At 40.0% G+C, this 53,695-nt stretch carries 72 protein-coding genes, 2 pseudogenes and 4 riboswitches (2 of these 78 only partly in view); of the genes and pseudogenes, 47 read left to right on the top strand and 27 right to left on the bottom strand.

Features of this window, described 5'->3' with window-relative positions:
* Positions 1-967: the 5' portion of a dicarboxylate/amino acid:cation symporter gene (locus tag AMD01_RS10265; RefSeq protein WP_053401310.1), read on the bottom strand. It extends 323 nt beyond the left edge of the window; only the first 967 of its 1,290 coding nucleotides appear in the window; the start codon lies at positions 965-967; its stop codon lies beyond the left edge, outside the window.
* Positions 968-1,188: 221 nt separating this feature from the next.
* Positions 1,189-1,293: riboswitch (TPP riboswitch) on the top strand.
* A 56-nt stretch (positions 1,294-1,349) separates the two neighbouring features.
* Here AMD01_RS10265 and thiT point away from each other — a divergent pair.
* The 3 genes from thiT to AMD01_RS10250 all read left to right on the top strand — a co-directional run bounded on the left by thiT (position 1,350) and on the right by AMD01_RS10250 (position 3,068).
* The gene (gene thiT, locus AMD01_RS10260; RefSeq protein WP_053401309.1) at positions 1,350-1,916 is read left to right on the top strand and encodes an energy-coupled thiamine transporter ThiT; all 567 of its coding nucleotides are present in this window, start codon (positions 1,350-1,352) and stop codon (positions 1,914-1,916) included.
* A gap of 158 nt (positions 1,917-2,074) precedes the next feature.
* The gene (locus tag AMD01_RS10255) at positions 2,075-2,443 is read left to right on the top strand and encodes a VOC family protein (protein WP_053401308.1); all 369 of its coding nucleotides are present in this window, start codon (positions 2,075-2,077) and stop codon (positions 2,441-2,443) included.
* A gap of 307 nt (positions 2,444-2,750) precedes the next feature.
* Positions 2,751-3,068: a winged helix-turn-helix transcriptional regulator gene (locus AMD01_RS10250; protein ID WP_053401307.1), complete on the top strand. Its 318-nt coding sequence runs from the start codon at positions 2,751-2,753 to the stop codon at positions 3,066-3,068.
* A gap of 146 nt (positions 3,069-3,214) precedes the next feature.
* Here AMD01_RS10250 and AMD01_RS25135 read toward each other — a convergent pair whose 3' ends face one another.
* From AMD01_RS25135 to AMD01_RS24915, 4 genes are all read right to left on the bottom strand, one after another.
* The gene (locus AMD01_RS25135) at positions 3,215-3,448 is read right to left on the bottom strand and encodes a YhfM domain-containing protein (RefSeq protein WP_483824485.1); all 234 of its coding nucleotides are present in this window, start codon (positions 3,446-3,448) and stop codon (positions 3,215-3,217) included.
* A 152-nt stretch (positions 3,449-3,600) separates the two neighbouring features.
* Complete coding sequence (locus AMD01_RS10245; RefSeq protein WP_053401306.1) at positions 3,601-3,966, bottom strand: DUF1292 domain-containing protein; 366 nt, start codon at positions 3,964-3,966, stop codon at positions 3,601-3,603.
* 277 nt (positions 3,967-4,243) lie between these two features.
* Entirely contained in the window at positions 4,244-4,492 is a 249-nt protein-coding gene (locus AMD01_RS10240; RefSeq protein ID WP_053401305.1) for a hypothetical protein, read from the bottom strand.
* A 129-nt stretch (positions 4,493-4,621) separates the two neighbouring features.
* Positions 4,622-4,753 (bottom strand): hypothetical protein, encoded by a 132-nt coding sequence (locus AMD01_RS24915; RefSeq protein WP_281176864.1) that lies wholly within the window; start codon positions 4,751-4,753, stop codon positions 4,622-4,624.
* Between the two features lie 350 nt (positions 4,754-5,103).
* Between AMD01_RS24915 and AMD01_RS10235 the strand changes: the two genes are divergently transcribed.
* Entirely contained in the window at positions 5,104-5,262 is a 159-nt protein-coding gene (locus AMD01_RS10235; RefSeq protein ID WP_053401304.1) for a YjcZ family sporulation protein, read from the top strand.
* A 456-nt stretch (positions 5,263-5,718) separates the two neighbouring features.
* On the opposite strand, the gene AMD01_RS25075 is transcribed toward AMD01_RS10235, so the two are convergent.
* Entirely contained in the window at positions 5,719-5,904 is a 186-nt protein-coding gene (locus AMD01_RS25075) for an ATP-binding protein (RefSeq protein ID WP_425415136.1), read from the bottom strand.
* A 98-nt stretch (positions 5,905-6,002) separates the two neighbouring features.
* Here AMD01_RS25075 and AMD01_RS10230 point away from each other — a divergent pair, with 98 nt between their 5' ends.
* Together AMD01_RS10230 and AMD01_RS10225 are read left to right on the top strand one after the other, a co-directional pair.
* The gene (locus tag AMD01_RS10230; RefSeq protein ID WP_245638926.1) at positions 6,003-8,159 is read left to right on the top strand and encodes a YhgE/Pip domain-containing protein; all 2,157 of its coding nucleotides are present in this window, start codon (positions 6,003-6,005) and stop codon (positions 8,157-8,159) included.
* A 133-nt stretch (positions 8,160-8,292) separates the two neighbouring features.
* Entirely contained in the window at positions 8,293-8,829 is a 537-nt protein-coding gene (locus AMD01_RS10225; protein ID WP_053401302.1) for a GNAT family N-acetyltransferase, read from the top strand.
* Positions 8,830-8,859: 30 nt separating this feature from the next.
* Here AMD01_RS10225 and AMD01_RS10220 read toward each other — a convergent pair whose 3' ends face one another.
* From AMD01_RS10220 to AMD01_RS10205, 4 genes are all read right to left on the bottom strand, one after another.
* A complete protein-coding gene (locus AMD01_RS10220; protein WP_053401301.1) occupies positions 8,860-10,122 on the bottom strand; it encodes an FtsW/RodA/SpoVE family cell cycle protein in 1,263 nt (420 codons plus the stop codon).
* A gap of 9 nt (positions 10,123-10,131) precedes the next feature.
* Positions 10,132-10,533, bottom strand: a complete 402-nt coding sequence (locus tag AMD01_RS10215; RefSeq protein ID WP_053401300.1) for a PadR family transcriptional regulator — start codon at positions 10,531-10,533, stop codon at positions 10,132-10,134.
* Between the two features lie 2 nt (positions 10,534-10,535).
* Positions 10,536-11,063: a sigma-70 family RNA polymerase sigma factor gene (locus tag AMD01_RS10210; RefSeq protein WP_053401299.1), complete on the bottom strand. Its 528-nt coding sequence runs from the start codon at positions 11,061-11,063 to the stop codon at positions 10,536-10,538.
* A gap of 379 nt (positions 11,064-11,442) precedes the next feature.
* Positions 11,443-11,703, bottom strand: coding sequence for a DUF3243 domain-containing protein (locus AMD01_RS10205; protein ID WP_053401756.1), 261 nt, complete (start codon positions 11,701-11,703; stop codon positions 11,443-11,445).
* A gap of 224 nt (positions 11,704-11,927) precedes the next feature.
* A riboswitch (PreQ1 riboswitch) is annotated at positions 11,928-11,972 on the top strand.
* Between the two features lie 7 nt (positions 11,973-11,979).
* On the opposite strand from AMD01_RS10205, the gene AMD01_RS10200 reads away from it, so the two are divergent.
* Together AMD01_RS10200 and AMD01_RS10195 are read left to right on the top strand one after the other, a co-directional pair.
* Positions 11,980-12,471, top strand: coding sequence for a QueT transporter family protein (locus AMD01_RS10200; RefSeq protein WP_053401298.1), 492 nt, complete (start codon positions 11,980-11,982; stop codon positions 12,469-12,471).
* A gap of 517 nt (positions 12,472-12,988) precedes the next feature.
* Positions 12,989-13,723, top strand: coding sequence for a YwaF family protein (locus AMD01_RS10195; RefSeq protein ID WP_053401297.1), 735 nt, complete (start codon positions 12,989-12,991; stop codon positions 13,721-13,723).
* A gap of 46 nt (positions 13,724-13,769) precedes the next feature.
* On the opposite strand, the gene AMD01_RS10190 is transcribed toward AMD01_RS10195, so the two are convergent.
* Positions 13,770-14,597, bottom strand: a complete 828-nt coding sequence (locus AMD01_RS10190; protein ID WP_053401296.1) for a 5'-nucleotidase, lipoprotein e(P4) family — start codon at positions 14,595-14,597, stop codon at positions 13,770-13,772.
* A gap of 137 nt (positions 14,598-14,734) precedes the next feature.
* On the opposite strand from AMD01_RS10190, the gene AMD01_RS10185 reads away from it, so the two are divergent.
* The 11 genes and pseudogenes from AMD01_RS10185 to AMD01_RS10155 all read left to right on the top strand — a co-directional run bounded on the left by AMD01_RS10185 (position 14,735) and on the right by AMD01_RS10155 (position 21,260).
* Positions 14,735-15,661: an endonuclease I family protein gene (locus tag AMD01_RS10185; RefSeq protein WP_083446507.1), complete on the top strand. Its 927-nt coding sequence runs from the start codon at positions 14,735-14,737 to the stop codon at positions 15,659-15,661.
* Between the two features lie 93 nt (positions 15,662-15,754).
* Complete coding sequence (locus tag AMD01_RS24910) at positions 15,755-15,889, top strand: hypothetical protein (RefSeq protein WP_281176862.1); 135 nt, start codon at positions 15,755-15,757, stop codon at positions 15,887-15,889.
* A 112-nt stretch (positions 15,890-16,001) separates the two neighbouring features.
* Positions 16,002-16,283 (top strand): hypothetical protein, encoded by a 282-nt coding sequence (locus tag AMD01_RS10180; RefSeq protein WP_053401295.1) that lies wholly within the window; start codon positions 16,002-16,004, stop codon positions 16,281-16,283.
* Positions 16,284-16,312: 29 nt separating this feature from the next.
* Positions 16,313-17,074 (top strand): membrane protein insertase YidC, encoded by a 762-nt coding sequence (gene yidC, locus AMD01_RS10175; RefSeq protein ID WP_053401294.1) that lies wholly within the window; start codon positions 16,313-16,315, stop codon positions 17,072-17,074.
* A 40-nt stretch (positions 17,075-17,114) separates the two neighbouring features.
* Entirely contained in the window at positions 17,115-17,300 is a 186-nt protein-coding gene (locus AMD01_RS24070; RefSeq protein ID WP_169775952.1) for an alpha/beta fold hydrolase, read from the top strand.
* Positions 17,301-17,373: 73 nt separating this feature from the next.
* A pseudogene (locus AMD01_RS10170) lies at positions 17,374-18,098 on the top strand (ZIP family metal transporter).
* Between the two features lie 13 nt (positions 18,099-18,111).
* The gene (locus tag AMD01_RS10165; protein ID WP_053401293.1) at positions 18,112-18,669 is read left to right on the top strand and encodes a histidine phosphatase family protein; all 558 of its coding nucleotides are present in this window, start codon (positions 18,112-18,114) and stop codon (positions 18,667-18,669) included.
* A 67-nt stretch (positions 18,670-18,736) separates the two neighbouring features.
* A riboswitch (cyclic di-AMP (ydaO/yuaA leader) is annotated at positions 18,737-18,879 on the top strand.
* An 81-nt stretch (positions 18,880-18,960) separates the two neighbouring features.
* Entirely contained in the window at positions 18,961-19,098 is a 138-nt protein-coding gene (locus tag AMD01_RS24065) for a hypothetical protein (protein ID WP_157052697.1), read from the top strand.
* Positions 19,096-19,237: riboswitch (cyclic di-AMP (ydaO/yuaA leader) on the top strand. (Overlaps the previous gene by 3 nt.)
* Positions 19,238-19,354: 117 nt before the next feature.
* Positions 19,355-19,738, top strand: coding sequence for a hypothetical protein (locus tag AMD01_RS10160; protein WP_169775951.1), 384 nt, complete (start codon positions 19,355-19,357; stop codon positions 19,736-19,738).
* A gap of 90 nt (positions 19,739-19,828) precedes the next feature.
* Positions 19,829-20,071, top strand: coding sequence for a hypothetical protein (locus AMD01_RS24060; protein ID WP_157052696.1), 243 nt, complete (start codon positions 19,829-19,831; stop codon positions 20,069-20,071).
* Between the two features lie 250 nt (positions 20,072-20,321).
* Positions 20,322-21,260: a ring-cleaving dioxygenase gene (locus AMD01_RS10155; RefSeq protein WP_053401291.1), complete on the top strand. Its 939-nt coding sequence runs from the start codon at positions 20,322-20,324 to the stop codon at positions 21,258-21,260.
* Between the two features lie 31 nt (positions 21,261-21,291).
* On the opposite strand, the gene AMD01_RS10150 is transcribed toward AMD01_RS10155, so the two are convergent.
* The 3 genes from AMD01_RS10150 to AMD01_RS10140 form a co-directional block, all read right to left on the bottom strand.
* Positions 21,292-21,723 (bottom strand): DUF559 domain-containing protein, encoded by a 432-nt coding sequence (locus AMD01_RS10150; protein ID WP_053401290.1) that lies wholly within the window; start codon positions 21,721-21,723, stop codon positions 21,292-21,294.
* A 228-nt stretch (positions 21,724-21,951) separates the two neighbouring features.
* Positions 21,952-22,206 carry a hypothetical protein gene (locus AMD01_RS10145; protein WP_053401289.1) on the bottom strand — a complete coding sequence of 85 codons (255 nt, stop codon included), beginning with the start codon at positions 22,204-22,206 and terminating at the stop codon, positions 21,952-21,954.
* Between the two features lie 55 nt (positions 22,207-22,261).
* A complete protein-coding gene (locus AMD01_RS10140) occupies positions 22,262-22,708 on the bottom strand; it encodes an Lrp/AsnC family transcriptional regulator (RefSeq protein WP_053401288.1) in 447 nt (148 codons plus the stop codon).
* Positions 22,709-22,830: 122 nt separating this feature from the next.
* Here AMD01_RS10140 and AMD01_RS10135 point away from each other — a divergent pair, with 122 nt between their 5' ends.
* Entirely contained in the window at positions 22,831-23,301 is a 471-nt protein-coding gene (locus AMD01_RS10135; RefSeq protein WP_053401287.1) for a carboxymuconolactone decarboxylase family protein, read from the top strand.
* A 72-nt stretch (positions 23,302-23,373) separates the two neighbouring features.
* Here AMD01_RS10135 and AMD01_RS10130 read toward each other — a convergent pair whose 3' ends face one another.
* Positions 23,374-23,601 carry a hypothetical protein gene (locus AMD01_RS10130; RefSeq protein WP_053401286.1) on the bottom strand — a complete coding sequence of 76 codons (228 nt, stop codon included), beginning with the start codon at positions 23,599-23,601 and terminating at the stop codon, positions 23,374-23,376.
* A gap of 92 nt (positions 23,602-23,693) precedes the next feature.
* Here AMD01_RS10130 and AMD01_RS10125 point away from each other — a divergent pair, with 92 nt between their 5' ends.
* Positions 23,694-24,392, top strand: coding sequence for a FadR/GntR family transcriptional regulator (locus AMD01_RS10125; RefSeq protein WP_053401285.1), 699 nt, complete (start codon positions 23,694-23,696; stop codon positions 24,390-24,392).
* Positions 24,389-25,618 carry a CynX/NimT family MFS transporter gene (locus tag AMD01_RS10120; RefSeq protein WP_083446505.1) on the top strand — a complete coding sequence of 410 codons (1,230 nt, stop codon included), beginning with the start codon at positions 24,389-24,391 and terminating at the stop codon, positions 25,616-25,618. Before AMD01_RS10125 ends, AMD01_RS10120 begins: the two co-directional genes overlap by 4 nt.
* Here the strand turns inward: AMD01_RS10120 and AMD01_RS25070 are convergent.
* Positions 25,571-25,890, bottom strand: a pseudogene (locus AMD01_RS25070) (gas vesicle protein). The gene AMD01_RS10120 and the pseudogene AMD01_RS25070 sit on opposite strands and share 48 nt — an antisense overlap.
* 153 nt (positions 25,891-26,043) lie before the next feature.
* On the opposite strand from AMD01_RS25070, the gene AMD01_RS10115 reads away from it, so the two are divergent.
* On the top strand, positions 26,044-26,961 hold the full coding sequence (locus tag AMD01_RS10115; protein ID WP_053401284.1) for a glycine-rich domain-containing protein: 918 nt from the start codon (positions 26,044-26,046) through the stop codon (positions 26,959-26,961).
* A gap of 28 nt (positions 26,962-26,989) precedes the next feature.
* On the opposite strand, the gene AMD01_RS10110 is transcribed toward AMD01_RS10115, so the two are convergent.
* A complete protein-coding gene (locus AMD01_RS10110) occupies positions 26,990-27,223 on the bottom strand; it encodes a hypothetical protein (RefSeq protein WP_157052695.1) in 234 nt (77 codons plus the stop codon).
* A 394-nt stretch (positions 27,224-27,617) separates the two neighbouring features.
* On the opposite strand from AMD01_RS10110, the gene AMD01_RS10105 reads away from it, so the two are divergent.
* The gene (locus tag AMD01_RS10105) at positions 27,618-28,307 is read left to right on the top strand and encodes a C40 family peptidase (RefSeq protein ID WP_053401282.1); all 690 of its coding nucleotides are present in this window, start codon (positions 27,618-27,620) and stop codon (positions 28,305-28,307) included.
* A gap of 43 nt (positions 28,308-28,350) precedes the next feature.
* Here the strand turns inward: AMD01_RS10105 and AMD01_RS10100 are convergent, their stop codons facing one another.
* Positions 28,351-29,214 (bottom strand): aminoglycoside 6-adenylyltransferase, encoded by an 864-nt coding sequence (locus AMD01_RS10100; RefSeq protein ID WP_053401753.1) that lies wholly within the window; start codon positions 29,212-29,214, stop codon positions 28,351-28,353.
* Between the two features lie 233 nt (positions 29,215-29,447).
* Here AMD01_RS10100 and cls point away from each other — a divergent pair, with 233 nt between their 5' ends.
* The 6 genes from cls to AMD01_RS10070 all read left to right on the top strand — a co-directional run bounded on the left by cls (position 29,448) and on the right by AMD01_RS10070 (position 37,149).
* On the top strand, positions 29,448-30,962 hold the full coding sequence (cls, locus tag AMD01_RS10095) for a cardiolipin synthase (RefSeq protein WP_053401281.1): 1,515 nt from the start codon (positions 29,448-29,450) through the stop codon (positions 30,960-30,962).
* Positions 30,963-31,055: 93 nt separating this feature from the next.
* Complete coding sequence (locus AMD01_RS10090; protein ID WP_053401280.1) at positions 31,056-31,811, top strand: MerR family transcriptional regulator; 756 nt, start codon at positions 31,056-31,058, stop codon at positions 31,809-31,811.
* Positions 31,812-32,097: 286 nt separating this feature from the next.
* Positions 32,098-33,225: an FAD dependent oxidoreductase family protein gene (locus AMD01_RS10085; protein ID WP_053401279.1), complete on the top strand. Its 1,128-nt coding sequence runs from the start codon at positions 32,098-32,100 to the stop codon at positions 33,223-33,225.
* Between the two features lie 77 nt (positions 33,226-33,302).
* A complete protein-coding gene (locus AMD01_RS10080; protein WP_053401278.1) occupies positions 33,303-34,067 on the top strand; it encodes a hypothetical protein in 765 nt (254 codons plus the stop codon).
* A gap of 474 nt (positions 34,068-34,541) precedes the next feature.
* Positions 34,542-35,636 (top strand): SDR family oxidoreductase, encoded by a 1,095-nt coding sequence (locus AMD01_RS10075; protein ID WP_053401277.1) that lies wholly within the window; start codon positions 34,542-34,544, stop codon positions 35,634-35,636.
* A 193-nt stretch (positions 35,637-35,829) separates the two neighbouring features.
* On the top strand, positions 35,830-37,149 hold the full coding sequence (locus AMD01_RS10070; RefSeq protein WP_053401276.1) for an ATP-binding protein: 1,320 nt from the start codon (positions 35,830-35,832) through the stop codon (positions 37,147-37,149).
* Positions 37,150-37,191: 42 nt separating this feature from the next.
* On the opposite strand, the gene AMD01_RS10065 is transcribed toward AMD01_RS10070, so the two are convergent.
* On the bottom strand, positions 37,192-37,602 hold the full coding sequence (locus AMD01_RS10065) for a GNAT family N-acetyltransferase (protein WP_053401275.1): 411 nt from the start codon (positions 37,600-37,602) through the stop codon (positions 37,192-37,194).
* Between the two features lie 301 nt (positions 37,603-37,903).
* On the opposite strand from AMD01_RS10065, the gene AMD01_RS10060 reads away from it, so the two are divergent.
* The 9 genes from AMD01_RS10060 (at position 37,904) to AMD01_RS10030 (ending at position 42,389) form a co-directional block, all read left to right on the top strand.
* Entirely contained in the window at positions 37,904-38,890 is a 987-nt protein-coding gene (locus AMD01_RS10060; RefSeq protein ID WP_053401274.1) for a methyl-accepting chemotaxis protein, read from the top strand.
* 196 nt (positions 38,891-39,086) lie between these two features.
* Positions 39,087-39,308, top strand: coding sequence for a DUF1659 domain-containing protein (locus AMD01_RS10055; RefSeq protein ID WP_053401273.1), 222 nt, complete (start codon positions 39,087-39,089; stop codon positions 39,306-39,308).
* A 37-nt stretch (positions 39,309-39,345) separates the two neighbouring features.
* Positions 39,346-39,561, top strand: a complete 216-nt coding sequence (locus AMD01_RS10050; protein ID WP_053401272.1) for a DUF2922 domain-containing protein — start codon at positions 39,346-39,348, stop codon at positions 39,559-39,561.
* A 60-nt stretch (positions 39,562-39,621) separates the two neighbouring features.
* On the top strand, positions 39,622-39,759 hold the full coding sequence (locus AMD01_RS10045) for a YvrJ family protein (protein ID WP_053401271.1): 138 nt from the start codon (positions 39,622-39,624) through the stop codon (positions 39,757-39,759).
* A gap of 84 nt (positions 39,760-39,843) precedes the next feature.
* Positions 39,844-40,320: a hypothetical protein gene (locus tag AMD01_RS10040; protein WP_053401270.1), complete on the top strand. Its 477-nt coding sequence runs from the start codon at positions 39,844-39,846 to the stop codon at positions 40,318-40,320.
* A gap of 37 nt (positions 40,321-40,357) precedes the next feature.
* A complete protein-coding gene (locus AMD01_RS24050; protein ID WP_157052693.1) occupies positions 40,358-40,501 on the top strand; it encodes a hypothetical protein in 144 nt (47 codons plus the stop codon).
* 144 nt (positions 40,502-40,645) lie between these two features.
* The gene (locus tag AMD01_RS24045) at positions 40,646-40,801 is read left to right on the top strand and encodes a hypothetical protein (RefSeq protein WP_157052692.1); all 156 of its coding nucleotides are present in this window, start codon (positions 40,646-40,648) and stop codon (positions 40,799-40,801) included.
* Positions 40,798-41,550: an aminoglycoside phosphotransferase family protein gene (locus AMD01_RS10035; RefSeq protein ID WP_053401269.1), complete on the top strand. Its 753-nt coding sequence runs from the start codon at positions 40,798-40,800 to the stop codon at positions 41,548-41,550. The genes AMD01_RS24045 and AMD01_RS10035 overlap by 4 nt, the downstream gene beginning before the upstream one ends.
* A 464-nt stretch (positions 41,551-42,014) precedes the next feature.
* Positions 42,015-42,389, top strand: a complete 375-nt coding sequence (locus AMD01_RS10030) for a hypothetical protein (protein ID WP_053401268.1) — start codon at positions 42,015-42,017, stop codon at positions 42,387-42,389.
* 76 nt (positions 42,390-42,465) lie between these two features.
* Here the strand turns inward: AMD01_RS10030 and AMD01_RS10025 are convergent, their stop codons facing one another.
* Both AMD01_RS10025 and AMD01_RS10020 read right to left on the bottom strand, forming a co-directional pair.
* Positions 42,466-42,906 carry a GNAT family N-acetyltransferase gene (locus AMD01_RS10025; protein WP_053401267.1) on the bottom strand — a complete coding sequence of 147 codons (441 nt, stop codon included), beginning with the start codon at positions 42,904-42,906 and terminating at the stop codon, positions 42,466-42,468.
* Positions 42,881-43,381 carry a GNAT family N-acetyltransferase gene (locus tag AMD01_RS10020; protein WP_157052720.1) on the bottom strand — a complete coding sequence of 167 codons (501 nt, stop codon included), beginning with the start codon at positions 43,379-43,381 and terminating at the stop codon, positions 42,881-42,883. Before AMD01_RS10020 ends, AMD01_RS10025 begins: the two co-directional genes overlap by 26 nt.
* A 260-nt stretch (positions 43,382-43,641) precedes the next feature.
* Between AMD01_RS10020 and AMD01_RS10015 the strand changes: the two genes are divergently transcribed.
* The 4 genes from AMD01_RS10015 to AMD01_RS10000 all read left to right on the top strand — a co-directional run bounded on the left by AMD01_RS10015 (position 43,642) and on the right by AMD01_RS10000 (position 46,849).
* A complete protein-coding gene (locus AMD01_RS10015) occupies positions 43,642-44,421 on the top strand; it encodes a transporter substrate-binding domain-containing protein (RefSeq protein ID WP_053401265.1) in 780 nt (259 codons plus the stop codon).
* 17 nt (positions 44,422-44,438) lie between these two features.
* A complete protein-coding gene (locus AMD01_RS10010; protein ID WP_053401264.1) occupies positions 44,439-45,101 on the top strand; it encodes an amino acid ABC transporter permease in 663 nt (220 codons plus the stop codon).
* A gap of 15 nt (positions 45,102-45,116) precedes the next feature.
* A complete protein-coding gene (locus AMD01_RS10005) occupies positions 45,117-45,863 on the top strand; it encodes an amino acid ABC transporter ATP-binding protein (RefSeq protein WP_053401263.1) in 747 nt (248 codons plus the stop codon).
* Between the two features lie 605 nt (positions 45,864-46,468).
* On the top strand, positions 46,469-46,849 hold the full coding sequence (locus tag AMD01_RS10000) for a VOC family protein (protein WP_053401262.1): 381 nt from the start codon (positions 46,469-46,471) through the stop codon (positions 46,847-46,849).
* 46 nt (positions 46,850-46,895) lie between these two features.
* Here the strand turns inward: AMD01_RS10000 and murI are convergent, their stop codons facing one another.
* The 3 genes from murI to AMD01_RS09985 all read right to left on the bottom strand — a co-directional run bounded on the left by murI (position 46,896) and on the right by AMD01_RS09985 (position 49,282).
* Entirely contained in the window at positions 46,896-47,675 is a 780-nt protein-coding gene (murI, locus tag AMD01_RS09995; RefSeq protein ID WP_053401261.1) for a glutamate racemase, read from the bottom strand.
* A gap of 104 nt (positions 47,676-47,779) precedes the next feature.
* Positions 47,780-48,415, bottom strand: coding sequence for a response regulator (locus AMD01_RS09990; RefSeq protein ID WP_053401260.1), 636 nt, complete (start codon positions 48,413-48,415; stop codon positions 47,780-47,782).
* On the bottom strand, positions 48,416-49,282 hold the full coding sequence (locus AMD01_RS09985; RefSeq protein WP_245638924.1) for a sensor histidine kinase: 867 nt from the start codon (positions 49,280-49,282) through the stop codon (positions 48,416-48,418).
* A gap of 161 nt (positions 49,283-49,443) precedes the next feature.
* On the opposite strand from AMD01_RS09985, the gene AMD01_RS09980 reads away from it, so the two are divergent.
* Both AMD01_RS09980 and AMD01_RS09975 read left to right on the top strand, forming a co-directional pair.
* Positions 49,444-49,701, top strand: coding sequence for a transcriptional repressor (locus tag AMD01_RS09980; RefSeq protein WP_053401258.1), 258 nt, complete (start codon positions 49,444-49,446; stop codon positions 49,699-49,701).
* A 49-nt stretch (positions 49,702-49,750) separates the two neighbouring features.
* On the top strand, positions 49,751-50,386 hold the full coding sequence (locus AMD01_RS09975) for an FMN-binding negative transcriptional regulator (protein WP_053401257.1): 636 nt from the start codon (positions 49,751-49,753) through the stop codon (positions 50,384-50,386).
* A 20-nt stretch (positions 50,387-50,406) separates the two neighbouring features.
* On the opposite strand, the gene AMD01_RS09970 is transcribed toward AMD01_RS09975, so the two are convergent.
* From AMD01_RS09970 to AMD01_RS09960, 3 genes are read right to left on the bottom strand one after another with little or no spacing between them, the layout of a single operon-like run.
* Entirely contained in the window at positions 50,407-50,721 is a 315-nt protein-coding gene (locus tag AMD01_RS09970; protein ID WP_053401256.1) for an AzlD domain-containing protein, read from the bottom strand.
* Positions 50,718-51,449, bottom strand: a complete 732-nt coding sequence (locus tag AMD01_RS09965; RefSeq protein WP_053401255.1) for an AzlC family ABC transporter permease — start codon at positions 51,447-51,449, stop codon at positions 50,718-50,720. The genes AMD01_RS09970 and AMD01_RS09965 overlap by 4 nt, the downstream gene beginning before the upstream one ends.
* Positions 51,450-51,453: 4 nt before the next feature.
* Positions 51,454-52,020: a GNAT family N-acetyltransferase gene (locus AMD01_RS09960; protein WP_053401254.1), complete on the bottom strand. Its 567-nt coding sequence runs from the start codon at positions 52,018-52,020 to the stop codon at positions 51,454-51,456.
* A gap of 224 nt (positions 52,021-52,244) precedes the next feature.
* Here AMD01_RS09960 and AMD01_RS09955 point away from each other — a divergent pair, with 224 nt between their 5' ends.
* Both AMD01_RS09955 and AMD01_RS09950 read left to right on the top strand, forming a co-directional pair.
* Positions 52,245-53,123, top strand: coding sequence for an SMP-30/gluconolactonase/LRE family protein (locus AMD01_RS09955; RefSeq protein ID WP_053401253.1), 879 nt, complete (start codon positions 52,245-52,247; stop codon positions 53,121-53,123).
* A gap of 110 nt (positions 53,124-53,233) precedes the next feature.
* Positions 53,234-53,695 carry the 5' portion of a hypothetical protein gene (locus AMD01_RS09950; RefSeq protein ID WP_157052691.1) on the top strand. The gene runs 18 nt beyond the window's last position, so the window shows 462 of its 480 coding nt (coding positions 1-462); its start codon is at positions 53,234-53,236; its stop codon lies off the right edge, out of view.

Raw genomic sequence — 53,695 nt, 5'->3', positions numbered from 1 at the left:
GGGCAATAAAAATCGCTGCCATGGAAAGATAAATAGACGTTCCATCAAGGTTAAACGAATATCCAGTCGGTACGACTAATCCGACAACAGGCTTTGAACATCCATAATTCTCTAGCTTTTTCATCAAACCTGGAAGCGCTGATTCAGATGAAGACGTTCCGAGTACGAGAAGAAGCTCTTCTTTAATATAAGCAAGAAACTTAAAGATATTGAACTTAAAGAACTTGGCAATGAGACCGAGGACGACGACAATGAACAGGAACATCGTCAGATAAACAGATCCCATTAGCTTTCCTAGTGATGCGAGTGTGCCGATACCAAAGGTGCCAATCGTATAAGCCATAGCTCCAAAGGCCGCAATTGGAGATACTTTCATAATTATATTCACAATTCCAAAGAAAATATCCGTCAAGCGTTGAAATAATTGAATCACTGGCTCTGCTTTTGAACCTAGTGCAGCCGTTGAAACCCCAAACAATACGGCGAAAAAGAGAACCGGAAGCAAATCACCAGAAGCCATTGCTCCGATCACGTTATCTGGCACGATGCCCATAATAAAATCCATCACACCATGCCCGGACTCGCTCGCTTGCTTCGTATACTGCTCAACGGCACCAGCACTTGCTCCACTTGTATTAAACCCTTTTCCTGGCTTTAGTACATTAACGACAACAATTCCGATTGCTAGAGCAAAGGTGGTGACTATTTCAAAGTAAATCAGCGCCTTCCCGCCAATTTTTCCGACCTTTTTTAAATCACCCATGCTGCCAATTCCAATGACAACGGTAAAGAAAATAATTGGGGCGATGACCATTTTAATAAGCTTGATGAAAATATCGGCTAGTACTTTCAGCTTCGAGCCGAACTCAGGGAAGAGGTAACCGATTGTAATCCCAAGCAGGATCCCGATGACAACTTGAAATGTTAAATTACGATATAAAGGCTTTTTTTGCTGTACCTGCTGCATGTGTACCCTCCTTGATTTGTATGCGTTTCCACTACGAGTATAATGTTAACAAATAATTCAGAATTTGTCACACAAAGTTCAAATTTATTAACGCTTTAAAGGGATGGGGGACAGACCCCCATCAAAGAGGGAAAAGGAAAAAACCGCGACAGAACAGCTTTTCTTTGCTATAATAGAAAATAGAAATGTCGACCAGTGTCGAACACCCATTAATTTTATACGTATACCACAGGGGGAGCACATGTGCTGAGATGAACTCATTGTTAGTTCGGACCCTTTGAACCTGTTAGTTAATGCTAGCGTAGGGATTGTGGCGTAGATCTTACTACTATCTACCTCCTGTGTGATGAACGTATTCATAACGAACAGGAGGTTTTTTGTAATGAAACAGCTAAGTTTAGTAGCCGTCATTGAAATTGCTATTTTTGCAGCGATTTCGCTGATTCTTGATTTACTCATTTCGTTTAAAATTTCATCTGCTATTTCGATTTCCTTTGCGATGGTTCCCGTCATGTTGATTGCGTTCAGGTGGGGTGTGAAAGGCGGAACCATTGCTGGACTTCTATGGGGAATTTTACAATTAATTATCGAGCCATCTACAATTGGATTCTTCATTCAGCCCGTAATGGAATACATTATCGCGTTTGCTTGTATTGGATTTACAGGCTTGTACGCACGTTCTGTACAAAAGCATGCGAAAGAGGGTAATCGTCCAAAGCTGATTGCTTCCATTGTCGCCGGAGTGTTTATTGGTAGTGTTGCTCGCTATATTTGGCACTTTATTGCAGGGGTCATTTTTTGGGGGAAATACGCACCAAAAGGACAGTCAGCATTTGTCTACTCATTGATTTCAAATGGAGTTTCCATGCTCGGATCATTTGTTTTATGTGCCATCATTCTATCTCTTATTATTCCAACCTCAGCTCGTCTCGTGTTGCGTCGAGCATAACGTATAAAACGACTAATCGCGATTAAATCGGTTAGTCGTTTTTTTACACTGTTTTTCTATAAGAAATGATTATGAGCAAATATAAAAAACCAGTATTTTACTTATCAAATATCTTGTTATACCATTAAAAGGAAATAATAGAGGGCGGGGGAGAAAATATGATTATTGGCTTGCATCATGCACAAATTACGATTCCAACTGGAACAGAAGAAGAAGGGAAAAACTTTTACTGTGGTGTTCTTGGTTTAAAAGAAATCGAAAAGCCTGAGTCCTTAAAGGGCAGAGGTGGTTTTTGGTTTAAGGTGGGTCCTCAAGATGTGCATGTTGGAACAGAAGAAGGGGTTGAACGTTCCAAGACAAAAGCTCATCTTGCTTATCAAGTGGAGGATCTGAATCACTGGCGAACGATTTTAACCAACCACAACATTAAGCTACTAGAAGGGGTTCCAATCCCAGGATACACTCGCTTTGAATTTCGAGATCCGTTCGGAAATCGAGTCGAGATGATTCAAGCTCTTTCTCTCTAGAGAGTAGTGCAACAATAGAAGATCGTTTAAATAATCGTAGCGAGGAGCGCTTAATGGCTCATTTCTAGGGATTAGCTCTTAGAAGAAAGCGGGGCTTATGCTTATAGACTGGTTTTCTCTTTCTCATCGTTTATTATGTTCATATAATATCCACATTTTTTAAGTCAATTTCCTACTTACTAATGGTAACTTCGTTTATAATAATAATGAGAGATCTATACTAAAAGGGTCCTTGTCTTTTACATTATTACAATTATGAACATAAACATGGTGAATGAACAAATAAAAAAGGTGAGGTGAGCATGCTATGAAATCATCTTCGTTATGTCCGAGATTTGAAAAGTGTGCGGAGGTAATTAGCAAACGATGGAACGTGCTAATTATCCACCAGCTATTGGGTGATTCTCAGCGCTTTTGCTCCATTGAGTCAGCTATTCCAATCAGTGGACGGTTACTGTCTGAACGTTTAAAAGAGCTTGAGCAAGAAGGAATTGTGAATCGTGAAGTATATCCTCAAACCCCAGTGAGAATCGAATACTCGCTAACAGAAAAAGGACGAGCACTCGAGCCGATCATCCGTGAAATGGAGCAATGGTCACAGGAATGGATTGAGGTTGAAGCTTAATAGACGCACAGAATGTGGGAGATCTAGCAGAAATGCTGGATCTCTTTAGGTTAGGGAGAACATTTCCAAAGCAGCCTGAGAAGATACTTCGTGCGAAGCCTTAGTTAAATCGAGCCTCTACTAATTCAGTTAATTTATCGTTTATATCATTTGAAACGGTATAGATAGTAGTTATATCTTCCATTTTCATAAACATGCTTCGTTTTTCCCCTTCTCCTATCCATATCAAATTCGGGGCCATCCATATCAACTTTGCCAGGCTCTCTTACTGTACGTGAAAAAATGTCTTGAAAGGCTTTTAAGGACTCTTTGTCATCCAAGGTGATTTCATTAAAAACTTTTGTATTTGAAATGCAAATGCGTTTAAAATCACTTTTGATTGATAATTTTTTATCCTCTTCAAATTAGCAGTAGTTTCAGTCGTGGTATCTTTCGATTGATAAGTAAAGAATACGGAAAAATATACATTTTAAAACAACCAAAAAAATCATTTTTTTCAAGTTGTATTGCCTCCAAAAGTTTTATGGTATGCTTACGGGTACTTTTTATTGGTATACGCCTGTTCAAACAGCGCTTTCTGCATACTTTCGACGACCTCATTATATTCTTCCTTTGATTGGATCGGTTGGACAGCTACTAACCGGTGATCTTCTTCAATTGCTTCCACAATGGACAGTTCACGCTTTTTTGTATTCTCAATGTTTTCGAGAGCAAGAAACTGTTTATCCTTCACAGTGATTTTCACTTGTAAATAACAATCTATTTTCTTTCCAGGAAGCTTTGGGTCTTCTAGCGTAATGATTTGTTTAGGAGAAAAGAGCGGTTCTACATGATCTCTGACTTTGTTCAGACGAAATTCTTCTAAATCCACAACCTGATGAATAGATGATGATTCCATTAACAAGCATCTCCTTCATACATAGTAAATGAGTTTTTATAACAGCTTTACATTTCTATCCAAAACATCGTTTATTGGTTGTTATCTTACCATTTATCTAAAAAACGAAACAAATAAAACGTTTTTATAGACCAAATATAGTAAGCGGGATTAAATTCTTTCTCTAATAATTTTCCCTTCGTATATGTATCATTTTAGAATGAACAACGTTACTTTTTTTATATAAAAAAGAGAACCCCCTTGTTATATGAAGGGTTCTCTAACAAATGCATCGAAATTAACGGTAATTTCGACGACGTTTATGGTGACAGTTGTTTCCTTTACATTCATCAGGTACCCCTGGATCAATCACTTCGTTAAACGTTTCTTCTTCATAGACGTGACGAGGCACATATTGAATATGCTCACGATTAATTCGTTTAATCGGATGAACGTAAATGACCTCTTCTTTTCGATACGTATCACAGTAAATATACTCCGGGTCACAATAAACCACTTTTGGTTTATGACAATTTCGTTTGTCCATACTGGATCACCACCTTACTCTAGTAAATGTCATAAAGAGATAATTGGTGATAGACGCTTTCCTTAATTTTCTTTGTTGTAGTGCTCATAGAGTACAAGTAGGTGTAAAACTAGAAACATTGTCTGATTTTTAAAAGAGAAGAAATGAAGTAAGAACTTTTCGTGTAATGGCATAGCCAACAGAAAGGTCTAGTAGATACTTACAAATAATGACGTTTCGATACTTAGAAAATTTAACGGGGATCGTAACGAGTTTTTGCATTCTATGCAAGGGCTTTTGGCGTTTGGTAAATATGTGTAGTTACGGACTAAAAAAGAGGAAAAAAACGGCGATAAATTTATTTTTTAGCTATATGTGTGCTATAAAATTAGCAAAGTTGCACAGCGATGTTTTCTCATATATGTAAACAGACAGCAGGTCACATGCTGCCTGGTAAAACGGTGCATATAGTTAAGTAACAACGACAGGGGTTTGGCAGTTAGGCATAGTGTAGTGTATGTCAAAGGGGAAAAAGTGTTATTGAAAAGCGGAACTCCTAATGGGTAAGAGAAACACTTTTCATTTTTAGGCATATGCTGAAGGTATCTTATAAAAAGGTGGAGGTGAATGATATGGGAGCACATGGTTGTGAGGATGGGTATGGTGGATACGGATTTGGCAGCGGATTTGCGCTACTAATCGTACTTTTTATTCTGTTAGTAATCATCGGTAGTTCTTGTTTCGGAGGCGGATACGGATCTGGTTGTGGCGTAGGATATGGTGGATGGTAAACAGATTCGTCTCAAAAACAATATAATCATCGCACGATCTCTTATAAAAAAGTTAGCCTGACGCTAGCTTTTTTTTATTTGTCCTCCTACTTGGAGAATTACTTAAATACATACCTTCTTTTTACGATTTCTTCTGCGATGAAGGAAGATATTTATTTTTATAGGGACTTAGTATATGTAGTGGATCAAAATGGGCACCTACTGAATGGATGCAAAAAAGTGGAGAAAAGAGAATAACGGAAAGGAGGAGCATACACCCCTCTTTACATTATCTCACCATGTCGAAATGGTTTTCTTATCTATTCCATCGTTGGGTTGAGGAATATAGGTCCTCCCTTATTTTTGACGAGTTCGTACGCTTCATACATTCGAATTTTCGTACAGGCTTTACACATAAGAGGATTCCGGATAGGTGGTTATGACTCGTTTTATTAAAGTCTATATAGCTGGGGGCTCCTACAATTTAAAAGTTAATTCTACGATCGTTCCCACATCTATTTTACTTTTAATGTCGAGGTTCCTGTTGCATTTCTCCACGATCCTTGTGGCTATTGATAACCCTAGCTCATGACCACCTTTTTTATTGTTTCTTGATGTATCTACTGGATAAAAACGGTTGATTACAAGAGTGGAAAACTGAATATTTCTCGGAGGAAAAGATCCAGCAGAAATGCTGGATCTCTTTTTGCATGATCACTGCTTAGTTGAGAATACTGAACATAAGACTAGTAAAGCAGGTGATGAAGGTGCGCTCCATCTTTTTTATATACATAGGAGATTTAAAGCGAATCGTAACAAACTGGGCGGCGATTATCGTGGTGTTGGCGCTGATGATTCTTCCATCTTTGTACGCATGGTTTAACATTGAGGCTTCGTGGGACCCATATGGAAATACAAAGGGATTAAAAATTGCGGTTGTGAATGAAGACACAGGCGCAACCGTACGAGGGAAATCCGTTAATGTGGGAGATGAGGTCGTAAAATCGCTCCGAAAGAACAAGGCGCTCGGATGGACATTCGTAACGGAAAAGGCTGCCAAAAAGGGCGTTAAGTACGGTGATTATTATGCGAGTATTCATATCCCTAAAAATTTCTCTACGCGTATTGCGAGTATTTTAGAGGATGAACCAAAAAAGCCTGAGATTGTGTATACCGTCAATGAAAAGGTGAATGCGATTGCACCAAAAATTACGTCAAAGGGTGCTTCAAGCGTCGTAGAAGAAATTAGCAAAAATTTTATTAAAACAGCGAACGGTGCGATCTTTCAGGTTTTCAATGAGCTTGGCATTACGCTTGCGCAAGACTTACCAACCATTAAGGATGTAGAAGCACGTATTTTTGAATTGGATAAACGCTTTCCGGAAATTCGTCAAGTTGTCAATGAAGCACTGACAACTACGCAAAAAGCAGACAAGCTTGTCGGAAAGGCAGAGAGCGCGCTACCAACCATTGATAAGCTTGCAAAAGATGGTCAAGAGCTGTCTGGTGGACTAGTGAATTTTCTAAACAAAAGCGATGAGACGTTAGATGCGATCGCACCGAACATAAAGCAAGATTTAGTCGTTCTTCAGCAGACGGCAAATGCCGTTCAAAACGTCACCACCGGTTTGCTAGATGAAAATCCAGATTTAGAAGGGGCCAAGGCTCGGGCTAATCAAGCGATTGAGCGAATTACGATCAGCACAGGCGTCATTGATCGACTGCTGTCTCTATTTGAAAAACTAAACAGCCTTGCGTCTAGTTCACCACTTTCTTCAACGATCGAACGCTTAAACGGTGTGCAGACGCGGTTAAACGAACAAAAAGCCTTGATTGAGAAGCTAAAAACAGCTGTTGAAAACGGGCAAAAACCAGCGGAATCACTGATTAATCAGCTAAACGACTCATCCAAACGGATCAATGATGAACTGTCATCCATCGTAGACCGTTACGACAGTGAGATTGTTCCGGCTGTAAACGATGCGGTTACAAAAGCGAAGAATACCGCGACGACGGCGAACGGACTTTTAACAGAGGCAAATAAAAGCATGCCTGAAGTAAAGGGGGTTCTCTCTAAAGCTGCAGAAGGCGTTAATTTAGGAGAAGAAGAGCTATCAAAGCTACAAAAGGACCTACCGGGTATGGAACAAAAAGTGCATAATATCGCTAAGCGTATTCGTTCATTTCAGCAACAGGCAGACATACAACAAATCATTGACCTATTGCGAAACGATGTAAAACAGGAAAGCGACTTCTTTGCTAACCCTGTTTTACTAAAGGAATACAAACTCTACCCAATTCCGAACTATGGATCTGCGATGTCACCGTTCTTTTCGACGCTATCTCTTTGGGTAGGTGGATTATTGCTCGTATCATTACTTCGAACAGACGTTGAGGATTCGGAGAACGTGCTGAAAAGCCATCATGAATACTTTGGGCGGTTGTTTACATTCGTTACCATTGCATTATGTCAATCGCTCATCGTGACGCTAGGTGACTTATTTATTCTTCATACGCATGTCGTAGATAAAGGGTGGTTTGTGTTATTTGGATTGTTTAACAGTCTTGTATTTATGACGATTATCTACACGCTCGTATCCATATTCGGCAATGCAGGAAAAGCATTGTCTATTGTACTACTCGTTCTTCAACTATCAGGAGCAGGCGGAACGTTCCCAATTCAAGTCGCACCACAATTTTTTCAAAACATTCATCCGTTTCTTCCGTTTACATACTCAATTAGTATGATGCGAGAGGCGGTAGGGGGCATTTTATGGGGAATTGCCAAGAGGGATATTTTAATACTTTTGTGTGTACTAGTGGGAGCGATCTTATTTGGGGTCTTTTTGAAGAAGCCGCTAAGCAAATCGAGCAAGCGACTAACAGAAAAAGCAAAAGAAAGCAAACTAATTCACTAATGGTTTATGTAGAAATTACGAGCAATAGGACTTTCGTTCGGAATTCATTCAGCGATTAAGAATGTATAATATACTTCTTTCTTTTTATTATTTTTTGGATTAAAATGGTAAAAAGAAAGTGGGGGAACGAAGGATGCCGACAATTGAAACAGAGCGATTAGTACTAAGAGAACTAGTAGAACAAGATGCACCTGCACTGTATGACTACTTTTCCGATAAGCACGTGCTCGCCTATTACGGAATGGAGCCGCTCCAATCGTTGCATGAAGCAAAGGCGATGATTGAGAATTTTAACGTGATGGTTGAGAAGAAGCAGGGAATGAGGCTTGCTATTGTTGAAAAAGAAAGCGGGAAAACGATTGGAACATGTGGTTTCCATAACTATGCCCCTCGTCACAAACGAGCAGAAATTGGCTATGAGTTAGCACCATCTCATTGGGGAAAAGGCTTGGCATCAGAAGCGGTTGAGGTACTCGTTACTCATTTATTTGCCACGTATGATCTGAGTCGAATTGGAGCGGTGGTATTTATTGAAAATGTGGCCTCACGGACGCTTCTCAAAAAGATGGGATTTCAAGAAGAAGGCGTGCTACGAGAGTATATGGTTCAATCAGGAGTGGCACATGACGTCATCATGCATGCTGTGTTGAGTAGTGAGTGGGACAAATAAAGCGCCGGGAGTAAAATCCCGACGCTTTTGTTATGCCCGATCCATATGCAGATCTTTTCTTCTGTAAACGCTAAGCGCAATTCCGATGAGAAAACTGTTTAACAGCATCGGGGTTAGTCCGTAGCTAATAAACGGCAATGCTAGTGTAATGATAGGGAAAAATCCTACGATCATACCAAGATTGCTTAACAGCTGAATGGTATAAAGAGCGGCAGCACCTGCGAGAAGTCGTTTTCCGTATGAATCTTGAATGCGCGGCAGCACGTAAAACATCCGAACGGTCAAAAGGATCATTAAGAGGACTAAAATGCCGGCCAAAATCCATCCAAACATGTAGGTGAAGCTAACGAACACAAGATCTGCTTGTGGAGACGAAAGGGCGCTTTTGGAGATTGCATGCCCAAACCAGCCGGCCTCACGAATGAGACGATGCGCCGACAAAAGAGTAGAGTTATCGTAAACGTCTGGATGTAAAAAGGCCAAAAAACGCATTTTTTGATAAATCATGAGCTTTCCCCATAAGATGACGCTGCTCGTTCCGACAAGTACAAACGTCGAGAGCGTGATCATAATCACGCTTTTTTTCGTGAAGGGACTCCACCAAAGCATGATAAAGACGGTTACACTGTACAAATAAATAATCGATAGCGTACTATTTTGAAGAAGTAGGAAAAGAGAGAGTAAAAACAACAAAAGAAATTTCCATATTCGAAACGTTTGAGAGCTAAAAAAGGACGCCCAAGCAAGAAGGAAAAATGGAATAGCCATTGTACTGTCCATCGCAAATGAAGCGATGGATAAATAGGCTCGGCCGTTAATCGTGATGTTGAAAAAGAAGTGAATCACGATTAAAATTCCTGCACCCGCTAGATAAAAAAGCCAGCCGAGATGCCTAATTTTACGGTAATCAATGAACATCATGATCATTGATACACATAAGCCTATAATGACAAAAACCACTGCCTTCGAAAATGAAAATCCACTATAGCCGAAGCGGCTGAGCGTGAAAAGAGATAATAAGCCAAAGGATAAAATCGTAAGCAAGAGACCAATCAGGAGCCAGTCTACTTTCGGACGGTGCAGCTTATTAAGCTTTTTCCCTAGTAGGGTGGGGCTTCCCATTTGTAGCACGGCTTTTGTTTCAGCTTCTCGTTCTTCTAATCCTTTCTCGATCCAGCTCTGCTTTGTACGCAGGAGATGATCATCCAGTTCTGCTTCAATTTTTAATTTTGCTTCTTTGGATGATAGATGAGATTTTACCTCCTGTAAAAATGAACGGCGGTTAATACTCATGTGTACGTCCTACCTTTCTAGTAAAGCCATGAGGTTTAGCGCTTTTGTTGGATGCTCGGCTTTCTTTACGATCTTTTTTCCTTTTGATTGAAGGTAGTATTCTTTTTGCTTATGATCGTTCCACGTCGATCCAACCCAATTTTTTAGTTCAATGGAGTGTAAAAGCGTATATAGAGCTCCTTCGTCTTCCTCAAACTTTTTAATCCCTCGACTTCGTAAGCGCTGTGTAAGTTCAAAACCGGTTTTTGGTTCCGCAAGTAATTGAAGAACGGCAAGTAGAATATCTTCATCACGTTCTTCCGTTTGACGGATTCGATTCATGACGTTTCGTTTGTGATCATTTGTAAAGGTTAATTTACTGTATTCTGAGTGATCGATTGATTTCTTCAATTTTTTTAAACGATTCTCCATCATTATTCCTCCAATTGCTCTTTTAATAGAGCCTTTGCTCGTCTAAGTCTCGTTTTTACGGTATTTGTGCCGATGCCTGTGATTTGAGCAATTTCCTTAATCGATAAATCCTCATAATAAAATAAGTAAATTGCTTCACGATAGAGGAGTGGGAGGGACATAATGGCCTGAATTAATTCCTCATCTTCTTCCTGTTGAATAATGACCTGCTCTGTCGTATGAGTAGGTCGGTCAATCTTTTCTGTTTCTACGGTCACCATATGTTTATAGTGCCAGCTTTTTAAGTAATCCTTGCAATGATTAATCGCAATTCGCCATAGCCAAGTGCGAATTTTTGCTTTACCAGTATAGGTATGAAGGGACTTGTAGCACTTCACAAAGATATCTTGGGTAAGGTCTTCCGCTACTTCTTTATTTCGTACGTATGAATAGACGAGGCGTAAAATATCTTGTCCGTACTGATTCATAATTTCATCTATTAAAAGTTCCTTGTCTTCTGTTTCAAATGCTTCTGATAAAACTTCCTGCACGGGGTGCACCTCCTTGCAATAAATATAGACGACGCTTACGGGAAAAAGTTTTTTAAAATCGTAAAAAGGTAGAAAAGATTACTGTAACGAAAAAATACGGTTGCAATATGTGAAAGGAATGATAAAAATTAGAAGTGAATGGAAGGGTGGGGGATCTAGTAAAAGTAACAATTACATGGGTGCAAGGTGAGAGCGCTCTATGAAGCTGCAGCCGAAGAAATTAAAACAGCAATTTTTTTCTTTGTATATCAAGTTATTTACAGTGAGTGTGTTGCTTCCTGTCACCGTTTACAAACTGGTAAAATAGATCCCAAACGAAAAAGGTGCTTAGAGGCGTATCTCTAAGCACCTTTTTCGTTCACGATGTATGTTGTGGTACTTATTGTACAAGTCTGACAAGCATGTGAGCGAGCGCATGCTGATGCTCTTTGTCTCCTACTTTCCATAATTCATGAAGCAAATTCTCCTCTGCGTTACGAGGTTCTTCGTGTGCCGCTAAATAGTTCGCTACTTTTTCAGTTGCCTTTGCTAGTTGCTCTTCGTTCAAACCGAGTTTTTCACCCTTGTGTACTTTGTCACCTAAATAGCGTTTGAACTCATCAAAATCTTGTAAAATGCGTTCTTTTTTTTCAGAATCCATCTGTGCAACTTTCTGCTCAACATTAGTGTTTGCCACTTTAAAAACCTCCTTAATAGTATGCTTCACAGCATACTTACCCACATGTATAAAAGGAAAACATTTCTAAGTGGAAGATCTAAGCATTAAATTGAATGAGCGCTGGAAAAAGAACCATTCTAAAGAGAAGGGTCACTCTACCATTGACGGCTAGGACATTTTTCTGTATGATTCTCTAGGTGTTTGTGCACGGCGTGGTTCGTAACCATCCCACGTAAAAAAACTAAGGAGAATAACTAGATGAAAATAAAAACTTTAACCGTTAATGGACTATTTGCCGCTATGTATATTGTTGTATCCATGATTATACAGCCCATCGCTTTTTCAAGCATACAGTTTCGCGTGCCGGAAATATTTAACCACCTTGTTGTTTTTAACAAGAAATACATTTATGGCGTTGTACTGGGCGTCTTCTTGTCTAATCTCTTTTTCTCGCCTATGATGCCATATGACATTGTGTTTGGTGTGGCGCAGTCTATCATCGGCCTCGTCATTACCATTTTTACCGCTCGCTTTATTAAGAGTGTATGGAAGCGGATGTGGGTCAATACAATTGTATTCACAGTCACAATGTTTATCATTGCATTTGAGCTGAAGCTTGCGCTCAATTTCCCGTTCTTTTACTCATGGGGAACTGCAGCAGTTGGTGAGTTTGTTGTGATGGCTATTGGTATGCCCATTATGATGGCCATCCATAAAAAGGCACGCCTTGATACATTAATTGAAGAATGAAAAACGCTGGGATGCACCAGCGTTTTTTTATTTGGAGGTTTCCATGGGAGGGCTGTTTTTGGTAGTAGCCTTTTCATCGTGATATGTATGCTGATAGATGTTTGTGGCACAACGATTAACCAAGTAGAGGGGGAATGTTCGTACAGGGAATGATCGGTGAGAAACGGTTTTTCTTGACTAATACCGTTCTTATGAGTTTGATGATTGCGAGTAAACGAATGATTTGCACCTACTAAAAACCAGCAGTTTGTCATCTGAATAAATTCCTCCAATTCACCATAGTTTCCACGTTACACTTTCCATTAAAAAGAATCATTGTAAAAAAACGATGTCATCAGTTAAAATAATTGTAAAGTTTCCATTATTTTGCCATTAATATTTGAGTTTGTGATAAAGTGTAACGTTGTACACTCCAGGAAAAGAATTGGATTTAACGTGCAGGGTATATCGAATTTTTCTTTGGGTCAACGTATGACGCTTATAGGGTTTTACATTTTAAGGAGAGGTTGGTCAGCGCATGACGTTTTTTGGCGCAACACATGAAAACCATACGTTTCACGCATATTCAACGGCACATTGGTTTGCGATTGGTGCTCTTCTGCTGATGATTGTTTTGTTATGGCTCATAAGAGGATATCTAAAACGGTCTTCACATTTAAAAAAGATTGAAATTGCCTTTGCGCTTAGTCTAGCTTCAATGGAAATTCTCTACAATTTGTGGCTCGTACATATTAAGGACTGGAAGCTTGCGCATTCCTTGCCGCTCGAATTATGCAGTATTAGCCTGTGGCTTACTGTTATCTTGCTGTTTACGCGCAGTAAGCTTATTTACGACATTGTGTTTTTTATTGGCATCGGGGGAGCTCTTCAGGCTATTTTAACACCGGAATTATACTATTCGTTCCCGCACTTTCGCTATTTTCATTTCTTTTACACGCACATCATCATTATTACGAGCTCGCTGTATTTTACGTGGGTCCGAGGCTACAGACCGACGTTCCGAGCGCTTGCCAAAACGATGTTATTCTTAAACATTCTGCTTCCGTTTATAATGTATATTAATCATCTGTTTAAAGGCAATTATATGTTCTTGAGCCGAAAGCCAGGGCATGGAAGCCTACTGGATCTTTTAGGTCCGTACCCATGGTACATTTTATCGCTCGAAGGGGTCGCCTTTTTTATTTTTGCGGTGCTGTGGATTTTATTTCGTCAGCGCAGTGCAGCTAAAATTGTCCGTCCTGAACAGGCCTAAAAAAAGAAAGAGACCCGCGCAGAGCAGCGCCGAGGTCTCTTTTTACTTATTCAAAATAACGAAGAGCATCTTTTCGAAGCTTGGATTTGGCTAGGTCAGACTTTGAGTAGTCATAGTCATAGAGTGCGCCTTCCCAATCTCCGTACATTGGATTGGGAAACACAATTAGCTTTTGCCCAAACAGCGCACGCATGGCATCGGCGTTCCAATTTCGCTGGGTAACGCTTTGATGATCAAAACCGCTAAAATCCGACAGGTTATCCCCAAAGTAGAGAAGGATGTCATGATCTTTCATTACTTCTTTACGGCGAGGCTCTTTACCAGGCTGATTTGGTTGCTGAAGTAACACGTGTTCTTTTATAGCCTGAGGTGCACCAACAATTTTTAAGTTTTTAAGCGTTGCGTCCAGCTGATTCGCTGAGCGATTCGAGATGTAGTAAATGTCGACGCCACTTTTATTGGCATGATTTAAAAAGTCGACCGCACCAGGCAGTGCCTTTGCCTCTGCTTGTTGTACCCATTTATCCCAGTTGTATGGAAAAAGCTTTCCCGTTTTAACAGCAGATGCTTGATATGGACTGTTATCTAAGACTGTTTCATCTAAATCTAGTACGACAGCAGGTTTCTTTTTTGTGCCTTTTTTGAGAGCTTCTTCTAATCGAAGCGTTCCGATAGTATACCCTTGGTAATAGAGGGCTCTTGTTTCAGCAGCCGTTTGATACCATGCATCAGCCATGATTTGCTGATTCGTTAATTCATAGTGAGTATCGGGATTTATTTTTTTCGCTTCTGACTGTAGGGTGCATCCGCTCATCACGAGGGAGAGTGCAACAGCTCCTACGGCAGGTACTGCACGTTTAAATAGATTTTGCATTGTATAACCTCCTAAAATCATAAAGTATCTATTAGTAGATTGTTCCTATTTTTGAAATTTATCCAACGTTCTTTGACGAATAGGAAAGGGAATTTGTTTAGAGCTGTCGAATGATATAGAAAAAAGGAGGGATAGAGATGAACAAACGTTGGTCGAATCATTTATCCATTTCAGAAGCATTAAGAACTGATTTAGTGGCTTGGGATTTAGCGTTTCACGATGCGCTCCTTCAAGCAGAAGAGCATAAACGGCGGATACAAGAGAATCCAACTCATTATTTCGATGAAGCAGAAGACAAAGAGACGAAAGAAGCTTATTATCAAACGCTTTCCTTTGAACAAGATGGCCATGAACTATATCAAGCCCTTCATGAGCTAGTCAAAGGAACTCATTTTCATCAAATTCCGTATCACGAGAGCACAAGCAAGCACCTTTACCCATGGGTTGACTTGCAGGAAAACGGTATGCTAAAAAGCATTTATGCCGGAAAAGAGCAAGATCCAGAAGAAGCCATTAAGCATGACTACCAGGTAGCGCTCGAAAAACGAAAGATGGCTGAAACTTACTCCTTTAACGAACTTCCTCCACATACGATTACCGAAATGGAACAAAAGCTAAAATACAACTGCGAGCACGTTGTTCCACAGTCATGGTTTCGAAAGCAAGAACCGATGAAAGGTGATCTTCACCATCTCTTTACATGTGAGCCTCGCTGCAATTCAATGCGCAGCAACCATCCGTATCATGATTTTGCCGAGTACACCCCTGAACGATCCGTAGCAGGCATTCGCGACGCCTGTGGGAAACAAGAAGGCAACTTTTTTGAGCCCGAATACGGAAAGGGAATTGTCGCACGCGCCACTCTTTATTTTTTGATTCGCTATCCTGAGGAAATACAAAACGAATTTTACCATCAAATCGATCGTACGCTTCTGATTCGCTGGCATAACGAATTTCCGGTCTCACGCTATGAGAAACATCGTAATCAGGCGATTTATGTTATTCAAGGAAATCGCAATCCTTTTATTGATTTTCCTGAATTAACAGACAAAATTGAATGGTAAGATGTTTTGACATGGTAGAAGAGGGTAGTTCACTCTATGAGGGTTGCCTTTTTTGCGGCGATCTAATAAACAAATGGGGTGACGGTTAATAAAATGATGTTATCAAGGCAAGATGTGGAGCAGCTAGAGAACAAGGCAAAAAGGGAACAGAAGGAGCACATGAAAGCCAACTGGTATGTTAAATCTATTAAGAGTAACCTGAACATCCAAGAGTTAAAAGATCGTTAACAGAAACCGTGAGAAAACTTCCGTGCAGGAAGTTTTCTTTTTTTGTAATCATCCACCAGTAAAAGAATAAAAAAGAAAAATATGGTATAATGACAAAAAAGGACGTGATGACTTGGAGTTTTTTGCACCAGATGTATGGCTTTATATCCTCTTTGCTGTTACTGCATCGATTTTTTTGCATGCGCTTCTTAAGACATCCGCACTTAAAACGGTGCAAAAGCACGTTCATATTCAGCAAAGAGATGTATATCTTGTACGTAATAAAAGCCTCACGCTTGTTCATCATTTTGTTGCCTGTCTGTACTATAAACATAGATTCGTCTTTACAGTACATAGGCAAGAAGCAATTGGTGAACATGATGACGAGGGACCGTATATTCTCGTATTTTCTTAGAAGAAAGAGAAAATACGGGAGGAATGTACATGTTTACAAATCGAAAAATACTATTGATTATGTTTGCTAGTCTTTTATTGTTAACTGGCTGTGCCCCAGTATCTATTAGCGGGAATTCTAATGGAGGGCTTTGGAGTGAACACATCATTTATCCAATCACTCTACTTATTATTTACATGGGAAATGCGTGGTTTCATCATAGCATTGGATTTTCCATTATGATGTTTACACTTGGTGTTCGAACGCTTCTTTCTCCACTGAATGTTGTTCAGTATAAGAGTCAGCTAAATACAAAAAACATACAGCCCAAAGTGCAGGAACTAAAAGAAAAATATACGCGAACAGATAAAGATAGTCAGCAAAACTATCAGAAAGAGCTGGCTGAACTAATGAAAGAAAACGGCGCCAATCCACTACTCGGATGCTTGCCTCTTCTCGTGCAGCTACCTATTTTCTCGATTGTCTATTATGCCATTCGGGGAGTTGATGAAATAGGTTCATCCTCTTTTCTATGGTTGAACCTTGGTCATGCCGATCCCTATTTTGTTTTCCCATTGCTTGCCGCTGGGTTAACGTTTGTGCAGACGAAAATGATGCAGCATGGTCAAAATGGAAGCAGTATGCCAGCTAGACGGCTTACGCAATTCCTATCACCTGCTATGATCCTCATCTTTGGATCCTTTTCACCTGCGGGATTGGTTCTATACTGGATAACAGGAAATCTATTTATGATTGTTCAGAGTATGATACTAAAAAAATGGTTTGGGAAGCATGCGCTTACCGCCGCTTGAAGAGAAGGATTGCCCCCTATAGAGAGGGCAATCCTTTCTTATGAGAAAGGAGATAATTCTAAAAATGAAGGATTATGTGATGAGCTTAAAAGATGGAAGCACGCTTGCTTATACGATTTACGGTGACTCAGCAGGAGTTCCGCTGTTTTTATTGCACGGCACGCCAGGATCTCGACTCTGGTTCTTAAATAATGAGGCTATTGCCAAACAAATGACTTCTTCTTAAAACATGTCCTTCTTTCTTCTTCATTCACTACATATATTCATCGAAATACGCGATAAAGGTGGATATATAAGACGTGGATGTGAATATAGGGATTCTATTTAGTTCGCTTTGTACAGTCTTAGGTGCGCTACCAGCACTTTTATTTCGCAATGTATCACACCGTTAAAAGATAATCTATTAGCTTATAGTGCCGGAATTATGGTGGCCGCCTCGACGTATGCACTTATTCCATCTACGTTAAAGCTATCTAATATATTTGTGCTGACGTGTGGAATTTTACTAGGAACAGTGGCTCTTACTTTACTGGAAAGCTGCCTGCCGCATGCCGATTTGGATCACAATACCCAATCAGCCATAGCATCAGGACCTCTTCTCGTGATTGCCTCAATGGCCATTCATAACATTCCTGAAGGCATTTCTGTCGGAATTAGCTATTCGAGTCCGTTATCAGAGCTTGGAAATTTAGTTTCCTTTTCCATTGGTCTACAAAATATACCGGAAGGATTTCTAATCTGCTTGTTTTTAGTCATGAACGGAGTCCCAAAGCAAAAAGCAATTGCGCTTAGTGCATTTACGGCAGTTATTGAGCTTGCTTCCTCTTACCTTGGCCTTCAGCTATCAGAACAATTTTTAGGGATCGTACCTTATGGACTAGCGTTTGCGGCGGGCTCAATGCTTTTTGTTGTGTACAAGGAGTTAATCCCTGAAAGTCACGGAGATGGTAACGCTAGATCTGCTACTTTTTCGTTTGTCGGGGGCTTGCTTAGTATGATTATTATGATTGAATGTTTAAAATAGGGAGGGAAATACAATGAACACCACGATTTACTTCGTTAGACATGCTCATTCGACGTACACTCCAGATGAACTAGGGAGACCGCTGTCCGAACAGGGATTAGCTGATGCGCATAAAATTACGGCGTGCTTGGAATACGAAAACATTGATTGTGTGATAGCGAGTCCTTATAAACGAGCGATTCAGACCGTTGAAGGGGTGGCATTTGCGCATCAAAAAGAGATTCAATTAGTGGATGCGTTCCGAGAACGTCTTCTTTCAAGTCGTCCTCTCGTAAACTTTTCAGACGCTGTCCAAAAAGTATGGCGAGATCCATCCTTCTCGTGGGAAGGCGGAGAGTCGAACGATGAAGCGCAAAAACGAGCAGTAGAACAGTTAACAAAACTTCTGCATACCCACGAAGGACAAACGATTGTTATCGGTACTCACGGGAACATCATGATGCTCATGATGAATTACTATGACGCGGCTTATGGATATGAATGCTGGTCACAGCTTCGCATGCCAGATCTATACAAGCTCACCTTTTCTAGACAGAATCTTGTGACGATACAGCGAGTTTCAACACACTAAAGTAAAAGATAAAAATAGGGATTGACAGCAATTTTTAACAGGAGTAATATTACATTCATAATTCAATACAGCCTGAGCGCTGAGTTCTTTTTAGAAACGGGGGACCCATTTTTTGTGAGATTAACACTTGGGGTGAATCCTTTTTTGAGGTAGGGTTACTCTTATGACCCGAATCCGACAGCTAACTCCGTAAGCGTGGTGAGAGAAGGTGACCTTTTTGAAAAAAACAAGGTAATCGCCTTGTTCCTTTTTTAATTATTTACTGGAAAAATATGTAAATGTAGCGAGAGCATGAGCTATTTATCCGTGCAGGACGTTAAAATCATTGAGCAGCTAGCAGCAAAGGATCAGCAAGCACACCAGCTAGCGAATTGGTACACAAAGAAAATGAATATGGCAGGTTTTATAAAAAACAACAATTCTAAATAAAGAAAAACGCTGAATCCATACAGAGCGGGGGACCCATGATTTTGTGTATGTAATACTTGGGGTGAATCCTTTTTTGAGGTAGGGCTACTCTTATGGCCCGAATCCGACAGCTAACTCCGTAAGCGTAGTGAGAGGGAAACCATCACGTTTATTTTGTGATGACTCGAAAACGTATTTGTGGAGGCCTTTTTCTCGTTTCTACGCACTGTATAGACAAGAGGGAGAAACGATGATGGTACACGAAGTATCTTGGATAATGATCTGTATACAAAATCCTGAAAAACTAGAAAGCATTGTGGACTACTTGTTTGATGACTATCATGTAGTGGTTACAAACAATCCAGAGGTCAAACAGCAATTGCATGATATGTGGATGGAAGACGTTATTTTGTTAGAGCATGAGGACACTTATATCCCTCACAATAGACGTATCCGCCAAGTCATCATCATTGATGATGTGGTACTGTCCATTCTAGATACAATTGAGAGGGTAAAAATGAGCGTTCAAGCACCGATTATGCTCATTACCAAGAACAAATACTACCCTTTTAAATTTTACAAACTGATGGGTATTCACTATGTAATGATGACCAACTATAATCAATTTCCATTCCTTCTCAGGCAGCAAGCCTACTCGTAAACACCTTGAGCAGAAGGAAAGGGAATTTGTATATGAAAGAGAATGCGATTAATACGATTATTCGAGCGAGCCTCGTTTGCTTGAATTTATATGGGCTACTGCACAACATTAGCACCGCGTTTCCAACAAGAAAAGGAAGAAGACGTTTCTAATCGGTTCGTTTGGCTAAGTCAATTATCTTATTCAGATCAACTGATAAGCCCGAATGCTTCGCGAAAAGCCTTTCGAAAGGTCGTTCACAAGTACAGCGAACGAAAAACGTGCTGCTTAATTGCGCAAAAAGTGGAGAGAAAAGAAGTTAAGCGCTGTTCACCCATAAAGGTCTATGCTTAACCTATTGTAATTTTATACAAAGGTGTAAAATAATTGAATTTTAAAAATTGTTGTGCTATGATGGGTGTACGAAACCTTAAAGGATTCGTCATTATTCGGTAAGCTATAGTGGGGCACTGAGCAGACGCTCGGTGGTCCATTTTTTTATTTATACGGATCTCTTGACGTTTGGCTCACCGTTTCATATAATTATCTTGAATTAAAAATAATTTATTTAAAGATAATTAACAAATAAAAAGGAGTGGAGAATATGCGTACAGCTGGCATTCACCACATTTCAGCCATTGTCGGTCATCCACAAGAAAATGTTGATTTTTACGCAGGGATATTAGGACTTAGAATGATTAAAAAAACGATTAATTTTGATGATCCAGGCACCTATCATCTTTACTTCGGAGACGAAGCTGGGACACCAGGAACGATCATGACCTTCTTTCCTTGGCCAAAAGCGATTAGCGGTCGAATTGGAACGGGACAAGTAGGGGTCACAACGTTTGTTGTTCCCGCAGGCTCGTTGCCTTTTTGGAAAAAGCGCTTAGAAACATTTGAGGTAGCGGTTAAGGAGGAAGTGCGTTTTAACGAAAACACACTATCTTTTGAAGATCCACATGGTTTGCGCTTAGAGATTGTAGCAAGAGAAGGCGGAGAGAACAGCACGTGGAGCTTTGGTAATGTCACTCCAAACGTTGCAATTAAAGGCTTCGGGGGAGCGACTTTGCTGTCAGCTAAACCAAATGAAACCGCTCATTTATTAGAGCACGTATTAGGTTTAACACGAATCGGGGAAGAGAATGGGATCATTCGCTTTCAGTCAGAAGCAGCGATTGGAAATATCATTGACATTCAAACAGATGAAACCGTTCGTGGTCTTGCAGGTGCGGGTACCGTTCATCACATCGCTTGGCGAGCACAAGATAATGCTGAGCATGAGAAGTGGAGAGAACACGTCACGAATAGCGGCTATCATGTGACTCCAGTAAAAGACAGAAATTACTTCAACGCCATTTACTTTAAAGAGCATGGGAATATTCTGTTTGAAATTGCGACGGATCCTCCTGGATTCTCAATTGATGAACAGGTAGAAAAGCTAGGTGAAAAGCTGATGCTTCCAGAATGGTATGAAGAGCAACGCGAGAAAATTGAGGAAGCGCTCATTCCGATCACAGTTAAAGAATTAGAGAATGAATGAAAAAAGACTGCCTTCTAGCAGTCTTTTTTCATTAGCTGATTTCGCGCTGAATTTTTTTAATCACTTTTCCGAGTTCCCGATTGAGCTGATGTTCACTTACATGCAATAGCGTCCAGCCTTTGCATTGAAAAAAGTGCTTCTTTTTCTTTACCTTCATCATTTCCCACGAAGAGCGAGAAAATGGATTTTCCATGAGGTCGATGGCAATTTTATATTGAGGAATAACGAGACTGATGACGTACGGACCAAACGGCTCATTTGTCCGCACCCGGTAGCCGCTAATAGTTAGAGCCTGTGATAGTTTTTGAGCTAGAGGACGACGAGGTACTGAAAGTGCGATAGGTGCTGTATACGCAGGCCGTTTGCGAAGGGATGGCGGACCGTATAGATAATACATAATTAGCAAGATCGTTAACCAAATAGAACCCATGAATAAAAGGACGAGCATAAGATCATGATCCATGTTTCACACTCACTTTTCGTTTTTTTTGTTACATACGAGAGTAAACGTAGTATGCCCATTTTTTTTGAAAAAGAACAAAAACTTGTGAACATTTTGCGAATGTTTTTTAACAAATATATGAACGATTTTTAAAAACATGATATATCTCTTGACTACTTCTTTCGATAAGACGAAAAGAAATCCTCTTCAACAAGAGGATTTCTTTAAGCGCGGAGCACTAGAATGGAATTATGTATTTAACAAAATCGTAACCGTTACACTTAAGACCACGCCTACACCAATTACACCTATAAGAGCAGGTATTCTTGCCTCTTCCTTGTGAATTAAGCTCAGCAACCATTCTGCTAAAAACTGAAAAAACACGATCATTAATAAAAGCGTTATGTAATAAAAGTTGCTCGGCTTGTAGTAAATATACTTAGAGAAAACGCTAATTCCAATAAAAAATAAACTAAACGATAATAATGCAGATAAACGAATCATCCTTACACCTAACTTCTATAGCTTCATTCTCTACGCTAACGAACATCATTTGGCTTTATCGTTGTTCAGAAGGTAGAATATTCTTTATTTTCACTTCTGATAATACCACATGAGAAACGGTCGTTGCTAGCGGCATTACGTCGTTAATAAACGATTCTAGCATCGATAAGTCCGGTAACTGCAGTTTAAGTACATAACACGCCTGACCGGCGATACGATAGCAAAACTCTGCGTATGGATACTCCGCTATGAATTGTTGAAAGCGAGGGTACTGGCCGTTTTTTATCGTCAATTCCACAATACATGCAACGGGAAGTCCAAGCTTTTTCTTATTTAGTTTGATCGTATATTCTTCAATAATACCTGCTGATTCAAGTCTCTTCACCCGTTCTGTTACGGACGGGGCAGACAAGTTTACTTTCTTAGCCAGTTCACGCATGGAAACACGGGCATCAACCTGTAGCTGCTGTAAAATTAAATGGTCAATATCATCAATTTTCATTTGAATCGTATTCCTCCAAATTTTGTTCTAAATGATAGAAAAATAGAAGAAATGCGTATTGAATGAAATGTGAATTCTCCTATTTTTCTTCTATTATAAAATAGAAAGGAAGGGAAGAAAAGATGCCAAGAATTCAACTACCAGCAAAAGAAGGAACAAATTTTGAAAATGCCCTATCACTCGTACCAAATGTTAAAGAGATGTATGATCAACTCTATGAGGATCTCTGGAGTTCAGCGCTTTTAACAAAGGAAACGAAGGAGAAAGTTCGGGTGTACCTAGCGAATGTGAACGGCTGTGCAACCTGCATGAGCCTTTCATATGTAGATGATTATACGTTAAATGAACAAATTCAATCTGCGATCCAGTCAGGTGACTTCACCTCGTTATCTGCTTTTGATCAGTCGCTGTTTTCGTTTATTCACACCTATCGCACGGCACCGCGTAAAGTAACAGATCAAGAAATAGAGAGCTTAACAGGTACATGGTCTAATGAACAGATTATGGAGCTGCTTGCCGTTATTAACTTATTTGATGGCTTTCATAAAATGATTGTCAGCCTAGACTTGTACGATTTTTGCTCCTTAAGGTAAAACAAAGCATGAAAATAAAGAAAGTCTATAAAAAGACTTAGTTTACAAATAAGCATAGGTGATTATAACTATTTATTTTTCTAAAATAGAGATAAAGTCAGAGTGTCTGACAGGGAAAAAAAAACGATTTGAGAAACTCCCTAGAACTATAGATTTTTCGGTGAAATCGTGGATAATAAAGGTATCTTCAATTTTTACGATATTATGTCCCCCCATAATATATAGAAGAAGTTGGGAAGTACGGTGCGAGATAACTGTGCTTCTATTTTTTTGTCCATTTTTTCCGTTCTTCTTACGCAACGTACGTTCTCCTTTCCTCATCTATTTACAACTCTCTTTTTTTTGTGATATAGTACCAATGATCAAATCATCCTACGTTTAAGGAGAAAAACATGAACTTACATAAAACCAATCGTTTATCACTTGTCGAACAAGTCGTACTGCAAATAGAAGAATTAATTGAGTCTGGAAAGTGGTCCGTCGGAACGAAAATTCCACCTGAACCGGTTTTGATGGAAGAGCTAGGCGTAAGTCGAAATACGCTTCGTGAGGCGATACGTGCGCTCGTTCACGCAGGACTCCTTAAAACTCGTCAAGGGGACGGAACGCATGTCTGCTCATCAAGTGTTCTCGGGGCGGTCTTAATTAAGCGTATTCGTCAATCCACACTTGTCGAAACGCTAGAGGTGCGTCATGCGCTTGAATATCAAGCTGCGCTTTTAGCCGCGCACCGCCGTACAGATGAAGATGTTAAAAACATTTCCTCTCATCTAAACGCCTGTGAAAAAGCCGCCGCCGATGGTGACATGGAAGGGTACGTTCGAGCTGATTTAAACCTTCACCTTGCGATTGCAGAAGCGACTCATAATGGTATTTTAATTGAACTGTACGAAAATATGATGGAGGCGATTCAACTTTCCGTTAACAGCTTAATGGAGATTACGCCTCAGTCAGATATTTATCAAGAAACGCATCATCAAATGGTGGAGGCCATTATTGAAAAGGATGCGGATCAAGCGGTAGAGGCTGTTAATGCGTACATTAAACAGTATATGAAAGAAGTCGAACAAAAATGGGAGGAGCGATCATGAGCGCAGAGAGAAAATTAGACGAACAGCTCTACACCGAGGCAGAGCGTAAGATTGCTCCTAAAGCTGGTACATGGCTCCTTATACTAGGGATTATTTTCATTGCGATGAACTTACGGGCTCCGATTACGTCTGTAGGACCTCTTGTAGGACTCATTCGAGATAATCTCCACATATCGAATACGTTAGCTGGAACGATTACAACCGTTCCGCTACTTGCTTTTGCGCTCGTTTCGCCATTTGCACCAAGGCTTGCAAAGCGTTTTGGGATGGAGGCCGTTCTTTTCGTTTCATTACTCGTTCTTACTGTAGGCGTTATTTTACGCTCATTATCAGGTACGCTCACATTATTTGTCGGAACGGTTATGCTTGGTCTTGCGATTGCAATCGGAAACGTCTTGCTTCCAAGCATTATTAAAAAGGAATTCCCTCACAAAATTGGTTTAATGACAGGCGTGTATTCAGTCGCGATGAATCTATGTGCCGCTGTTGCATCTGGTTTAAGCGTTCCACTTGCGAGCAACCTTGGATGGGGTTGGATCGGGGCACTGGGCTATTGGGTCGTTATTTCATTCGTATCCATTTTAGTATGGATGCCACAAATGAGGAAAAGAGTGAAACCGCAAATTGTCAAAAAATCAGTTAAGTCAGAAGGGAATTTGCTGCGCTCTGGTCTTGCTTGGCAGGTTACGTTCTTTATGGGGCTACAATCGCTGATTTTTTACACGATTGTCGCGTGGCTTCCTGAAATTCTCATTGAACAGGGACTGAGCTCAAGTGCTGCTGGATGGACGCTTTCATTACTACAATTCGCTGTTCTCCCAGTTACGTTTTTAATTCCTGTTTTTGCAGGGAAAATGAAAAGCCAAAGTGGATTAGCTGCTGCAAGCGGAGGATTATTTGTCATTGCCATTCTAGGCTTACTGTACGGTTCAACAAGCTTAACTGTTCTATGGGTGATTCTTCTCGGGGTTGCAGGGGGCTCTGCGTTTAGCCTTAGTATGATGTTTTTCGGAATGCGCACGACGACTGCAGGAGAAGCAGCAAGCTTGTCAGGAATGGCGCAGTCCATCGGGTATCTTCTCGCGGCAGTGGGGCCAACGCTATTTGGTCTTTTACACGATACGACCCACAGCTGGACAGCACCTCTTTATATGCTTGTTGTTGCATCAGCGCTTATTTTACTTTGCGGCATTGGAGCAGGGCGTAATAAAACAATTGAAAGCTAAAAGGCGGTTACAATACCGCCTTTTTATTATGTCTTCCTTGGTTGGAGAAGTGAATGTTCTACCTTTTCGGTTAACTTGTCGATGAGAATGAATGGGCTTTGCCTTTGAGCTGTAGTATGGATCGGTTTCACACCACAATCCATCCCACTTTCTCTTGCTTTATCAATTGAAGCAATTCAGAGGCGGATTTTAACCGTAATTAGTTGGACATCCCCGATAAATATCCGAACATCCCCAGTAATGACAACACCCTTATCTGAAATACGGACAATGTCTTCGCCAAGACTTAAGGTGTGTTACGCCCATCTTCAGTACGACGTCTTTACCACTAACGTGTGCATTTTCAGATGATTTATACAAAAGGGATTTTTTCTTCATCTAGAGAGACAAAGGAGCTATAATGAAAGAAAGGAGGGAAGAAAATTATGGAAATAACCATAATCGCTTTTGTTACGTTTGCTGCCTTTTTGATAGGAAGGGCAGTCAAAAATAAAAAACTTTCCTTTTCGTATACCGTTTACGAACGAGCCGGTATTCGGAGTGACTTAGGATTAGAAGAACTGCTGTCTCGCTTGGAAAATACTATGCCTGAATCATACGCTGCTCATGTGAAAAAAAGAGTGATTGGTGAAGGACAGATCAGGGAGGAAGACTACGATTATTATGAAATGGAGCTAAAGCGATTTTTCTTGCTCAGCGCGATCTTAAAAGAAGTGCCAATGTATAACGAAAAGGTAGACGAAATTTGGCACGCAATGCTGATGTTTACAAGAGAATATGAGCGCTTTTGTGAGGATTACAAAGGAAACATGATTCATCATGCACCATCAGTAGGGAACACGACTGAAGAAAGAGCGTTTTTTGAATGGGTGTATGGGCGCCTATTTTTAACGAATGAAGAAACACATCGTACATATGGACGCTTTTTTCAACAACCTCTATCAAAAAATATTATTGAGAATTTTAATGATCTTAGTCACGATGAATTAAAAGAAACGTATTTTCAAACACATACAAGTGAAGAAGCCGCTAACGTTATTGATCGACTTATTCAGCAGCTACAATATGATATTCAACACGTAAAAAGCGGAAGCTATAAAAAATCGTCCAGTCGCTTGAGAGACGGCACAGATTCCGTTTCGATGATTCCACTAATGATTTTTTACTCTGACACGTGTTCCACCCATGATCAATATTGCGAACGTATGAATGATCATTCGCCCTCTCACACTTCTACCCATCACCATGATCATCATCACTCCTGTAGCGGTCATTCTTGTAGCAGCCACTCCTGTAGCTCTGGAAGCTCGTGTAGCAGCTCTTCATGCGGTTCTTCTTCCTAAACAAAAAGACGCGATTTCGCGTCTTTTTTTATGCTTGCTGATGTTGTGATGGCGTGTAGTGATAGCCTGTCGAATTAGAATCGCTTTTTTGCTCATGCGGAATTCTTGGTGCTGGTGGTCCCATATCACGAGGCCCTTCACCAGGAGCTGCCGGTAATAAGAAGGCAACGAGTGCTACGACAATTGCACCGATTGTAGGGACAATACAAATCATCCAAAACGTTAAATTGCTTGATTTTTGTTCTTGATCTTCTGTTTTCATGTGATGGCGCATAGAACGTTTCTATGCTTCCTCCTCTCGTCACGAAGTACGATGTATATCTTTTGTTTATCAACAGTATCATTGTGGTATAAGGTAATGACTACATATATGATTACAACATATTTATGTCCATAAAAACAAGAAAAAACTCTGCCAAATCAAACCGTTTGCCTGAAGGTTCAATAAACGTTCACAAATCCAAAATGAGGGAAAGAAAAAAGAAGATCTTTCTTATCTCTCTAATTATATACTTTATAGGAGTATATTACATTGAAAAAAGGTCGATTTTTTGGTTTTGTAAACGAACTGTAATCGTGCTATCATTCGCCTGTTATCTTTCCGTGTTAGGGTTGTGTAGTGTTAATAAAACAAACCGAACAAGGAGGAAGACAGGATGAAGAAATTAATCGCAACACTAGCTTTTACAGGCGTGCTCGCTAGTCAACCATTGTTCAGTCATGCAGCTGAGAGCAATGACACGTTGAGGCACGGAGATATTGGACCAGAGGTAAAACAGCTTCAAAAGAAGCTTATTAATAAAGGGTATTACAAAGCAAAACATACAACGAATTTCTACAATGTTGACATAAAAAAATCTGTTATGAAGCTCCAAAAGGACGCTGGATTGAAAAAAGACGGCGTTATGGGTAAACGTACATATCAGGCTTTAACTACTGTTAAAAGTAATAGTAAGGTTGCTGGTATTTCGACATCTACTTCAGCCGATGAATTAATTAGCGAAGCGAAGAAGTATTCCGGCATTTCATATAAATGGGGCGGAGAATCGCCTTCAGGATTCGACTGCAGTGGCTTCTTAGTATACGTGTTCAACAAAGCACTTGGACAAGATCTTCCTCGTACGGTTGCTGACATTCACAAACAAGGTACATCTGTAAGTGAACCACAGCGTGGGGACATCGTATTCTTTGAAACGTACAAAGCAGGTCCTTCACATGCAGGCATCTACTTAGGAGACAACAAATTTATTCACGCATCATCATCAAAAGGGATCTCTGTTGCAGACCTAACGTCTAGCTACTGGAGTCCACGCTACCTAGGTGCGAAGCATATCATTGCGAAATAAAATAAAGATCAAATAGCCGCCTCTATAATAGAGCGGCTATTTTTTATGGATACAATTCCTTCGCATGACTAGAAAGGTTGCTTACGTATCGTAGATGTGCGAGTACGTTTTTCTCTTCCTCCTCGTTGTAGAGAAATGAAAAATGCTCTCCTACCTTTCGGGCGAGTGATGAGAATAGGTCACACATCGTAAAGACGGCTTGCCATGTGCGATCAACCGATGCATCCGAATAGGTTTTGAGCACTTGCTCCCATGTGTCAGGAGCTAGATACTGTTGGAGGTGCTTTCCGCTTTTTCCTGTACTCACTTGGAAATTAGTGTCTATACCTACGTACCAATCCAGCATCAGATGAAGCATATTTCGAAGAGGGTGTTCGAGTATGTTTTTCGCATAGGTTATTTCATTTCGCCATAACCCCTTGGCTACATATGGCATACACCACCAAAATTCATTGCAACATTCTCTAAAATGTGTTTCTGTCGGAGGTTGGACCCAATAGCTTTTGTTTGATGGGGGTAGAAGTGGTGAAAGTTGTGTATCTTTATCAAGCAAAACAACGGACAGGCTATCAGTGTAAATGACTTCTCGCTTTGTCACTGAAAGTAGCGTAAGATCAATTCGATTCCCATCTGTGAACTGCATTAAATACGCAAAGCGATCATACGTGAGCGCACCAGTATCGTCAGGAAGTTGCATAATCATCCGCTCTCCAAACACATCCACCCAGCTATGATCCTGTATGAATAAGTCCAGATCTTTCACGATGTAAATAATGTCATAATCTTGAAAAGGGTCTTTTCTTACAGCTGAATTCACGCGGGATCCATTCATGATGACCGCTCGTATACGTTCATCTCTTTGAGCGACCGTTACAATAAGGTGAAGCATGTCATTTTCTGATCTCATTTTCATTCCTCCGTTTTCTTTTCCTTTTTGACGTTGATCCATTATATCAAAAGTTAATAAATGGATAATATCACTTAATTTTTCCTATCATAGCACGGGGAAGGCAATAAAGAGAAACAATGTTAAAATTTCTGTCCTTATTCTTATAAAGTAGGATTGATTATGCCTTGAGAAGGGTACTATGAAAACCGTATGGATTTCTACATAACTAACCTTTCCTTGGAGACAGACTAATGAAAACACTCGAAAAACGCCGAATTGAATTTATATTTGTAGTTCTCATTATTGCATCACTTTATATGATTTTCTTTACGCAAGTCGACTTTTGGTGGAAGGTAGGATTTTGGGCTGTATACGTTATCATTATGGCTACGACGATCTTCTCGCTCATGCTAGAAAATCGAACCTCTCACCATACGCTGCTGTGGATGTATGTGCTTATTTTCATCCCCGTTCTTGGCTATATCTTTTATCTATACTCTGGGCAGCTGTATTTGAAGGGTTATCTGTTTCAAAATAAGCGAAAACACGATCGTGAAGCGCTTGAAAAGATGTCGAAGAAGACTCATCATCCGTCCTTATCTAACTTAAATCATCATCAACAGCAGTTTTCGGACTATGCACAACGGGCGGCTCTAACAACGATGAATACGTGCACCAAGACCCGTATTCTCAAAAACGGTGACGAAACGTTTGGTGAAATCAAAAAGCAGCTAAAAGCAGCAAAGACTTATATTCATATGGAGTATTACACGTTCCGATCGGACGAACTTGGAACGTCCATTATTGACCTATTAATCGAAAAGGCACAGGAAGGCGTGCAGGTCCGGTTCATTTTTGATGCCGGTGGAAGCATAACACTAGCAGGAGCGGACGTCGAACGTATGAAAGAAGCCGGCATTAACGTTTATCCATTTCTACCAATGAAGTACGGCTTCTTCAATCAAAAGTTTAATTTTCGAAATCACCGTAAAATTATTGTCATTGACGGAGAAATAGGTTTTGTTGGTGGTCTCAACGTTGGTGACGAATATTTAGGGCGAAGTGAAAAATTCGGCTTTTGGCGTGATACGCATATGATGTTAGAGGGAGAAGCTGTCCAAACACTGCATGCGGTATTCCTTCTCGACTGGGCGTATGTGAGCGAAGAATTTCTTTTAGAAGATAAAAACTTCACAAAAAACTGCGAGGTGGATGAAAAGGGATTTGTTCATATCGTGGCTAGTGGCCCAGATACACAAGAAGATATCATTAGTGACCTCTACTACACCATGATGTCCTGTGCTACAAAATCTATTTGGATTGCTACTCCTTACTTTGTACCTGATACGGTTATTCGAACGGCTCTTCGGGTGGCAGCTAAAAAAGGCGTTCAGGTTCGTCTAATGGTACCAGAAATTAACGATGGATTTTTAACGCAGTACGGAACCCGCTCCTACTTCCCTGAGCTTTTACGCTATGGGGTTGAAATTTATTGCTATCAAAAAGGATTTACGCACCAAAAAGTAATGATTATTGACGGGGATATTGCTTCCGTTGGTACAGCTAATATGGATATCCGAAGCTTTCATCTGAATTTTGAAGTGAATGCTTTCCTTATGGAAACTGATTCGATTAAAGACTTAATTCAGCATTATGAAGATGATCTAAAAGATAGCGTTCGAGTTAGTCCTGTCCAATTTTATAAAAGAAGCGTGTTCGAACGGGCAAAAGAATCGTTCGCGCGACTATTTTCAGGCATTCTCTAAACCAGGATCAAAAATGATCCTGGTTTTTATTTTAAAAAGAATTGACCTTTACGCTCCGGCAAGGTGTAGGGTAGTAGTTGAGGAGGGGATGAGATGGAGTATACGATTCAAAAGATGGCCCGTTTGGCTGGTATTAGTACTCGAACGCTTCGCTATTACGATGAAATTGGATTGTTAAAGCCGGCGCGAGTCAATTCGGCAGGTTATCGGATTTATGGATCAAAGGAAGTGAATCTCTTACAGCAAGTATTATTTTATCGAGAATTAGACTTTAACCTAGAAGAAATCAAACACATTATTTATTCACCGCAGTTTGATCATGAAGCCGCACTGAACGATCACCACCAGAAACTGCTTGAAAGGCGAGAACAGCTTAATCAATTAATTCGTAACGTGGAGCAAACCATTCTACAAGTAAAAGGAGAGAAGAGTATGACGGACCAAGAAAAGTTTGAAGGCTTTAAAAAAGAGATAATAGAGAAAAATGAACGTGCATACGGAGCTGAAGTTCGCGACAAGTATGGGGAGGATGAGGTAGAGGCCGCCAATCAAAAGTTCCAAGAAATGACGAAAAAAGAATATGATGAAGCGACTTTGTTAGAACAACAGCTTCTGCAGCGTTTAAAAGAAGTCCTCGCAACAAACGACCCTACAAGTGATCAAGGTCAGCATCTGGCAGAAATGCATAAAAAATGGCTGAGCTACTATTGGGGGCATTATTCAAAACAAGCTCATGCTGGTCTTGCTAACATGTATGTCCAAGATGAACGCTTCAAATCATATTATGATCAGCACGGAGAAGGAGCAGCGCAGTTTCTCCGGGATGCGATTGTTCACTATACAAGATAATCTGTAAAAACGAGCATTGATTTATTTCAATGCTTTTTTAGTTGTTGAAAAACCCCGTTGAGCTTTCTCATATATAGAGCTATCACGATGATTGGAGACATAGTGGGGACACCTATCACTTTATTCGTAATGCTGACTATAAACAGACTAATCACCGTAATTTGTCAGCATTGCAAAAATAAAAAAGGAAAAAAACGGATGGAAACCGAATATATCCTATGTCTAGAAACTGAAGGTGAGTCAATAAATGCGTCTGTTCATGTCGTTCGCTTAGGAGTGATTGAGTTTGTATGATGTGATTATCGTTGGAACTAATACAGTAAGCTTGGCTATTGCTTTATCCATTTATAAAAAAAATCCGCACGCAAAAATTGCTATTTTAGAGCGCGATTCTATGCTCTCGTCCTTGTATTCACAGCAGGATCTGATCATTCACTCTGTAGAAAGTGATGAAAATGCTTACTATAAGTTGCTAATGAATGACGGCTATCACATGCTACTGGAGTATTGCAATCATCACAAGATTGAATACAACATTTATGAGCAAATGGTTGTGGCTTCTCAACACAATGGAAATGACGTTCAAAGCAAGAAGAAGCTCTCGGGATTAATAGGTGATCATTGGGAAACAAAAAAAGTAAACATCGCCGTTCTCAGTCTTCAACATCTGTACGAAAAAATGCTGAACGAAATTAAAGAATATGGGGGAGATGTATATTTTCAATCCCCAATTTTATATATTAAGGAACGTAAAAAAAATGTGGAAGTTGTGACGAGTACAAATATATTCGAAGGCAGCTATTTGATCAATTGTGCTGGCTTTTACGCGGACCGAGTGGCTAGACTATCGGGCTATAACTTCAACCTTCAAAAACGAACAACACACTCAGAATATTATCGGTTAGGAATGATTGAATCTGTTAATCAATTTATCACTTCGTTACGAACAAGATCTACACAGCATCTGCAGTTTCAAATGTTCAAAGGAGCTGATGCAGACTCAATTATTCGTATTTATCGCGAAGAAACAATTGAGAATCCTTTATTACGAAAATGCCTACGAGCGTTTAAGAATCAGCACTCCGACAAACAACAAAATCTCTTAATGCTTGCGAAGTTCTACGTGAATGAAGGAATTGAAGATGTGACGAAAGCCTTTTCTAAGAGAAAGATCGTGGATGAAGTTCAGCGATTCATTCCACATTTTTCGACTGCACACCTTCAATCTAAGAAAGCTACCGTCGTAAACTACCATTACAGCAATTATTCTAGTGAAGATGAATTTCATCTTTTTTACGAGAAGTATTCAGCGCATCTTTGTATCTCTTCTCTCATCGCAGGTAATATGTCCTTTGCGATCGGAAGCGAAATTGCTAAAAAAGTAGAATTTAGTCAGATGTTTTCAGTACGCTAATGAACGATGTTAAATCCTCTCTGTAGATCAATGATTAAATGAACGTTGTCCGTATAAAAGGATTGAGGAGATGCTAAATGGAAAATGTAAAATCATTTCTAAACGAACCGTTATCAATTACAGGCTTCTCTTTTTGCTATTATCAGCAGGTCAATCTACAAGAAGAAATTAAGCGCCACATTTATAAACAACTATACGTAAAATCTTCAGAGAGTACTAGTTCATCACCTACTGTAAAAATTAGTTATCATGCTTGGATACGCTGGAATGAATGCATCGGTCCAACAATAGGATGGGACGAATTGAAGCGGCTATGCGGACAACTCGCAATGCTGCCAAAGCGAATACAGCTGTTCAAAAATTATGGATTAATTGATGAAGATATTTGTTTTCTTTACACACTCTGTGATGATACGGTCGAAATTACTACATTCTATGGCCGACTTTGCTTATATCCAGAACTAACCCGTTTGTTAAAGGACGAAGAGGTACTATTAAAGGACAATCCGATTTCATTCTCACCGTCTATTTTGAAGAGACAGACAGCTCCAATTGTTCCTGTTGAGTTGATCACGTATGAAAGTGATGATGGTGTGTATCAGCTTGAAAAGTATCAGGTAATGACCCAGCACGGAACCGTTAAATCAATTTTCTTTCTGCTGAACGTAACGACTAAAACGGTTATAAGCTTTGATCCGAAGCAGCTTCATCTATCAATGCTTTCAAAAGTTACCTTATATGTACTGTGGATAATGGGGTATGAAAAACTGGTGGTTGATCATATGAATGTGTACTATTCCAAAAAACAACATGCGGATCTGCGCCTTGCCTGTAAGGTATAAGTGAAACAAAATATGTGAAAGCTTTCCCAATTTGTGATAGTTTATTACATAGAGGTCTTTTTCACCTTGTCGTTTTGACTTTAAAATGAAACACTATTAACCATTTTGTAAAAATACTGTTTATTTGGACCATTTTCTTTGTTAGAATGAACGTGTTATTCAAATATCAATTAATCAAAGCCCTTCATTTAAAAGAAAAATACTTCCTAAATGTCGGGCTTGTTATATAAACGTGAGGTGTAACGAAACTCTAGATACAAGGAAAAGGAGGAAGAGAGATGAAAGACGTTATTGAACTTCTATTAACACTTGGGATCGTTGCGACTGTTGTGCATGCACTTGACCTTTTCCCATCTAAAAAATAAGCAGCTAGTTTAAAAGATAGATGTTTTTAAAGAGAAGAAGGATTTTTCCGCCTATCCTTTGAATACACTACATATAACGACTGGTAGTGAAAACTAGGGAGGCTAAATAATGGAGAATGTCTATTTCTTTACCGGATTTCCTGGCTTTATTGCATCTCGCTTAGTAGAATGTTTGATTAAACAACACGATGCATCACATATTTACTTATTGGTTCAGCCAAGCTTCGTGACAAAGGCTGAGCTAGAAGTCCGTCGGCTCGTCGCCAATAGTACGACCTCATTTCATCAGTACACCATTATACCTGGTGATATTACGAAACCTCACCTAAACATGCCTCATCATATTCAACAAGAAATCACGCAGCAAATTACCCACGTCTTTCATCTTGCGGCCGTTTATGATTTAGCCGTTCCCGAGAACATTGCATACGAGATCAACGTCAACGGGACAAAACATGTGAATCAGTTTGTTTCCACACTTCCTCATTTACAGCGCTACACGTACTTCAGCACCGCATATGTGTCAGGTACGCGAGAAGGAACGATACTCGAAACAGAGCTTGAGATGAATCAGCGCTTTAAAAATCATTACGAATCCACCAAGTTTCAGGCTGAAAAACTCGTTCAGTCTATTTCCATCGATTCTCCCACTACCATTATTCGTCCCGGCATCGTCAGAGGAGATTCCCAAACAGGTGAAACCATTAAGTTTGACGGTATTTACTTTTTGCTGAACCTTTTTGATAAAATACGATCCTTTCCTATCATTCCGTATTTAGGAAGAGGAGATGCACAAGGTAATTTCGTCCCGGTTGATTATATTTTACAAGCCACGCTCTATCTTTCACATGTCGACAGTGGAATAGGAAAAACGTATCATTTAACAGACCCAAATCCGTATACGATGAAAGAAATTTATGCGGTAATGATGCAGGAGTATTTGAATCGCCGACCAACGGGTGTCCTTCCACTTGCTTTAGCAAAGACGGGGCTTTCACTTAGCACCGTTCGAAAATGGCTTCGCGTTGAAAAAGAAGCGCTCGATTATTTTACATGTAAGGCCGAGTATGATTGCACACAGGCAACGGAGGATTTAAAAGGCTCTCACATTCGTTGTCCGGACTTTAAGGAAACCATTGCTTCGATGCTGCCATTCTATGAACAATACAAACATGACCCGACAAAACATCTAACAATTCAATAATAAATAGAAATAGGAGAAATGATCAAAACTTGTCTGCATATATATATAGAAATCCACACTCAACCAAAAAAACTCAAAAACGATACGGATGGTTTATATACACATGCCTGTAGGCTCCTTTATTTAGCAGAATGACGCATTATATGTCACTTGATATGTAGAAATAGAGGTTCTGGTACAAGGGAGGACAATCATGATTGAATCCTATTATTCGCCATTTGTCGGAACGGATGGCAGAAAGAAAACGATTTATGAATTAACCTTTGATGACCTCCATCAAATTCAAAAAAATGAGATTGAAGAAGGATATCAGATCGAGTATAAAAGGGAGATTAGCCCCACTGTACGTAGAAAAATCCCGAATATCATCGCTTCATTCGCAAATGAAATAGGGGGATGGCTGTTTTTTGGAATTGATGAGGAAGATCGGTCCATCAATTTAATTGAAAAGAAAAGCTATGAACTGCTTATTAACAATATGCTGAAGGATGCGACAAACCCTATTCCACGCATTGTAGCACGATTTTTAACACCGCCAAATGAAGCGAATCACGGCGTATTTGTTATTTGGATTCCGGAGGGGAATAACCCTCCTTATATTTCGTACGGAAAGATTTATAGAAGAATTGGAAGCAGCTCGTCTCCTGTGAAAGAAATTGAAGATCGCTATCATCTTGACCGGTTATATCAGAAGTCAGAAGAAAGAATGAGGAAGATGGAGGAGTTTTGCACGAAGGAATTAACGATCTACAACAGAAAGTGGCCTGTCCACGGTAAGTCTTATGTCCACTTTGGAATGTGCAACATGTACTTAATTCCTACATATGATTTAAAACTAACGTCGCGTTTGGAGCCCGAGGAGCTAAAACAATATATTTTGAAGAAGTCGATGCAAAAAAAGACATATACAATCAAGCAAAACGCACTTGTATCAATGAATCTGCCTTTTTTAAAAGCGTCCTATTCAGCTGAATCCATCGTTTTTCGAAATTCGGATTTAATGGATGCCTATGATCGGACGATTGCCTGGGAGCAATTTTTTAACGGATCAGCCAAATTTCACATTCCGATACCGTACCAGCCGTCTCCTGAATCCGTCATTCATGAAATTCAAAAAAATGCGTCAAACTACGTGGATGAAGAAATGTTTTTTCAGTTTCAATATGTCGATGCAAAGCAATTTTTATCAGCTGTACTGGGCTGCTTTATTGAATATTTTGAATGTATGAAGAATCTCAGCAATGAACTAGACGAAATGATTATTGTCATTGATTTGGACAATATTCGTAACGATGTTTTATACTTCGATACGACTTCGTTCCGTGAGTTCGTGCGAAGAGAAGGAATTGTGTTTTCAGACAAAAACAAATATCGGTTTAACAAATCATATCTTACAACCAAACTAGTATCCTACGATTTGATGGGACTTCTTCAATATTTCGACCAAGTAATTAATGCATTTGGATTGTCCAAATTAACCGGCATGGAGTTGTTTTTGGATTCCATGCAGTAAAACGAGCGCAGTGATCTGCGCTCGTTTTTTATCCTATAGGAGTTAGTCCTCTTTCCCAGACTGAAACGCTAAGTTGCGTTTTACCATTCCGATTGAGGGCTGAAATCCAAGCTCCTCACAAAATTGTTTTACGGTTTCATCACCGACTACATCAATCATATAAAGATGGTCAAGTTCTTCTAACATTTCTTTTAAAAGATCCTTTCCAATACCTTGTCCACGATATTGGGGTAATACTTCTAGAAATGAAATAGAAGCTGACAATAATCCGTCACTGATGGCTGTAATGAAACCTACCACTTCGTTTTTCTCTTCATCAATTGCTACAACTACCTTATAGCTTCGTTCTAATAAGTGAAGGTGAGTAGCAGGTGTAGGGGCATTTTCCCAATCGTTGAAAAATCCTTCTAGCATATGCTCGGTAATATCCTGTAAAGAAGTAGTATAAATCATAAAATCTGGCTCCTTACCAACTAAAATAATTTTTTGTCCGCATTATACGATATTCCCTAAAAATTGCTGTTCAATGCCTGTATGAAGAGAGGAAACAGAAAAATTTTCAGAGCTTGTTCACATTTTTCGAAAAATAACGATAATATAAATAGATCTACTTCCGTATTTGTAGGCTATCAAAGGTTTAAGGAAACGCTTGGATCGATACAAAGCGATCCGGCTAAGAAAAATAGAATTAGCTTGTATTGTTAGCAATTGTTAAACACATATATCACGATCATACTAGGTGGAGGAATCGGTTATGGGACTTTTACAACGTTTTAAGCGTGAAACAGCAAAAGAGCTACAGGCAGCAGCTGTAGAAGAAATGAGCACGTTATCTAATCAAGAGCTTCAAGAAGTAACGAGTGAAATGGAACAGCTCTTACAGCTTCTACACAGAAAAAATACAGAAGCTATTCAACAGGAGCAAACAACTTCTGCAGCATGCATTACTATAAAGCAGGAGGCAACAAATCACGCACAGATTTTAACGGATTCTGCTACATCTATTCAGCATATTCTTGAGCAGGCAGATGAGATCGAGCGATTGGTGAAGAAAATTTCAAAGCAAACGTCTGATAATTTACATATCGTCAACGATGGAAATGAACGAATCGATTCGCTAGTACAGCAAATGAATCATGTAAAAAAGGTGTTTGAAGAGTTTCAAAGCATCATTTACGCTCTTCAACAGGACTCTCAGGAAATTTCAAACTTTGCGAATACGATTGAAAGCATTGCTTCTCAAACAAATCTGTTGGCATTGAACGCATCGATTGAAGCTGCACGTGCTGGGGAAGCAGGAAAAGGGTTTGCTGTCGTAGCAGATGAGGTTCGAAAGCTTGCCGATCAAAGTAAAAGTGCGCTCACAGAAATAAAAGGGAACGTGGAGAAAATTATTGAACGTGTCCAGAGCTTGTCCGTGCGAGTAACGGAACGAACGACGGATATTACGGATACAATCACGATGACACAGTCGACTAAAAAATACTTTAACGATATTCACGATTCAGAGGTGGTAATGAATGAAGAGGTAACGATCATTCAACAGTCCACCTCAACCGTCAATGGAGAACTTTCGAATGTTTCACAACTTCTAGATGGTCTTCTTCAAAACCTGATGGATGACGAAGAATTCAGTAAGGACCGAGGGGATGCTTCACACAGCAAACAAGTACTTTTAGACGAAGTAAACACAGCCTTGAATCGAATGGACGAACTAGTTCAAGGACTAAAACTTCTATGATGCGGTTGGAATTGTGCACGAGGATGGCCAAAAAGCCATTCTCGTGCACTTTTTATGTTGAACAAAATTCTGCATTTCCACATGCTCTGAATAGCTGAAATGTACTTATTATGAAAAAATGCTTTATTATTTACGTTCTCCTCCCCCCATTTTTCCAGAACCACATACATAGAGAGTGAAAAGGAGGTGAGATAAAATGGCAGCGAAATATTTAGTAGAACGTCAAATTCGCCTTGTGTTTGATCAAGGTGTGAACGCAGAAGGAAAGCCTGTTTATAAAAGTAAGACGATTCGTAATATCGCATCTGATGCTACACCAGAACAAATGGTAAGCGTCGCTCAAGCATTAGAGAGCTTACAAAGCTTACCGCTAAACCGCATTGAAAGCCCAGAGAATTACCAAATCTCTGTAAACTAAGGCTTGGAAATCTTAAAAAAGAAAGGAGAATGAACAAATGGCCAAAACACTTATGCTGGACTTTACAACAGAAGGAAATAAGACGGCAAGTTTATCGCTTGAATACCCAAAGGATTCACTAAATCCTGCAGTCGTTACAGCAGCAATGAATCAAATTATCGCTGCGAACATCATTCGTACTGCAAGCGGAGACCTTGTGGGGATTAAAGGAGCACGCGTAGTAGACCGCAACGTCTCGACAGTATTAGCTTAAAATAGAGGGAGGTCCTTCTCATCCATGATGGGGAGGATCTTTTTAGGAGGAGGGAAGATCATGGAACAAATGCTACCGTTTATCTCAGAGGTCGGCTTTCCAATTGTTGTGACGCTCTATTTGTTATATCGAATCGAGTCAAAACTTGATGCGCTGATTACGACGATTCAAAAGCTACCTGATGAAATGAACCGGTAATAAAAATGGGATTAATTTCAACGTTGTAACCAATCCTTTGCATGCTATACTGAAGGCACTAATTTCTCTGTGAGGTGAAGGAAGATGCTTGAAGGATATGATTATGCAAAGGAATATGGTCAGGACTTAATTTCCTGTGAAGATAAAATTGAAGCAAAAGTGTATTACTATCAGCTTCGTGAACGCGTGATGAAGAAATTACGTAACGTGAGTGAATACGTAGATGAACTTCAAATTGATTATTCGCCCGGCAGCTTACTCGTATTAGAACTGCTCTACTTCGACTTGTACGAAACAAATCGATTTGATGTGCTAGACATCACTCGTCAAGAAATGGAGGAGTGCTTAGCCGTTTATTTAGGTGAAGTGACGACAGCCCAAGTAAGCGACGTCGATTGGGTCGTTGAAGAATATCCGTTCATTGAAGGGAAATATATCATGGGCATTCGCCAAGGCACTTACACGCTGTATGTCGGTACTTCCTTTTTAGATCACTACAAGTCTCACTCTAACCAAACGCTCTATTATCACTTTCGATCATTCCAAAAGCGTGCTTCCTAAAAATAGTGCCCCTCTTGAACCAGTCAGGAGGGGTTTGTTGTATAGAAAAAATCTTTTGCCGTTGCTTAACGAAGAGCTTTTCTTTCGTCAAAACGATGGCATTCATCCAGTCAACCTATTCTTGAACGTAGTAATCTTTCGCAATAAGGCCGGTTGGGAGCTCACACGTATCGCTTCGTAAATTTCCGTAAGGCGTTTTATAAATATAGCGTGACTTTAGCATTTTCCATTTTTTTATTTTTGTCGACTCCTAACGTTTTCTTACAGTATAATAGAAAATGGTAAAATAAGGAACTTTTTATTTACTATAAAGGGAGGGAACGCTTTGTTTCAGCGTACGGTGCAAGAGATTAGTACGATGTTAAAGCAGACGGGAAATTTGCAGGTATCATATGAGTATTCAAGGGTATTGCTCAAAGGATCAAGAAGATTGAAAATGGAAGAAGTAGTAGAGAAGCTGATGGAGGAAACAAATCAATGAAACTTGGTTCTCCGATCGCTACTGGAAACACGGCTATATTGTATTCATACGGGGAATACGTTTGCAAAGTATTTCGCGACCACACTTCAAAGGATGAAGCGGCACGCGAAGCAAATAAACAGCATCAGGTGTACGAAGGAGGGCTACCCGTTCCAAAAATTATTGATGTGACGCAGATAGATGGAAGACAGGCGATCATCATGGAAAGAGTAAAGGGAAAAACGCTCGGATCTCTATTGTTAGAAGATAAAAGTCGGGCGCAGGACTATCTCTCACTGTCCGTAGACGTGCAGCTACAAATTCACGAAAAAAAGATTCCCTCCTTCGAACGAATGACAGAAAAGTTAGAGCATCAAATTCTCCGCGCAGCGCAGGTAGATACTCAGCAGAAGAAACAGCTTGTAGAGACGTTAAAATCAATAAGTAATGAAGAATATCTTTGTCACGGAGACTATCATCTATTTAATTTACTTCTAACCGATCATGGAGTCACGATTATTGATTGGGTGGATGCGAGCATAGGCAATCGAATGGCCGATGTTTATCGTACCTACTTACTTTACTCGCAAATTTCCCATGAGATTGCAGAGCTATACGTTCACCTCTATTGCCAAAAACGTGGATGTAATCAAGCGGAACTTTTTAAGTGGGCACCCATTGTTGCAGCGGCACGTTTATCTGAGAACGTTTCGACCGAAAACCCTGAACGTCTTCTGAGGATTGTAAAGAAAGCTAGCGAAGAGAAGTAATCCCTCTCCGCTAGCTTTTTAGCTGTTCTTTTCTATTCATTAATTCATTCTCTAAGCACATTCGTCGCTTCTTTATCAGGGCTTCTTCTTGTTTTAGAACCGTTACTTGCGTGCTAGCGAGTGTATTACTTGTCAGTGATCATCGTTTAGTTTTCGGTCTGCTGATTTTGCTGTTCATGATGCACATTCAAGCAGTTATGAACGGTTATCAACTTTATAAAAAAATTCACCTTACGCACCATCTTCTACGACTTATAATTACTATTAGTCTGCTTCTTCTTGTTTTTAAAGGGATGAAATCATAAGATCAAATTTTTTTGTTGACAAGGGCTGTTAAAACACGTTTTAATAAAATTGTCGAATGATGAAATATTGTTTACATATGCCTTTACGGAATTAACATCATCTTAATAATGATTAACCTGATGAAGTTCTTAGAATCGGAAGAGTGAAGGGGTTTTAGTATGTACAAAGCGATCCGTATTTTTATGCTGTTATGTGCTGCTTATGTCTCATACGTCTTTCATCCTCAGCGAGTTTTGCAAAATGAATTTACGATTTTCACTGTTTTTGTTTATTTGCCAGCTGTAGCGGTAGGGGCAGGCACTCTTTTGCATTTACTATTAGACTTTGTGCGCCATCGTTTGATCTGCTACAGTTTAAGTGTGATCGCTTGTATCTTTTATGTCACCATCATGTTTCAAACGCTTCACGGAATATTTTCGTTATTTTCCACGATTTGCTTTACCCTTGGAACAACAGGACTGGCAACCGTTCACGTGCAAGTTTTACATCACCTCAGAAAACGCTATTGGATGAACAACAATATATCGATGTAGGCAGTCATTTAGATAAAGCCAAACGTAAAATCTGTTACTAAGATCGTACTTACGATCTTTTTTTTATGGTTTTTGATCATTTAGAAAACGTGACTAGTTCTAATCCGTCAGGCATATAAAAACGGCGTACTTCCTGGAAGCCGCTTTTTTCATATAATCTTACAGCAGGAGTGTTTGCAACACCTGTCGTAACGACGAGAGTAGTAGAATAGCGTTCTTGAATGAAGTTTAAAAGCTCTTGTGCAATACCTTGGCGATGGAAGTGAGGGTTTACGGCGACGCGACAGATGATATAGACACCTTCGTTTTCTTCTATTGAAATAACCCCCGCAAGCTCGTTGTCTTTCACATACCCATAAAACGTTTCATTCGTGTTTTGAAGAGTGTAAACAGAATCTTTTAACGGAGGTAAATCAGGATAATTTAAGAGGGCTGCCTCTAACGCATAAGCGCGTAATTGAATCGCCAGAACTTGTTCTGCTACTATGTTTTCATGCATTGATAAACGTTGAATCATTTTTATTCACTCCATACATCTCTACGCATTTTTCATGCTCGATCACCATTTTTTCTCGTACCATTCCTATTTTTTGTGCAACACGAATAGAGGCAGCATGATCTGGTGAGATGAGGGACACAATGCGATTAAATTTTAATACATCAAATCCGTACTTTAGGCAAGCACCCGCAGCTTCTGTTGCAAGTCCTTGATTCCAATAGCTTCTTTTTAACAAGTACCCGATCTCGATCTCCACTTGCCCATCTATTTTATGTGGAATAAGTCCGCATAACCCGATAAAATTCCCTTCTTGCTTATCTTCTACTACCCATAGTCCAGTTTGAAATACTTGATAATTTTGTTTGGTCCATTTAATCCACTGAAGCGCTTCTTGTTCTGTTTTTGTGTCTTGGTAGTACGTCATAGCAATTGGATCAGAAAAAATAGTCATTAAATTTGGCAGATCAGATGATTTCATTTCCCGAAATCCCATTCTTTCACTCGTAAGAAAGTAAGTATGCATCTGTTTCACCCTCTCTGTCCCTATCATACAAGTGGTTTCTTTCCCTTATCGTATTCGGTTTTTCCAAAACATTCAAGTTTATTCTGAAACGAAAAGTGTAGTGAAAAGGAAAAATATTCTGTTTATTGATAAAAAAGCAGGGAAAGGAAGTTTATAGGGAAGGTAGTGACGACGTTTCTGTGATTTAAAAGCTACTTCTCATACAGACGAAAAGGGGGAGGACATGATTGATGAAGCGAGTGATAGGAGTGCTTCTTTTAGGAGTCGCGGTCATCTTAACAGGTTGCGCCCAAAAAGATGAGCTAGCGGACGGGACAAAGTTAATTCATAAAAACGAATTTATCTTTGCCGCATCAGGAGAATTTAAGCCGTTTAGCTACGTTCGAAATAAAGATTTAACCATGACCGGATTTGACGTTGCCGTTGGTGAAGCGATCGCACACGAATTGGGACTAGAACCTGTGCAAAAACGAATTAAATTTAAAGGCATCGTAGAAGGAATTAAAACAGGACGCGCTGATGCAGCAGTGGCCAGTCATACTATTAACCCTGGTCGAAGCAAACAGGTGCTATTTTCAACACCTTACTATTATTCAGGACCGCAAGTCTTTACGAGACCTGACAGTGATATTAAAACCGTCGAAGACTTGAAAGGAAAAGAGGTTGCGGTTGCGAAGGGTTCTACATATGCGGCTACAGCCGCCAGATATACAAATAATATTAAGCAATACGATAGTGACATAACCGCCTTGAAGGCATTAAGCATTGGTCGACATGATGCTGTTATAACCGACTTTGTAACGGGTCGAAGTGCAAAAAAAGAGGGGTTTAAAATCGTTCCTAAACAGCTGATTGAACGAAGTGAGCAGGCTGTTGTTATGCCAAAAGATAACCCACAGCTAGTGAAGCGTGTAAACGAAGCACTTGAGAGGCTTCGTAAAAATGGAACGTTAAAGAAAATTAGCATTGAATATTTCGGAGAAGACATTACTGAAAAACCAGAGAAATAGCGAGGGGGATGAGAAACGTGCCAAGTTTTTCACATTTATTTTCCACACTAATTGAAAGCAAAGGGGTTTTTCTCGATGCGATGCTTATTACGTTAGAATTAACGGTCGTATCGATTATATTTGGAATTATCATCGGTCTCTTTTTCGCGTTACTGAAAATCTCAAACATTAAAATACTAGCGTGGATTTCCGATGCATACGTGTATTTAGTGAGGGGAACACCGCTAATCGTTCAAATTTTTATTTTATATTTTGGTATAAGCGGATTATTTTTGCTACCTGATTTTTGGGCAGCATCTCTTGCGCTAGCATTTCATAACGGAGCGTATATCGCTGAGATTTTCCGTGGGTCCATTCAAGCCGTCAACAAAGGACAAATGGAGGCAGGGCGTTCGCTTGGAATGTCTGCTAGCTTAACCATGCGCCGCATCATTTTACCTCAAGCCTTTCGCCGTGCTCTTCCACCGCTTGGAAATCAATTTATTATTGGCTTGAAGGATTCTTCTCTTGCCGCCTTTATATCCATGAATGAGCTGTTTAACGTTTCCACGACGCTTGGCTCCAATAATTTTGATGAAATGACCTATTTATTAATTGTCGCCATCTATTACCTCGTGTTAGTCGCCATTTTAACGATTGTCGTGAACATAATCGAGAAGAAACTTGCCGTAAGTGATTAAAGAGGGGGAAGAACCATGACGGAAGCAAAAGAGATGATTAAAGTAGAAAAGCTAAATAAATCATTCGGTGATCTTCATGTGTTAAAAGACGTGGATTTAACCGTGTTTGAAAGTGATGTTGTTTGCTTAATCGGAGCTAGTGGATCGGGAAAAAGTACGCTGCTTCGATGTCTGAATTTTTTAGAAAAGAAGGATAATGGAACGATTATGATTGAAAATGAAGAAGTGGATTTATCTCGCAACGATGTGAACAAAATTAGGGAGCGAGTAGGTATGGTGTTTCAGCACTTTAATCTTTTTCCACATAAAACGGTGTTAGAGAACGTTATTGAGGCACCGATTCATGTAAAGAAAATGGGGAAAAGAGAGGCTACTGAAGAAGGAAAAGCGCTTCTTGAAAAAGTAGGATTAGCGGATAAAGCGAACGTCTATCCTAGCAAGCTATCAGGGGGACAGAAACAGCGTGTCGCGATTGCCCGAGCACTAGCGATGAAACCAGATATTATGCTGTTTGATGAGCCCACCTCAGCCCTTGATCCTGAGCTTGTGGGAGAGGTGTTAACGACGATGAAGGAGCTTGCAAAAGAGGGAATGACGATGGTAGTCGTGACGCATGAAATGGGCTTTGCTAGAGAAGTCGCCGACTGGGTGGTATATATGAACGACGGAAAAATCATTGAAGTCGGACATCCAGATGAGCTGTTTGATCAACCAAAGGAAGCGCGGACAAAGGAATTTTTACAAACCACCATGTTGAAGTGAAAAAAGCGAGTATGGAGGATGCCATACTCGCTTTTTTTCTAGCTACAAACCGCTGATTTTTTCACTTCTAGTTAAAAAGTCGTGACCTTCTAGTTCTTTTTTCATATACTACATCATTCTACTATCGCTTTTAACTAGAAGGGGTGGTGTATATGACAACGAAAAAGCTCGTTTTGCTTACGGGTATTCATACGTTATTTTTCTTCTTTCTAACGCTTGATCTAACGGTTTTAAATCATTCTATTAACGGACTATTATAAAAAGGACAAGCTGTATGAATGAAAGGAAGAGTTTGCAGTGAAACTCTTCCTTTTTGTAAACTTTGTCGATATACAAGATAGGTAATGTCATGATCGGTTTTGTCGTCTACACAGCTAATCTCAGTAGATTGAGATTAGGGGAAAATGAAACAAACGTTTATCGTAAAGGTGGCGGCGATTCCTTTTGTATTTTCGTGGGGTCAATATCGGAGAGGTTCTTTCCTGTAAGCCCATTAAATAGCTCTGTGGAAAAGATCATTTTCAAAAATGTATTGAAATAAAAGAAGGAAAACGTACGTTCGTGTGGAATCTTACATAAGACGAAATTTAAAAGGAGGGCTTCTCATGAAGCAAACGTTACCTGTAAAAAATCAAATGAACGGGGTCTTTATTCACGTTACGAATCTGCGGGCATCTGCTGAGTGGTATGGAAACTTGCTAGGATTGGACATTCAGCTCGATCAAGTATCATCGCCCGTTTACAATCTGCCTGTCGTTGGGAGCACGTCACTTACGCTAGACGACCACACCTTTGATCCACATTTCATCCATACACCGTCATCTAACCCTATTTTTAACTTCTATGCGCCTGATATCGATGAGGCATACAGTTATATTAAACAGCATAATATCATCGTTACGAGAGAAATTGAGCGCGTAGAAGAAACAGCTTGGTTCAATATTCAAGACCCTGATGGCAATGTAATGATGATCTGTAATTGCTAATGGAAAAGAAAAAGCATCCAGAGCAATTGCTCTGAATGCTTTTTACCTATTCTTCCTCCATGCCTTGTAATACGGCTAACCCCTGCTGCATTTTCATTATATAATCCACGTCGTGAGTCGAGCACATGAACTTAATGTGACCAGTTCCTTCTGTGTTAAGTATGCTCTGCGCAGACAGCACGTGTTTCAACTGCTTAACTGTTCCAGCACTGCCATCAACGAGCTGGATGTGTGGTGGCAGGAAACGTCTTAATACAGACTTAAAATAAGGAAAATGTGTGCAGCCAAGAACGATCGTTCCGTACTGACTTAAATCAAAGTGTGCAAGCTTCTTTTGAAAGAACGCCGTTAGTTCATCTTGATCAAAATTCAATTGCTCACAAAACTCCACGAGCTCAGGAAGCGGAAGGGAGTCAACGATTGAATCGTGATCAATCTCCGTAATAAGCTCTGCATACTTCGTTTGCTTCAATGTGAGCTCTGTGGCAAACACGAGCACGCGTTTCCCTAAAGGTTGACTAATTTGGATCGCCGGCTTTGCTGCTGGCTCCATGCCAATAATCGGAATATCGTATGTACGTCGAAGCTCGTTTGCCGCGATGCTCGTAGCTGTGTTACAAGCAATAACCAGAGCTTTGATGTTCTCATCTACCATCATTTGAACAGAGTGCTTAACACCTTCAAGTACTTCTTCCTTTGATTTAGGGCCGTAGGGAACGTGAAGCGTATCGGCAAAGTATAAAAAGTCTTCTCCTTTACATTGCTTTATTGCTTCATTCAAGACCGTTAAACCACCAATTCCTGAATCAAAAAAACCAATTCTCATTTTTTTCACCTGATGTTTGTTAATTTAGTTATTAATCATTCTCCATGTTTATTATATAGAAGGATATCCTTTTATGGCAAACCTTCTTTGGACAGGGGTGGGTTTTAGTTCATTAGACCTTGTTCATACGCATAGCTAGTGAGCTGGACGCGATTTTCTAAATGAAGCTTTCCTAAAATGTTCTTTAGATGGCTTTTTACCGTATGCTCAGATATATATAGATGGGTTGAAATATCCCGGTTTGACATGCCCTTTGCTACAAGCTGTAAAACCTCTAGTTCTCGTACAGAAAGCGGCGTCTCCTGAGTAGCTTTCTTTTGCGGAAACTCATTTAAAATCCGAAACGCAATTTCCTTTGACATTGGCACCTCGTCTAAAGCAAAGGCACGTAAGTATTCAATCCACTCGTCAGATTGAATGTTTTTTAATAAATAACCCTGTGCGCCTTTTTTCAAAGCATCAAATAAATCCGTAATATCATCAGATACGGTCATCATGACAATTTTAACAGCTGGGAATTGTCTCTTAATGACCTTAGTAGCTTCAAGACCGTCCATAACGGGCATTTTAATATCCATTAAAATAAGATCTGGCAACCATTCCTGAGCAAATTGAATTGCTTCTTTACCATTTTTAGCTTCGCCAATAATAATAAACTCTTCGTGCTCGGCTAAAATGTCTCGGATTGCTTCTCGTGCATGGGGATGGTCATCTACAACAAGCAGACGAAACGTATCCATTTACGTGTCCTCCTTTTGAATTCGAACGATTGTTTGTTGTTCTTTTTGAACCGTCAGAACCCAGTTCATTTCAGCTGCGCGACTTTGTAGAATTTGCAGACCAAACCCGTGCGCTTTTGTCGTTTCCTTTGCGAATCCAATGCCCTCGTCACGCACCTCACAGAGCCAACCAGACGATGTTTCACGAGCCAAAATCCAAATTTTATCCGTTTTTGCATGCTTCACCACGTTAATTGTGGCTTCTTTTATGCAAGCAAACAACTCCACTTTCTCTTTCGTCGTCAGTCGCTCTTCCGAAAGGTGCCACTGAAAATCAACCTCCATTTGATAATTAGTCTGTAGCTCATCTAAATAACGAGAAATGGTGTTTCTGCACTTAAATTCTTCGCTATCTGGAATCTCTTTTAAATTGGTAATGGATTGGCGAATATCTTCATGTACGTGCTGAATGGTCTGCTTCATTTTTTGAAAGTCTTCTTTTAATTCCAAGTCATACTGACGACCGAACTTATTGACTTTTACAGAGAGAAGGAAAAGCGACTGAGCAATGCCATCATGAAGTTCACGTGCCAGCTTTTCCCGTTCTAATAACGCTACCTTTTTCGCGCGTTCACGGCGTAGCTCCTCCTGCATTTTCTCTAACAGGGAGAACAAGCGAAGCAAAAAGATAATAGTTACCGTAAAAACAATAACGGGAGATAAAAAGTTTCCAACCTCCATTGACAAGTAGGGAAGCAAAAATGCGTGTCGACTATATTCCCAGACGCCAATTGTAATGGTAGGGAGAATTAAAATAAGCCATTTTATTTGTTTGTAGCTCACATGTTCACCTTCTTCTAGTCTCACTTTACAGTAAAGCTGTTCCATGTGTATAAAATCGTCTTTAGTTTATCACTTGTCCACGTTTTCGTCATAGTTTTTCACGAAAATCACTCATTCGAGTTATTGTCGATGCTCTATTTCGAATTTTATAATGAACATACATAAATCGAAACGACTAAAAATTTAAGAATGGAGTGAGAAGAACCATGCTTAAAACGAAATATCTCACCTATCTAAAAGAAAAGGGATGTAACTGTACGCCACAGCGAACGATGATCTTATCGTATTTAAATGATTACGGAGATACGTTTATTTCGCTCAGAACCATGATGAAAAATATAAAAAAACAGAACCCTCACATTACCTACCGTACCGTTCAGCGAAATATTTACTTGTTTGTTGAGATCGGATTACTCACTACCATGATAATAAATGGGCAAGAAGGTTTTCGCTTAAATCTTTGACCTTTTAACGCTAATCCTCCTATATAATGGTAGATAGGGAGGAGAGAACATGTACATACCTAAGTATTTCAAAATGAACGAAGAAAAAGAGCTTTTTCAATTTATGAATGAATACAGCTTTGCAACCGTCATTTCTATGCACGACGGGGTGCCCACTGCAACGCAATTGCCACTTGTAATTGATGCAGAAAATAGACAGCTGTATGGTCATTTCGCTCGAGCGAATGGACAGTGGAAGGATGCAGAAAATCAAGAGGTGCTGGTGCTTTTTCAGGGGCCGCACGCCTACATATCACCTTCGTGGTATGAGTCCACACAGGCGGTTCCGACGTGGAACTATGTAGCCGTTCATGTGTATGGAACGTTAAAGATGATGGAAGATGCTAATGACGTAGCTTCAGCTCTAGCTGACATGGTGTCAGTGTATGAAGGTCCGACAAGTACATATCGACTTGAAGAGGCAGGAAAAGACTATTTGCGTGGTCTTCAAAAAGGAATTGTTGGGTTTCAAATTTCCATCCAACGAATTGAAGGAAAGGAAAAGCTTAGCCAAAACCACTCTGTCGAACGACAAAAACGAATTGTCGAGGTATTAGAAAAACAACCTTATGCAGACAGCCATAAAATTGCGGAACGGATGAAGCGAAACATTCAGTATAACGAATCAAAAAACAGAGAGCGCTAGGCGTTCTCTGTTTTTTGATTTTATGAAAGAAGAGGTACGATAAGCCAGTTGGACAGCATAACCGATCCGATTGCACCTGCGATTACAAAAATGATATGTACATTCAACAAACCAAGTAAAATTGCTACAATACCACCAATGATGCCAACGAGCTGATGATCCGTGTTGACGGACATAATGCCAGGAAAGATGAGCGCACCTAAAGCAGCGTAGGGAATCGTCTCTAGCCACTTTTTCATCCACGTTGGAAATGCAATTTTGTTCATTAACACAGCGGGTAATAGGCGTGGAATTAACGTAGCAATAGACATGCCGATAATGACGATCCAAATCATTCAGTTTCCCTCCTTGTTAGAAGCATGCCGACGGCTCCTCCAAGGATTGTTGCCAAAACAATTGACCAACCGCTGCTTAACCATATGGAAAATAAGAGGTTGAGTAGCATGCTACAAATCGCAATGACACCGTAGCGCCATTCTTTTTTTACGGACGGAACAAGTAGTCCAATGAACATGGCATACAGCGCAATTCCCATGCTATCACTTAAGCTTTTCGGAAAGAAATCGGCTGCTAGACTGCCGATGACCGACCCCAACACCCAAGAAGCACAGGACGCGGTCATGATTCCAGCGAAAAAATAATAACTTCGTTTTTTTGAGGCCTGCTCCTGATGAAGTGCTGCCATCGCAAAGGTTTCATCCGTTAGCAGAGCAGATAACCCTAACTTCCAGTGAAACGGCGTTTTCTCGAGTATGTTCATCAAGGATAAATTCATAATAAAATGGCGGAAATTCAAAATGAACGTTGCAAATATAATTTCAAACGCGCCTGTTCCAATGGAAAGCATATTGACCGCCATAAACTGGCTAGCTCCAGCAAAGACGAGTAAACTCATCATGCCCGTTTCAAAAACCGGGATGCCCGCTTGCTTCGCTAAAAGACCAAAAGTGAGCGCAATAGGAATATAACCGATCACGATGGGAAGAGCGGTTGCGACACCTTTTCGATACATGGATAGAGAGGATGAAGTTACTGGTGGTGCTAGTTTAGCCGTAGGCTGCATTTTATCACGCTCTTTCCTGTGTTTTTACACGTTCATCCCATTCACGTGCTAAAATACCATACACCACCAAATCATGAAAATGATCATAGAGATATTCACCGTCACGAATAATTCCTTCTTGGACAAGACCTAATCGTTCAGGAATCGCACGACTTTTATGGTTGTGAACGCCACAGCGAATTTCAACACGGTTCAATCCATACTCTTCAAACGCATAGCGAAGCATGCCGCTCACTACTCGAGTCATGATGCCCTTTCCTTGAAAGCCTTCACCAAGCCAGTACCCAATCGTTGTTTTATGGTTTTGCCAGTCAAGCGCATGAAAGCCGGCTAGCCCAACAATCTGCCCGTTATAGCTAATCGCTGCTTGAAATCCATCATTATTCGTAAACTGATCAAGCCAGATAGCAATAATTCCGTGGTAGTCTTCAGGGCACGTCATATTATCTACCCAAGGCAGCCACTCGCGCAGATAATCCCTTGAACGATTCATGAGATTAAATAGTTCTTCCGCATCCTCTTTTTGAACAAGTCGCAGTGAAATTTCGTTGGTAATGACATAATTAAACATTTCCTTTGAACCTCTTTTCTTTTCTTTGATTTGTTTATCAATTATAATTATTTTGAAGATTAAGGAAAAGACTTTTTTTCGTTGAATGACATTTACTTTTATGAATGGACGAAAGCCAACCTTTATTGTTATACATAATAGAGGGAGGAAAGCTTTTCTTACTTGAGAAGGCGAACGGCCTTTACATACTGTTTTAGCTTTACTACATAGAGGGGGACTTACGGATGACAAAACAGGTAGAACTAGTAGTGGACGCGCATGCAACGTTAGGAGAGGGACCGTGCTGGGACGAAAAAACGCAGCAGCTTTATTGGGTCGATATTGAGGAGAAAAAGCTGAACTTGTATACTCCGTCAACAGGAGAAAATAAAACGTATCCTGTTGGAGAATTGATTGGAGCAGTTGTAACGAGAGAAAAAGGCGGGGTTGTACTAGCAATGCAAAACGGCCTTCATTTTTTTGATATAGAAACAGGGGAATTTACTTTTTTACATGACCCAGAATCACATATCGAAAACAATCGCTTTAATGACGGGAAATGTGACCCTGCAGGGCGCTTTTGGATCGGGACAATGGATATTAATGATACAGAAGGAAAAGGCAGTCTATACTGTTTGGATGAGAATCAAGAACTGACAAAGAAGCTCGGCAATGTGAGTATTTCAAACGGACTAGCATGGTCTCCAGATCAAAAAACGCTTTACTATATTGATACGCCTACTCAGCACATCTTCCAATTTGATTACGATGTGGAATTAGGCGAGATTAGTAACCGTAAGGCGATTATTGATTTTACAAATATTGAAGGGTCACCTGATGGCATGACGATTGATGCTGAAGGAATGCTTTGGGTTGCTCATTGGGGAGGTTCACGTGTATCAAGATGGAATCCTCATACAGCTACTCTGTTAGAAGAGATTGCAGTACCATCTTTAAACGTAACCGCTTGTACATTTGGCGGGGAGAATTTAGACGAGCTTTACATTACCACCGCACGAATCGGCACAGAAGAGGATGTACTATCTACGTTCCCTCATGCAGGTGGACTTTATAAAGTAAAGCCTGGTGTCAAAGGGATGTCACCGTTTACGTATAGAGGATAATAATGATCGAAGAGCCAGAATTTTTTTCTGGCTTCTTTCGATTGTCTTTTTACCCTCATTACATATTTATGACCACAAGCGTACACGTTAATAGGGTAGAGGTGGTTAAAATGAAACACACGCGTTTGTTTTTAATCTGTGCTTTGATTCTCCCTTGGCTAACGCTTCCTTTGCTTGGGAAAAGTGCATTTAAAAAATACCTTCCCGCGACTATTCTGATTAGTATCGTAACAAAATGGCTAAACATCTATGGAAAGAAAAGAAGGTGGTGGGCTTTTTTTGAAAGCTTTCCGAAAAAAACGAGCGGCGAAGATCTTTGGATTATCGGACCTTACTTTTTCACATCGCTATGGGTATTGAAAAAAACTGCTCACAGCTTTCCGTTATTTATAGCGGTCAACTTGTGCATTCATTTGTTCTTCACGTACACATTTGATCCGCTTCTTCGAAAGCTGGGAATTTTTTCGTTAGTTCGCCTTAAACGGGTACAATATATATGGATGCTAATGGGCCGAGCTCTTTTGCTATATGCCTTTCAGTTCTGCATTGACCGCGTTAAGAAACCGACTGTA

Origin of the sequence: Priestia koreensis (assembly GCF_001274935.1) — a bacterium.
GTDB lineage: Bacteria > Bacillota > Bacilli > Bacillales > Bacillaceae_H > Bacillus_AG > Bacillus_AG koreensis.
The sequence above is the reverse complement of the archived record's forward strand: the minus strand, read 5'-3'. Positions and strand labels throughout refer to the sequence as shown.

What these genes read in the sequence shown, in the direction of transcription:
- thiT (WP_053401309.1), top strand. Translation starts at nt 1,350, where the DNA reads ATGAAACAGCTAAGTTTAGTAGCCGTCATTGAAATTGCTATTTTTGCA.
- AMD01_RS10255 (WP_053401308.1), top strand. Translation starts at nt 2,075, where the DNA reads ATGATTATTGGCTTGCATCATGCACAAATTACGATTCCAACTGGAACA.
- AMD01_RS10250 (WP_053401307.1), top strand. Translation starts at nt 2,751, where the DNA reads ATGAAATCATCTTCGTTATGTCCGAGATTTGAAAAGTGTGCGGAGGTA.
- AMD01_RS10245 (WP_053401306.1), bottom strand. Translation starts at nt 3,966, where the DNA reads ATGGAATCATCATCTATTCATCAGGTTGTGGATTTAGAAGAATTTCGT.
- AMD01_RS10240 (WP_053401305.1), bottom strand. Translation starts at nt 4,492, where the DNA reads ATGGACAAACGAAATTGTCATAAACCAAAAGTGGTTTATTGTGACCCG.
- AMD01_RS24915 (WP_281176864.1), bottom strand. Translation starts at nt 4,753, where the DNA reads ATGCAAAAACTCGTTACGATCCCCGTTAAATTTTCTAAGTATCGAAAC.
- AMD01_RS10235 (WP_053401304.1), top strand. Translation starts at nt 5,104, where the DNA reads ATGGGAGCACATGGTTGTGAGGATGGGTATGGTGGATACGGATTTGGC.
- AMD01_RS10230 (WP_245638926.1), top strand. Translation starts at nt 6,003, where the DNA reads ATGAAGGTGCGCTCCATCTTTTTTATATACATAGGAGATTTAAAGCGA.
- AMD01_RS10225 (WP_053401302.1), top strand. Translation starts at nt 8,293, where the DNA reads ATGCCGACAATTGAAACAGAGCGATTAGTACTAAGAGAACTAGTAGAA.
- AMD01_RS10220 (WP_053401301.1), bottom strand. Translation starts at nt 10,122, where the DNA reads ATGAGTATTAACCGCCGTTCATTTTTACAGGAGGTAAAATCTCATCTA.
- AMD01_RS10215 (WP_053401300.1), bottom strand. Translation starts at nt 10,533, where the DNA reads ATGGAGAATCGTTTAAAAAAATTGAAGAAATCAATCGATCACTCAGAA.
- AMD01_RS10205 (WP_053401756.1), bottom strand. Translation starts at nt 11,703, where the DNA reads ATGGATTCTGAAAAAAAAGAACGCATTTTACAAGATTTTGATGAGTTC.
- AMD01_RS10200 (WP_053401298.1), top strand. Translation starts at nt 11,980, where the DNA reads ATGAAAATAAAAACTTTAACCGTTAATGGACTATTTGCCGCTATGTAT.
- AMD01_RS10195 (WP_053401297.1), top strand. Translation starts at nt 12,989, where the DNA reads ATGACGTTTTTTGGCGCAACACATGAAAACCATACGTTTCACGCATAT.
- AMD01_RS10190 (WP_053401296.1), bottom strand. Translation starts at nt 14,597, where the DNA reads ATGCAAAATCTATTTAAACGTGCAGTACCTGCCGTAGGAGCTGTTGCA.
- AMD01_RS10185 (WP_083446507.1), top strand. Translation starts at nt 14,735, where the DNA reads ATGAACAAACGTTGGTCGAATCATTTATCCATTTCAGAAGCATTAAGA.
- AMD01_RS24910 (WP_281176862.1), top strand. Translation starts at nt 15,755, where the DNA reads ATGATGTTATCAAGGCAAGATGTGGAGCAGCTAGAGAACAAGGCAAAA.
- yidC (WP_053401294.1), top strand. Translation starts at nt 16,313, where the DNA reads ATGTTTACAAATCGAAAAATACTATTGATTATGTTTGCTAGTCTTTTA.
- AMD01_RS24070 (WP_169775952.1), top strand. Translation starts at nt 17,115, where the DNA reads ATGAGAAAGGAGATAATTCTAAAAATGAAGGATTATGTGATGAGCTTA.
- AMD01_RS10165 (WP_053401293.1), top strand. Translation starts at nt 18,112, where the DNA reads ATGAACACCACGATTTACTTCGTTAGACATGCTCATTCGACGTACACT.
- AMD01_RS24065 (WP_157052697.1), top strand. Translation starts at nt 18,961, where the DNA reads ATGAGCTATTTATCCGTGCAGGACGTTAAAATCATTGAGCAGCTAGCA.
- AMD01_RS10160 (WP_169775951.1), top strand. Translation starts at nt 19,355, where the DNA reads ATGATCTGTATACAAAATCCTGAAAAACTAGAAAGCATTGTGGACTAC.
- AMD01_RS24060 (WP_157052696.1), top strand. Translation starts at nt 19,829, where the DNA reads ATGGGCTACTGCACAACATTAGCACCGCGTTTCCAACAAGAAAAGGAA.
- AMD01_RS10155 (WP_053401291.1), top strand. Translation starts at nt 20,322, where the DNA reads ATGCGTACAGCTGGCATTCACCACATTTCAGCCATTGTCGGTCATCCA.
- AMD01_RS10150 (WP_053401290.1), bottom strand. Translation starts at nt 21,723, where the DNA reads ATGGATCATGATCTTATGCTCGTCCTTTTATTCATGGGTTCTATTTGG.
- AMD01_RS10145 (WP_053401289.1), bottom strand. Translation starts at nt 22,206, where the DNA reads ATGATTCGTTTATCTGCATTATTATCGTTTAGTTTATTTTTTATTGGA.
- AMD01_RS10140 (WP_053401288.1), bottom strand. Translation starts at nt 22,708, where the DNA reads ATGAAAATTGATGATATTGACCATTTAATTTTACAGCAGCTACAGGTT.
- AMD01_RS10135 (WP_053401287.1), top strand. Translation starts at nt 22,831, where the DNA reads ATGCCAAGAATTCAACTACCAGCAAAAGAAGGAACAAATTTTGAAAAT.
- AMD01_RS10125 (WP_053401285.1), top strand. Translation starts at nt 23,694, where the DNA reads ATGAACTTACATAAAACCAATCGTTTATCACTTGTCGAACAAGTCGTA.
- AMD01_RS10120 (WP_083446505.1), top strand. Translation starts at nt 24,389, where the DNA reads ATGAGCGCAGAGAGAAAATTAGACGAACAGCTCTACACCGAGGCAGAG.
- AMD01_RS10115 (WP_053401284.1), top strand. Translation starts at nt 26,044, where the DNA reads ATGGAAATAACCATAATCGCTTTTGTTACGTTTGCTGCCTTTTTGATA.
- AMD01_RS10110 (WP_157052695.1), bottom strand. Translation starts at nt 27,223, where the DNA reads ATGAAAACAGAAGATCAAGAACAAAAATCAAGCAATTTAACGTTTTGG.
- AMD01_RS10105 (WP_053401282.1), top strand. Translation starts at nt 27,618, where the DNA reads ATGAAGAAATTAATCGCAACACTAGCTTTTACAGGCGTGCTCGCTAGT.
- AMD01_RS10100 (WP_053401753.1), bottom strand. Translation starts at nt 29,214, where the DNA reads ATGAGATCAGAAAATGACATGCTTCACCTTATTGTAACGGTCGCTCAA.
- cls (WP_053401281.1), top strand. Translation starts at nt 29,448, where the DNA reads ATGAAAACACTCGAAAAACGCCGAATTGAATTTATATTTGTAGTTCTC.
- AMD01_RS10090 (WP_053401280.1), top strand. Translation starts at nt 31,056, where the DNA reads ATGGAGTATACGATTCAAAAGATGGCCCGTTTGGCTGGTATTAGTACT.
- AMD01_RS10080 (WP_053401278.1), top strand. Translation starts at nt 33,303, where the DNA reads ATGGAAAATGTAAAATCATTTCTAAACGAACCGTTATCAATTACAGGC.
- AMD01_RS10075 (WP_053401277.1), top strand. Translation starts at nt 34,542, where the DNA reads ATGGAGAATGTCTATTTCTTTACCGGATTTCCTGGCTTTATTGCATCT.
- AMD01_RS10070 (WP_053401276.1), top strand. Translation starts at nt 35,830, where the DNA reads ATGATTGAATCCTATTATTCGCCATTTGTCGGAACGGATGGCAGAAAG.
- AMD01_RS10065 (WP_053401275.1), bottom strand. Translation starts at nt 37,602, where the DNA reads ATGATTTATACTACTTCTTTACAGGATATTACCGAGCATATGCTAGAA.
- AMD01_RS10060 (WP_053401274.1), top strand. Translation starts at nt 37,904, where the DNA reads ATGGGACTTTTACAACGTTTTAAGCGTGAAACAGCAAAAGAGCTACAG.
- AMD01_RS10055 (WP_053401273.1), top strand. Translation starts at nt 39,087, where the DNA reads ATGGCAGCGAAATATTTAGTAGAACGTCAAATTCGCCTTGTGTTTGAT.
- AMD01_RS10050 (WP_053401272.1), top strand. Translation starts at nt 39,346, where the DNA reads ATGGCCAAAACACTTATGCTGGACTTTACAACAGAAGGAAATAAGACG.
- AMD01_RS10045 (WP_053401271.1), top strand. Translation starts at nt 39,622, where the DNA reads ATGGAACAAATGCTACCGTTTATCTCAGAGGTCGGCTTTCCAATTGTT.
- AMD01_RS10040 (WP_053401270.1), top strand. Translation starts at nt 39,844, where the DNA reads ATGCTTGAAGGATATGATTATGCAAAGGAATATGGTCAGGACTTAATT.
- AMD01_RS10035 (WP_053401269.1), top strand. Translation starts at nt 40,798, where the DNA reads ATGAAACTTGGTTCTCCGATCGCTACTGGAAACACGGCTATATTGTAT.
- AMD01_RS10030 (WP_053401268.1), top strand. Translation starts at nt 42,015, where the DNA reads ATGTACAAAGCGATCCGTATTTTTATGCTGTTATGTGCTGCTTATGTC.
- AMD01_RS10025 (WP_053401267.1), bottom strand. Translation starts at nt 42,906, where the DNA reads ATGATTCAACGTTTATCAATGCATGAAAACATAGTAGCAGAACAAGTT.
- AMD01_RS10020 (WP_157052720.1), bottom strand. Translation starts at nt 43,381, where the DNA reads ATGGGATTTCGGGAAATGAAATCATCTGATCTGCCAAATTTAATGACT.
- AMD01_RS10015 (WP_053401265.1), top strand. Translation starts at nt 43,642, where the DNA reads ATGAAGCGAGTGATAGGAGTGCTTCTTTTAGGAGTCGCGGTCATCTTA.
- AMD01_RS10005 (WP_053401263.1), top strand. Translation starts at nt 45,117, where the DNA reads ATGACGGAAGCAAAAGAGATGATTAAAGTAGAAAAGCTAAATAAATCA.
- AMD01_RS10000 (WP_053401262.1), top strand. Translation starts at nt 46,469, where the DNA reads ATGAAGCAAACGTTACCTGTAAAAAATCAAATGAACGGGGTCTTTATT.
- murI (WP_053401261.1), bottom strand. Translation starts at nt 47,675, where the DNA reads ATGAGAATTGGTTTTTTTGATTCAGGAATTGGTGGTTTAACGGTCTTG.
- AMD01_RS09990 (WP_053401260.1), bottom strand. Translation starts at nt 48,415, where the DNA reads ATGGATACGTTTCGTCTGCTTGTTGTAGATGACCATCCCCATGCACGA.
- AMD01_RS09985 (WP_245638924.1), bottom strand. Translation starts at nt 49,282, where the DNA reads ATGGAACAGCTTTACTGTAAAGTGAGACTAGAAGAAGGTGAACATGTG.
- AMD01_RS09980 (WP_053401258.1), top strand. Translation starts at nt 49,444, where the DNA reads ATGCTTAAAACGAAATATCTCACCTATCTAAAAGAAAAGGGATGTAAC.
- AMD01_RS09975 (WP_053401257.1), top strand. Translation starts at nt 49,751, where the DNA reads ATGTACATACCTAAGTATTTCAAAATGAACGAAGAAAAAGAGCTTTTT.
- AMD01_RS09970 (WP_053401256.1), bottom strand. Translation starts at nt 50,721, where the DNA reads ATGATTTGGATCGTCATTATCGGCATGTCTATTGCTACGTTAATTCCA.
- AMD01_RS09965 (WP_053401255.1), bottom strand. Translation starts at nt 51,449, where the DNA reads ATGCAGCCTACGGCTAAACTAGCACCACCAGTAACTTCATCCTCTCTA.
- AMD01_RS09960 (WP_053401254.1), bottom strand. Translation starts at nt 52,020, where the DNA reads ATGTTTAATTATGTCATTACCAACGAAATTTCACTGCGACTTGTTCAA.
- AMD01_RS09955 (WP_053401253.1), top strand. Translation starts at nt 52,245, where the DNA reads ATGACAAAACAGGTAGAACTAGTAGTGGACGCGCATGCAACGTTAGGA.